51 protein-coding genes (2 of these 51 running past the window's edge) are annotated in these 57,671 nt (G+C 67.5%); 14 read left to right on the forward strand and 37 right to left on the reverse strand.

What is annotated here, in order from left to right; genetic code table 11:
• A protein-coding gene (locus tag AC1M2K_RS01935; protein WP_480239623.1) for a glycosyltransferase crosses the window boundary here: on the forward strand, positions 1-1,098 show its 3' portion. Its footprint begins 816 nt before the window's first position; the window shows 1,098 of its 1,914 coding nt (coding positions 817-1,914); the start codon falls outside the window, past its left edge; the stop codon is at positions 1,096-1,098.
• 63 nt (positions 1,099-1,161) lie between these two features.
• Here the strand turns inward: AC1M2K_RS01935 and glf are convergent, their stop codons facing one another.
• The 6 genes from glf to AC1M2K_RS01965 form a co-directional block, all read right to left on the reverse strand.
• A complete protein-coding gene (gene glf, locus AC1M2K_RS01940) occupies positions 1,162-2,319 on the reverse strand; it encodes a UDP-galactopyranose mutase (protein ID WP_480239624.1) in 1,158 nt (385 codons plus the stop codon).
• Between the two features lie 105 nt (positions 2,320-2,424).
• Entirely contained in the window at positions 2,425-2,856 is a 432-nt protein-coding gene (locus tag AC1M2K_RS01945) for a hypothetical protein (RefSeq protein ID WP_480237732.1), read from the reverse strand.
• Positions 2,857-2,874: 18 nt separating this feature from the next.
• Positions 2,875-4,176 carry a nucleotide sugar dehydrogenase gene (locus tag AC1M2K_RS01950; protein ID WP_480239625.1) on the reverse strand — a complete coding sequence of 434 codons (1,302 nt, stop codon included), beginning with the start codon at positions 4,174-4,176 and terminating at the stop codon, positions 2,875-2,877.
• Positions 4,177-4,202: 26 nt separating this feature from the next.
• Positions 4,203-6,224: a serine hydrolase gene (locus AC1M2K_RS01955; protein WP_480239626.1), complete on the reverse strand. Its 2,022-nt coding sequence runs from the start codon at positions 6,222-6,224 to the stop codon at positions 4,203-4,205.
• 78 nt (positions 6,225-6,302) lie between these two features.
• A complete protein-coding gene (locus tag AC1M2K_RS01960) occupies positions 6,303-7,385 on the reverse strand; it encodes a glycosyltransferase family 2 protein (RefSeq protein ID WP_480239627.1) in 1,083 nt (360 codons plus the stop codon).
• Positions 7,382-8,647: a glycosyltransferase gene (locus tag AC1M2K_RS01965; RefSeq protein ID WP_480239628.1), complete on the reverse strand. Its 1,266-nt coding sequence runs from the start codon at positions 8,645-8,647 to the stop codon at positions 7,382-7,384. The genes AC1M2K_RS01960 and AC1M2K_RS01965 overlap by 4 nt, the downstream gene beginning before the upstream one ends.
• Positions 8,648-8,739: 92 nt before the next feature.
• Here AC1M2K_RS01965 and AC1M2K_RS01970 point away from each other — a divergent pair, with 92 nt between their 5' ends.
• Entirely contained in the window at positions 8,740-9,963 is a 1,224-nt protein-coding gene (locus AC1M2K_RS01970) for an acyltransferase family protein (RefSeq protein ID WP_480239629.1), read from the forward strand.
• Here the strand turns inward: AC1M2K_RS01970 and AC1M2K_RS01975 are convergent.
• From AC1M2K_RS01975 to AC1M2K_RS01990, 4 genes are read right to left on the reverse strand one after another with little or no spacing between them, the layout of a single operon-like run.
• Complete coding sequence (locus AC1M2K_RS01975; RefSeq protein WP_480239630.1) at positions 9,960-11,105, reverse strand: glycosyltransferase; 1,146 nt, start codon at positions 11,103-11,105, stop codon at positions 9,960-9,962. The two genes, AC1M2K_RS01970 and AC1M2K_RS01975, sit on opposite strands and share 4 nt — an antisense overlap.
• A gap of 37 nt (positions 11,106-11,142) precedes the next feature.
• Positions 11,143-12,324, reverse strand: a complete 1,182-nt coding sequence (locus tag AC1M2K_RS01980; RefSeq protein WP_480239631.1) for a hypothetical protein — start codon at positions 12,322-12,324, stop codon at positions 11,143-11,145.
• Positions 12,325-12,361: 37 nt separating this feature from the next.
• Complete coding sequence (locus AC1M2K_RS01985; RefSeq protein WP_480239632.1) at positions 12,362-13,462, reverse strand: glycosyltransferase family A protein; 1,101 nt, start codon at positions 13,460-13,462, stop codon at positions 12,362-12,364.
• Positions 13,463-13,466: 4 nt separating this feature from the next.
• Positions 13,467-15,248, reverse strand: coding sequence for an ABC transporter ATP-binding protein (locus AC1M2K_RS01990; protein WP_480237741.1), 1,782 nt, complete (start codon positions 15,246-15,248; stop codon positions 13,467-13,469).
• A gap of 105 nt (positions 15,249-15,353) precedes the next feature.
• Between AC1M2K_RS01990 and wecB the strand changes: the two genes are divergently transcribed.
• Positions 15,354-16,415, forward strand: a complete 1,062-nt coding sequence (gene wecB / locus AC1M2K_RS01995; RefSeq protein WP_480239633.1) for a non-hydrolyzing UDP-N-acetylglucosamine 2-epimerase — start codon at positions 15,354-15,356, stop codon at positions 16,413-16,415.
• Between the two features lie 31 nt (positions 16,416-16,446).
• On the opposite strand, the gene AC1M2K_RS02000 is transcribed toward wecB, so the two are convergent.
• From AC1M2K_RS02000 to AC1M2K_RS02025, 6 genes are all read right to left on the reverse strand, one after another.
• Positions 16,447-17,577 carry a glycosyltransferase family protein gene (locus AC1M2K_RS02000; RefSeq protein WP_480239634.1) on the reverse strand — a complete coding sequence of 377 codons (1,131 nt, stop codon included), beginning with the start codon at positions 17,575-17,577 and terminating at the stop codon, positions 16,447-16,449.
• A 96-nt stretch (positions 17,578-17,673) separates the two neighbouring features.
• On the reverse strand, positions 17,674-19,092 hold the full coding sequence (locus AC1M2K_RS02005; RefSeq protein ID WP_480239635.1) for a glycosyltransferase: 1,419 nt from the start codon (positions 19,090-19,092) through the stop codon (positions 17,674-17,676).
• A 2-nt stretch (positions 19,093-19,094) separates the two neighbouring features.
• Positions 19,095-20,249, reverse strand: coding sequence for a glycosyltransferase family 4 protein (locus AC1M2K_RS02010; RefSeq protein ID WP_480239636.1), 1,155 nt, complete (start codon positions 20,247-20,249; stop codon positions 19,095-19,097).
• Positions 20,250-20,253: 4 nt separating this feature from the next.
• On the reverse strand, positions 20,254-21,240 hold the full coding sequence (locus tag AC1M2K_RS02015; protein WP_480237746.1) for a Gfo/Idh/MocA family oxidoreductase: 987 nt from the start codon (positions 21,238-21,240) through the stop codon (positions 20,254-20,256).
• Positions 21,240-22,340, reverse strand: a complete 1,101-nt coding sequence (locus AC1M2K_RS02020) for a DegT/DnrJ/EryC1/StrS family aminotransferase (RefSeq protein WP_480239637.1) — start codon at positions 22,338-22,340, stop codon at positions 21,240-21,242. The genes AC1M2K_RS02015 and AC1M2K_RS02020 overlap by 1 nt, the downstream gene beginning before the upstream one ends.
• Positions 22,333-22,944, reverse strand: coding sequence for an acyltransferase (locus AC1M2K_RS02025; RefSeq protein WP_480237748.1), 612 nt, complete (start codon positions 22,942-22,944; stop codon positions 22,333-22,335). The genes AC1M2K_RS02020 and AC1M2K_RS02025 overlap by 8 nt, the downstream gene beginning before the upstream one ends.
• Before the next feature lie 72 nt (positions 22,945-23,016).
• Between AC1M2K_RS02025 and AC1M2K_RS02030 the strand changes: the two genes are divergently transcribed.
• Complete coding sequence (locus AC1M2K_RS02030) at positions 23,017-23,727, forward strand: glycosyltransferase family 2 protein (RefSeq protein ID WP_480239638.1); 711 nt, start codon at positions 23,017-23,019, stop codon at positions 23,725-23,727.
• Positions 23,728-23,737: 10 nt separating this feature from the next.
• Positions 23,738-24,097 (forward strand): DUF2304 family protein, encoded by a 360-nt coding sequence (locus AC1M2K_RS02035; RefSeq protein WP_480237750.1) that lies wholly within the window; start codon positions 23,738-23,740, stop codon positions 24,095-24,097.
• Between the two features lie 54 nt (positions 24,098-24,151).
• On the opposite strand, the gene AC1M2K_RS02040 is transcribed toward AC1M2K_RS02035, so the two are convergent.
• The 5 genes from AC1M2K_RS02040 to AC1M2K_RS02060 all read right to left on the reverse strand — a co-directional run bounded on the left by AC1M2K_RS02040 (position 24,152) and on the right by AC1M2K_RS02060 (position 31,165).
• The gene (locus AC1M2K_RS02040; RefSeq protein WP_480239639.1) at positions 24,152-26,113 is read right to left on the reverse strand and encodes a DUF6541 family protein; all 1,962 of its coding nucleotides are present in this window, start codon (positions 26,111-26,113) and stop codon (positions 24,152-24,154) included.
• Between the two features lie 37 nt (positions 26,114-26,150).
• Positions 26,151-27,134, reverse strand: coding sequence for a UDP-glucose 4-epimerase GalE (gene galE / locus AC1M2K_RS02045; RefSeq protein ID WP_480239640.1), 984 nt, complete (start codon positions 27,132-27,134; stop codon positions 26,151-26,153).
• A 44-nt stretch (positions 27,135-27,178) separates the two neighbouring features.
• The gene (locus AC1M2K_RS02050; protein ID WP_480239641.1) at positions 27,179-28,042 is read right to left on the reverse strand and encodes a glycosyltransferase; all 864 of its coding nucleotides are present in this window, start codon (positions 28,040-28,042) and stop codon (positions 27,179-27,181) included.
• Positions 28,039-28,992 carry a glycosyltransferase gene (locus tag AC1M2K_RS02055; RefSeq protein WP_480239642.1) on the reverse strand — a complete coding sequence of 318 codons (954 nt, stop codon included), beginning with the start codon at positions 28,990-28,992 and terminating at the stop codon, positions 28,039-28,041. Before AC1M2K_RS02055 ends, AC1M2K_RS02050 begins: the two co-directional genes overlap by 4 nt.
• An 82-nt stretch (positions 28,993-29,074) precedes the next feature.
• On the reverse strand, positions 29,075-31,165 hold the full coding sequence (locus tag AC1M2K_RS02060; RefSeq protein WP_480237755.1) for an LGFP repeat-containing protein: 2,091 nt from the start codon (positions 31,163-31,165) through the stop codon (positions 29,075-29,077).
• A 111-nt stretch (positions 31,166-31,276) separates the two neighbouring features.
• On the opposite strand from AC1M2K_RS02060, the gene AC1M2K_RS02065 reads away from it, so the two are divergent.
• Entirely contained in the window at positions 31,277-32,413 is a 1,137-nt protein-coding gene (locus AC1M2K_RS02065) for a glycosyltransferase family 4 protein (protein WP_480239643.1), read from the forward strand.
• Here AC1M2K_RS02065 and AC1M2K_RS02070 read toward each other — a convergent pair.
• Genes AC1M2K_RS02070 through AC1M2K_RS02085 form a run of 4 tightly spaced genes read right to left on the reverse strand, consistent with a single transcriptional unit; the run spans position 32,410 to position 37,531 of the window.
• Positions 32,410-34,464: an acyltransferase family protein gene (locus AC1M2K_RS02070; protein ID WP_480239644.1), complete on the reverse strand. Its 2,055-nt coding sequence runs from the start codon at positions 34,462-34,464 to the stop codon at positions 32,410-32,412. The genes AC1M2K_RS02065 and AC1M2K_RS02070 overlap by 4 nt on opposite strands.
• Positions 34,465-34,506: 42 nt before the next feature.
• Positions 34,507-35,874: an LCP family protein gene (locus AC1M2K_RS02075; protein WP_480237758.1), complete on the reverse strand. Its 1,368-nt coding sequence runs from the start codon at positions 35,872-35,874 to the stop codon at positions 34,507-34,509.
• The gene (gene purE / locus AC1M2K_RS02080; RefSeq protein WP_480237759.1) at positions 35,871-36,380 is read right to left on the reverse strand and encodes a 5-(carboxyamino)imidazole ribonucleotide mutase; all 510 of its coding nucleotides are present in this window, start codon (positions 36,378-36,380) and stop codon (positions 35,871-35,873) included. Before purE ends, AC1M2K_RS02075 begins: the two co-directional genes overlap by 4 nt.
• A 17-nt stretch (positions 36,381-36,397) precedes the next feature.
• A complete protein-coding gene (locus AC1M2K_RS02085) occupies positions 36,398-37,531 on the reverse strand; it encodes a 5-(carboxyamino)imidazole ribonucleotide synthase (RefSeq protein ID WP_480239645.1) in 1,134 nt (377 codons plus the stop codon).
• Between the two features lie 152 nt (positions 37,532-37,683).
• On the opposite strand from AC1M2K_RS02085, the gene AC1M2K_RS02090 reads away from it, so the two are divergent.
• Complete coding sequence (locus tag AC1M2K_RS02090; protein WP_480237761.1) at positions 37,684-38,208, forward strand: GtrA family protein; 525 nt, start codon at positions 37,684-37,686, stop codon at positions 38,206-38,208.
• On the opposite strand, the gene AC1M2K_RS02095 is transcribed toward AC1M2K_RS02090, so the two are convergent.
• Together AC1M2K_RS02095 and AC1M2K_RS02100 are read right to left on the reverse strand one after the other, a co-directional pair.
• A complete protein-coding gene (locus AC1M2K_RS02095; protein ID WP_480239646.1) occupies positions 38,169-38,726 on the reverse strand; it encodes a PH domain-containing protein in 558 nt (185 codons plus the stop codon). The two genes, AC1M2K_RS02090 and AC1M2K_RS02095, sit on opposite strands and share 40 nt — an antisense overlap.
• A gap of 88 nt (positions 38,727-38,814) precedes the next feature.
• Positions 38,815-39,612, reverse strand: coding sequence for a biotin--[acetyl-CoA-carboxylase] ligase (locus tag AC1M2K_RS02100; protein WP_480239647.1), 798 nt, complete (start codon positions 39,610-39,612; stop codon positions 38,815-38,817).
• Positions 39,613-39,711: 99 nt separating this feature from the next.
• Between AC1M2K_RS02100 and AC1M2K_RS02105 the strand changes: the two genes are divergently transcribed.
• Both AC1M2K_RS02105 and AC1M2K_RS02110 read left to right on the forward strand, forming a co-directional pair.
• Positions 39,712-41,319 carry an acyl-CoA carboxylase subunit beta gene (locus tag AC1M2K_RS02105; RefSeq protein ID WP_480237764.1) on the forward strand — a complete coding sequence of 536 codons (1,608 nt, stop codon included), beginning with the start codon at positions 39,712-39,714 and terminating at the stop codon, positions 41,317-41,319.
• Positions 41,316-41,618, forward strand: coding sequence for an acyl-CoA carboxylase subunit epsilon (locus tag AC1M2K_RS02110; protein ID WP_480237765.1), 303 nt, complete (start codon positions 41,316-41,318; stop codon positions 41,616-41,618). Before AC1M2K_RS02105 ends, AC1M2K_RS02110 begins: the two co-directional genes overlap by 4 nt.
• Before the next feature lie 269 nt (positions 41,619-41,887).
• On the opposite strand, the gene AC1M2K_RS02115 is transcribed toward AC1M2K_RS02110, so the two are convergent.
• Genes AC1M2K_RS02115 through AC1M2K_RS02130 form a run of 4 tightly spaced genes read right to left on the reverse strand, consistent with a single transcriptional unit; the run spans position 41,888 to position 46,190 of the window.
• Positions 41,888-42,907, reverse strand: coding sequence for a hypothetical protein (locus AC1M2K_RS02115; RefSeq protein ID WP_480239648.1), 1,020 nt, complete (start codon positions 42,905-42,907; stop codon positions 41,888-41,890).
• A complete protein-coding gene (locus AC1M2K_RS02120) occupies positions 42,904-44,226 on the reverse strand; it encodes a sensor histidine kinase (RefSeq protein WP_480239649.1) in 1,323 nt (440 codons plus the stop codon). Before AC1M2K_RS02120 ends, AC1M2K_RS02115 begins: the two co-directional genes overlap by 4 nt.
• On the reverse strand, positions 44,219-44,872 hold the full coding sequence (locus AC1M2K_RS02125) for a response regulator (protein WP_480237768.1): 654 nt from the start codon (positions 44,870-44,872) through the stop codon (positions 44,219-44,221). Before AC1M2K_RS02125 ends, AC1M2K_RS02120 begins: the two co-directional genes overlap by 8 nt.
• A gap of 49 nt (positions 44,873-44,921) precedes the next feature.
• On the reverse strand, positions 44,922-46,190 hold the full coding sequence (locus AC1M2K_RS02130) for a class I SAM-dependent RNA methyltransferase (RefSeq protein WP_480239650.1): 1,269 nt from the start codon (positions 46,188-46,190) through the stop codon (positions 44,922-44,924).
• Between the two features lie 75 nt (positions 46,191-46,265).
• On the opposite strand from AC1M2K_RS02130, the gene AC1M2K_RS02135 reads away from it, so the two are divergent.
• Positions 46,266-46,913, forward strand: a complete 648-nt coding sequence (locus tag AC1M2K_RS02135) for a Maf family protein (RefSeq protein WP_480239651.1) — start codon at positions 46,266-46,268, stop codon at positions 46,911-46,913.
• 79 nt (positions 46,914-46,992) lie between these two features.
• Complete coding sequence (locus AC1M2K_RS02140) at positions 46,993-48,762, forward strand: acetyl/propionyl/methylcrotonyl-CoA carboxylase subunit alpha (RefSeq protein WP_480239652.1); 1,770 nt, start codon at positions 46,993-46,995, stop codon at positions 48,760-48,762.
• A gap of 247 nt (positions 48,763-49,009) precedes the next feature.
• Here AC1M2K_RS02140 and AC1M2K_RS02145 read toward each other — a convergent pair whose 3' ends face one another.
• Positions 49,010-50,446, reverse strand: a complete 1,437-nt coding sequence (locus tag AC1M2K_RS02145; RefSeq protein ID WP_480237772.1) for an NAD(P)H-quinone dehydrogenase — start codon at positions 50,444-50,446, stop codon at positions 49,010-49,012.
• Between the two features lie 170 nt (positions 50,447-50,616).
• On the opposite strand from AC1M2K_RS02145, the gene AC1M2K_RS02150 reads away from it, so the two are divergent.
• Both AC1M2K_RS02150 and AC1M2K_RS02155 read left to right on the forward strand, forming a co-directional pair.
• Complete coding sequence (locus AC1M2K_RS02150; protein ID WP_480237773.1) at positions 50,617-51,450, forward strand: purine-nucleoside phosphorylase; 834 nt, start codon at positions 50,617-50,619, stop codon at positions 51,448-51,450.
• The gene (locus tag AC1M2K_RS02155; RefSeq protein WP_480239653.1) at positions 51,450-53,141 is read left to right on the forward strand and encodes a phospho-sugar mutase; all 1,692 of its coding nucleotides are present in this window, start codon (positions 51,450-51,452) and stop codon (positions 53,139-53,141) included. Before AC1M2K_RS02150 ends, AC1M2K_RS02155 begins: the two co-directional genes overlap by 1 nt.
• Before the next feature lie 19 nt (positions 53,142-53,160).
• Here the strand turns inward: AC1M2K_RS02155 and AC1M2K_RS02160 are convergent, their stop codons facing one another.
• The 3 genes from AC1M2K_RS02160 to AC1M2K_RS02170 all read right to left on the reverse strand — a co-directional run bounded on the left by AC1M2K_RS02160 (position 53,161) and on the right by AC1M2K_RS02170 (position 55,115).
• Positions 53,161-53,433 carry a PTS sugar transporter subunit IIB gene (locus tag AC1M2K_RS02160; RefSeq protein WP_480239654.1) on the reverse strand — a complete coding sequence of 91 codons (273 nt, stop codon included), beginning with the start codon at positions 53,431-53,433 and terminating at the stop codon, positions 53,161-53,163.
• Positions 53,434-53,456: 23 nt separating this feature from the next.
• Positions 53,457-53,903 (reverse strand): PTS sugar transporter subunit IIA, encoded by a 447-nt coding sequence (locus AC1M2K_RS02165; protein WP_480240794.1) that lies wholly within the window; start codon positions 53,901-53,903, stop codon positions 53,457-53,459.
• A gap of 81 nt (positions 53,904-53,984) precedes the next feature.
• Complete coding sequence (locus AC1M2K_RS02170; RefSeq protein ID WP_480239655.1) at positions 53,985-55,115, reverse strand: adenosine deaminase; 1,131 nt, start codon at positions 55,113-55,115, stop codon at positions 53,985-53,987.
• 80 nt (positions 55,116-55,195) lie between these two features.
• Here AC1M2K_RS02170 and uriH point away from each other — a divergent pair, with 80 nt between their 5' ends.
• Positions 55,196-56,140, forward strand: a complete 945-nt coding sequence (gene uriH / locus AC1M2K_RS02175) for a uridine-preferring nucleoside hydrolase UriH (RefSeq protein WP_480239656.1) — start codon at positions 55,196-55,198, stop codon at positions 56,138-56,140.
• A gap of 111 nt (positions 56,141-56,251) precedes the next feature.
• Here the strand turns inward: uriH and AC1M2K_RS02180 are convergent, their stop codons facing one another.
• Complete coding sequence (locus AC1M2K_RS02180) at positions 56,252-57,559, reverse strand: thymidine phosphorylase (protein WP_480239657.1); 1,308 nt, start codon at positions 57,557-57,559, stop codon at positions 56,252-56,254.
• Positions 57,546-57,671, reverse strand: the 3' portion of a protein-coding gene (locus AC1M2K_RS02185) for a cytidine deaminase (RefSeq protein WP_480237779.1). It continues 300 nt past the right edge of the window; 126 of the gene's 426 nt are visible here — the last part of the coding sequence; its start codon lies off the right edge, out of view; the stop codon is at positions 57,546-57,548. Before AC1M2K_RS02185 ends, AC1M2K_RS02180 begins: the two co-directional genes overlap by 14 nt.

Raw genomic sequence — 57,671 nt, forward strand, 5'->3', positions numbered from 1 at the left:
CTGCGCGCGCTGCGGTTCGCCAGGCACAGCCGCCGTCCGACGATCGTCGGCGGGCACATGTTCGACCTGCTCGACCGACCGGTGATGCACGCGTTCGCCGAAGTCATCGACCCGGTCCCCTTCGTCTGGCAGACCCAGTTCAAGGACAACTTCCCGCACGACTTCCGCGTGTCGAACCTCAGGCAGACCCGGATGCTCCACGCCCGGATGGACTCGGACTACAACGGCTGGTGGTTCTGCCTCATCCCGACCGCCGTGATCCGCAAGGTCGGCCTCTCGTTGCCGGCCTTCATCAAGTGGGACGACGCCGAGTACAGCCTCCGCGCCCGTGAGCACGGCTTCCCGACCGTGAGCTTCCCCGGTGCCGCACTCTGGCACGTCTCGTGGATCGACAAGGACGACGCCATTGACTGGCAGGCCTACTTCCACGCCCGCAACCGCTTCGTGGCCGCCCTGCTCCACTCGCGCCACAAGCGCGGCGGCAAGCTCCTCAAGGACAGCAGGCGGTGGGATCTCAAACACCTCCTGTCGATGCAGTACTACGCCGTCAACCTGCGGCACCAGGCCCTCGTCGACATCCTCTCCGGGCCCGACCACCTCCACGCCACGATGCCGACCCAGCTCGCCGTCCTGCGCAAGGAGGCCGGGTCATTCCGGGAGAAGCAGGTGCTCCGCACCGACGACGAGACGCCGATCACGAACCAGGGCAAACAGGTCTACGAGGCTCCGTCAGGCACCCAGCAGGCCAAGGGACCCCGTGGTGTCCCCCTTGTCGCGTTCACGGCCAGGATGGTCGCCAGGCACTGGCTCACCGACCCGAGCGAACGTGACAGGGACCGGCCCCAGGTGGAACTGTCGAAACGCGATGCGACCTGGTTCCGCTCACCCGCCTTCGACAGCGCCCTCGTCTCGACCGCTGACGGGTCAGGCAAGGTCTGGTACACCCGTGACCGCCGTGCCTTCCGCCGGATGCTGCGCGAGAGCATCCGCCTGCACAAGGAGATCGGCGACAAATGGGACGAGCTGTCGCGCCAGTACAAGAACGCCCTGCCGACGATCACGTCCGTCGACGAGTGGCGGAAGACCTTCGAGAAGTAGGACCTAGTCGGAACACACGCGAAACCGCGCCGGGCGAAACTCAGCCCGGCGCGGTTTCCTGCGTTACGCGCCGCCGAGGGCTGCTGAGAGCTTGTTGTTCCACATCGACAGCGCCGAACCGATGGCCATGTGCATGTCGAGGTACTGGTATGTGCCGAGGCGTCCGCCGAACCAGACGTCCTTCTCCCCCGCCTGCAGCTCACGATAGGCGAGAAGGCCGGCGCGGTCGTCCGCGGTGTTCACCGGGTAGTACGGCTCGTCGTCCCTCGTGGCGAAGCGGGAGAACTCCCGCATGATGATCGTCTTGTCGGTCGGGTAGTTGTCCCGCTCGGGGTGGAAGTGCCTGAACTCGTGGATGCGTGTGTACGGCACGTCGGCGTCGGCGTAGTTCATCACGGGGGTGCCCTGATAGTCCCCGATCGGCAGCACCTCCTGCTCGAAGTCGAGGGTGCGCCAGGACAGCTCCCCTGCCGAGTAGTCGAAGTACCTGTCGACAGGTCCGGTGTAGACGACAGGGACCTGCCCGACGACGGCGGCCTTGTTGATCGGCTGGGACTCGTCGAAGAAGTCGGTGTCGAGCCTGACCTCGATGTTCTTGTGGTCTGCCATCCGCTCGATCCACGCCGTGTAGCCGTCGACCGGGAGGCCTTCCCAGGTGTCGCTGAAGTACCGGTTGTCGTAGTTGTACCGCACGGGCAGCCGCGAGATGACCTCGGCGGGGAGGTCGGTCGGGTCTGTCTGCCACTGCTTGGCCGTGTAGTCGCGGATGAACGCCTCGTAGAGCGGGCGCCCGATCAGGGAGATGCCCTTCTCCTCGAGGTTGGCCGCGGTCTTCGAATCGAATTCGGATGCCTGCTCGGCGATCAGGGCGCGTGCCTCGCCCGGCGAGTACGCGGCCGAGAAGAACTGGTTGATGGTGCCGAGGTTCACCGGCAGCGGGTACACGACGCCCTTGTGGTTGGTGTAGACCTTGTGCTCGTAGTTCGTGAACTCCGTGAACCTGTTGACGTACTCCCACACCACCGGGTTCGACGTGTGGAAGAGGTGGGCGCCGTACTGGTGCACCTCGATCCCTGTCTCCGGGTCCGCGGCGCTGTAGGCGTTACCGCCGATGTGGTTCCTGCGGTCGATGACCACGACCCGGCGTCCGAGCTCCGCTGCGCGCTCCGCGATGGTGAGGCCGAAGAACCCCGATCCGACGATGACGAGGTCTGCATTCACGTGGGGGGCTCCTCAGCGGATCAGTGCGCGGGCGCGCGGTCAAAGCCCCAGCCTAACAATCGGACAGCCGGGAGCCGAACGCGGGCGGCTCAGGGACCGGTTCTGCTACTCGTTGGGTGACTCTTCGATCACGGGCGCGTCCGGCGTACCTGAGATGGCGCAGGAGAACTCGGCCGGTACCGCGTCTGAGCCCGTCGGGGTGAACGTGCCGGCGAGGAAGACGTACCAGAGGCCGCCGTTCAGCTGCGTTGTGCCTGGCGAGTCCCAGTCGAAGTCGGCCGGCTCGTAACCGTTCTCCTCGGCCCAGGTCGCCTGGAAGTCGACGCACACCTCGGTGAGCGCGACAGGCGTCCACTCCGCGGGCGTCGAGGTCGCCGGAGGGGTTGTCGCCGTGCTTGTCGGTGTCGGCGTCGTCGTCGATCCCCGCGGGATCGTGGAGGTCCTGGTGGGCTCAGGCGCCGGGCTCGAGCATGCCGTGACCGCCAGTGCGGCGATCAGCAGGAGCCCTGCGATCGAGAATGTCCTGACGTTCCTCACGGCGTGACCCCGTTTCCCCTATTGTGCTCCGCCGCCGCCGATGACGAGCCGGGGAGTCCCGACCCATGCCTCGGGGCTGGTGGAGTTACGACCGTCGACGAGAAGGCGGATGCCGGGAAGGTCGGCGGCCGTGAGTGCCTTGTATTCAGCGTGGTCGGCCTGGACGATGGCCAGGTCGACCGGCTCGCCGACCGCGTACGGCGTGAACCCGAACCGGGCGAGCTCTTCGTCGGTGTACAGCGGGTCATGCACGAGCACGGTCGCGCCGCGGGACGCCAGCGCCTCGACGGTCGGGAACACACCGGAGAACGCGGTCTCCTTGACTCCGCCGCGGTAGGCGGCACCGAGGACGACGGCACGCAGGCCCGTCAGGTCGCCGAGGACGTTCGCTGCCTGGCCGACGACGCGTTCAGGCATCGACGCGTTCAGCGTCCTGGCCGTGCGGACGATCTCGGCGTTCTCGTCCGTGGAGAGGTAGAGGCGCGGGTACACGGGGATGCAGTGTCCCCCGACGGCGATGCCCGGGCGGTGGATGTGGCTGTATGGCTGCGAGTTGCACGCGTCGATGACCGAGTAGACGTCGATGCCGACCTGGTCGGCGAAGATCGCGAACTGGTTGGCGAGTCCGATGTTGACATCGCGGTACGTGGTCTCGGCGAGCTTGGCCATCTCAGCGGCCTCAGCAGAACCGAGGTCCCAGACGCCGTTCGGCCGCGGAAGGTCGGCTCGCTCGTCGAAGGTGAGGACCGCGTTGTAGAACTCGGTGGCGCGGGCAGCGCCTTCGGGGCTGAGGCCACCGACGAGCTTCGGGTATTTCTTCAGGTCGGCGAAGACGCGGCCGGTGAGGACACGCTCCGGCGAGAAGACGAGGTGGAAGTCGGTCCCCTCGACGAGGCCAGACCCTTCCTCGAGCATGGGCTTCCACCTGGTCCTCGTCGTGCCGACCGGAAGCGTGGTCTCGTAGGAGACGAGGGTTCCGGGGGTGAGGTGTTCGGCGAGTGAGCGTGTCGCGGCATCCATCCACGCGAAATCGGGGGCCCAGGTCTCGTCGTTGACGAACAGGGGCACGACGAGCACGACGGCATCCGCCCCGGGGATGGCTTCGGCGTAGTTCGTCGTGGCGCGGAGTCGGCCGGCTGGGACCAGCTCGGAGAGCTTCTCCTGCAGGTGGTCTTCCCCTGGGAACGGCTCGATCCCCTGGTTGACGAGGTCGACGGCCGACGGGTTGACGTCGACTCCGATGACCTCGTGCCCCGCGTCCGCGAACTGGACCGCGAGGGGAAGGCCGATTTTTCCGAGGGCAACTACCGCAATACGCATGGACTCAATCCTATGTGCCTTCGCGGTCAGTACCGGTTCCCGAGGTCGAGGCTCGAGACGTAGCCGGTCCGTCCGTTCGAAGTGACGCGGTACCAGAGCCTGACGCTGTCGAGCGCTTCGACGTTGGACCCTGCCGCAATCGTAAAGGCGGCTCGCCCGCCTGCCGTCGCCCTGGCCACGGTGGTCTTCGTCACGCGCATGTTTTCGACGGGGAACGTCGCCACACGCGAGATCTTGCCGTTGAAGTGTTCGTAGACGATCCGGGAGAGTGCGGCGACTCCTGCTTTCGTCGCTCCTTTGTAGCCGATGATGACGACCGAGTATGTGCCGCCGGGCGCGTACACGAGACCGGCGTCGATCTGGGTCATCCCCGACGACACCCACAGCTCGCCGGGTTTGGTCGCGATTCCGACACCGGGCGGAACGCTCGACCCGATGCGTGAGCGCCAGATCTGTTCTTTCATCAGCTTGAGCATGTACGCCGAGCTCGCTGCGCTGAGCAGCGTGCCCGAGTTGAGGCGGAGGAGCAGCGTCGTGAGATCGTTCGTTGTGCTGGTCTTGTACGAGTAGTACTTGCCCTTCCAGTTCCCCGCGTAGTGCGTTCCCGAGTAGCCCTCTGCGGCGAACATCGCGTTCATCGTGTTGGCCCCGATCAGCCCGATGATGTCACTGTGGCAGTAGTTGTCCGAGATGTGGATCATTGCGCGCAGGCACTGGGCGAGGGTGTACCCGGACGCCAGCTTCGTCGAATAGTACAGACGGCCCTGGTCGATCCTCTTCATGGCCGCGTATGCAGCGAACAGCTTGATGCTGCTCGCCGGTTCGGCGGTGTTGCCGCCGCGGACGCTGACGGCCCGCTTGAGCCCTCCCGCTTCGAATGCCGAGACGTTGTACCCACCGGGCAGGCCGGGCATGGCCGCGTTCAGCTTGTTCACCAGCGCCTTTTCGGACGCGGCCTTGGTCTGGGAGTTCGCCGTGGAGCAGGCGACGAGTCCGGCGACGCCTGCGCCCAGGGTTCCGGTGCCTCCGACAAGGGTCACGGCCTGGGCCGCCGACCTGCCGGTGATGTCGGCCTTGACGGCGTCGGGGACGCATCCGGCCTGGGATGGGTAGACCGGGCCGGGCTGGGCGGCCACCAGGGAGGCGACGCCGAGGGCATCCGCGTAGTTCGCGCCGCTGGCGAGATAGGCACGGGCCGCTGTCGGGTAGAGCAGGGTGTTCAGGCTGATCGCGGCCGAGTACTGGTCGGCGCCGTCAGCCCTGTTCACGGTCGGGATGAAACCGCGGAGCGCTGTCTCGATGCCCGCAGAGATGGTTGAGGTGCCCCCGACGAGGATCACACGCGTCACTCCGAGCGCGACGAGCTGGTTCCTGGTCGCCTGGTCGAGAGCCGCACTGCTGCCATCGACCGGAATGAGGGGCTGCTTCAGCTGCCCTGCCGCGCCCATGGCCGGGAGGACGCCGAGCCAGGTCCGTCCGGAGACCAGAATTGCGGTCTGTGCCGTCTTGAAACCGCTCGCCACGATGGCCCTCGCCGATGCGTATGCCTCTGCAGAACCGATGCGTGTCACGTCAGGGGCAACGTTCGCCCGCAGCGCCTGCACGACGGCGTCGCTGATCTTCGATGTGTCACCGACGACGACGATCTTCGTGGCTTTGAGCCGGCGGATCTCCGTGACGGTGGGCGTCGAGATGGATGTCTGAGTCGACAGGAGCAACGGCGCCCCGGCAGCGGCTGCGACCGGCCCTGCGACGAAGTTGTCGGCGAAGGTGACGGACGAACCGAGGTACACCACAGGGGCTCCGGTCGCATAGGTCGCCTTCGAGACGGCGATCGCACTCGCCGTGCGATCGGCACCGCCGACCCGTGAAACGGTCGGAGTCGTCGCCGCAGCGACTCGGGGCGAGGCTGGCGCAGCACTCGCGGTCTGGGCGGTTGCGAGCAGACCGAGAACGATCACCGACGCCAGGACCGAGCTGATCAGACCCCGTGGTCGCCGTGCTGCTTCCGTCTGTGGATTTGCCGTGTCTTCGCTTACCGCTGCCATTCGTGGCTCCCTCGTCACCTCAGCGGAGACTAGCATGCACCCCCCGTTTGGGGGAATTGAGCGCCGGGAGGAACCGGATCAGCGCAGCCCGCGGACCAGTGCAGACGCTGTGATCATCCGCAACGGCGCCTCCCTGGAGAAAAAGTGACGCAGGTCGCCCGGGAGGAGTGACCCGGGGCGGGCGAAGTGCCGACGCGCTTGGCCCAGGTCGATGAGTCGCTGCGTCGATGCCGTCGGGTCCTGGATGGCATCGAGAAGTCTCCCGTCGGCCCGGGACAGGATGCCCGCCGCCGCCGGGGCGACCGCCAGGAGCGTCCGGGTCATCTCGGCGAGGTCGAGCCGATCGGACTGCGTCCACCCGGCCGCACTCGGTCGATTGGTGACGATTCCGAAGATGTGAATCCTGAGCAGCTTGATCACCAGGGCGAGTCTCTGCCCTGCCGAGAGGTTCGCGAACCGCGAATCCTCGACGAGGAGCCGCATGAACGCCACGTCGGCACTGACCGGCTTGACCCCCATCGTCACCCTGTCGCCCGCGTCGCTGTGGATCAGGTACGCGGGTCCGTGTCGGTCGAAGCTGATCGGGAGTCCGCCGAACCAGACGGCGGTGACGTAGGCGACGTCTTCACCTGAGCCGAGTCCAGCAACGAAACGCTCGGCCCCGAACTCCTGCGTCGACACGAGCCCGAGCGGCGCGCTCCGATACGACAGCCTGTCCTTCACCCCGTCGAGATTCCTTCTCCGGCCAGGACGCACCGGTGGCGTCGGGACGTCTCTTCCACCCGCATGACGAAGCCTGGGGACTACGACGGCGGCGTGATCCCGGTCGGCGAGCGCCAGCCAGGAGTCGATGGCACCAGGCTCGAGTTCGTCGTCCGATCCCATCACCGAGGTGAACCGCGCCGTCGCCGAATCCAGCCCGAGATTGAACGGACCGGTCGGGCTGTGGATCCCGTCGTGCAGTTCGAGCAGGCGCAGCCGCGGGTCGTCGGCATGCCCGGCGAGCCCGGCACGGATGCCCGCTGCCGGAGTGTTGTGGCAGACGACGGTGAGCCGGAACGCCGCCCGGTTGTGGTCGAGGATCGAGCCCACGGCCCTGGAGATCGGTCGTCGCGGGTCGTGGACGGGGATCACCACGTCGACATCGGGATTCGAGCTCACCCGTCGACGGTATCAGCCCACGGTTCGCCGCCTTCGGCCTCCGGGCGCAGGAATCGCCGGAGTTCCCGTGCCGATGCCCGACCGTCGTGGACCCGGCGGACGAATTCGACGCCGTCCCTGGCGATCGAGCGATAGTGCGCGCGCCGCTCGAGCACGTCGAGGATCACGTCCCTGATGGTCGCCGGCGTGGCTTCGACGACCGGGAGGCGGAAGCCGGTGGTGCGGAGGACGTGTTCCCGTGAGAACTCGTCCACATGCCCGAGGACGATTCGTCCTGCTGCGAGGGCTTCGCAGGCGGCGACCCCGTAGAGTCCGAGCCGGAACTGGTCCAGGACGACGTCTGCGCGTTTGTACAGGTCAGGCATGAGGTGGGCCTGCACTCCCTCCATCCGGAGATATTCGATGATTCCGGCATCATGCAGGTCGCGGAGGATCGGGTCGATCAGGGCGGAACCCTTCATCGTCGGGCTGCTGGGGACATGGGCGACGACGGGTCGCTCGCGAACCAGGACGCCGTCCGCCGCTGCCCACACCGCCGGGTCGATCACGACAGGCAGCCATCTGCCGGCAGGGAAATCGCGCAGAAGGTCGGGCGTGGACACGTAGACGGGCGCCCCGATCTCGGCGAGGAGCGCCCGGTTGCTCAGCGCCTGCTCCTCGAGCGCCGGGACGAGGTCCCACTCGCTGTCGCGGAACGGCGACCACTCGTCACGTTCGGCGTGCCGACTCGGCAGTCGCAGGTCACTGCCGTGCGACACCATCGCCACGGCGATGCCCCTTTCCCTGAGGTCGGCGATCTCCCGGGCGGGCGACGTGTCGAAGAGGGAGCCGAAGATGCTCCGCTCGGCTTCGATGAGGACGTGGGTGAACCCCCTGGTCACGGCCTCATGCTGTGCCGCCTGCCACCGGCCCGACCTGGTGAAGACTTCGACGGGCACAGGGTTGTCGATCGGGAATCCGTAGTTCCGCTCCGACCGGTACTGCATGCTCACGGCGCCCACCCCTGGGAGGAGTTCGGCGGATCGTGCCCAGGCGTAGCCCTGTCCTGCGAAGTTCACCGGAGCGACATAGAGCCGGATGTCAGCCGAAGGCTGGTCGGGCGGCGAGGGGATGTCCTCCTCGCGAAAGCCGAACTTCGCGGGGTTCAGGCGCATCTCGTAGCGTTCAGGAGCGAGGGCGAGCAGCGCCCCGGCGATTCGCCGCAGCGGTCGCGACCAGGCCGCTCGCGCGGATGTGAACTGCGAAATCACCGTGGAGATCATCCACTCCATTATCGGCGGACGCGGGCACCCTTCGGTAGCCGCACCGTGGACACGGACGGAAGCCGCAGGTTCAGCGTTTACAATGGCTTCCTGTGACGGGTGACCAGAAGACAGGACGGATGCCGTCGGTCGCGCCCGCGCCTGTGCCCGGCGCGATCGTCCGCCCGCCCCGCCTGGATTCCCTCACCGGCCTGAGGTGGTTCGCCGCCTTCGCGGTGTTCGCGCACCACATGACGAACATCGCGCCGCTCCCCGGCGCATACGCGCTGAGTTTCGGCTCATACGGCGTCACGTTCTTCTTCGTCCTCTCCGGCTTCGTCCTGACCTGGTCGGCCCGCCCGGGAACGGCGACGTCGACGTTCTACTGGCGTCGCTTCGCCAGGATCTACCCGTCGCATTTCATCGCGCTGCTGCTCGCCATCCCGGTCTTCTACAGCTTCTCCCCCGCCGCGGACGAGTGGTGGGTCAAGCCGGTGAACGTCGGCATCCTCGCGCTGTCCTTCGTCCTGCTGCAGGGCTGGTCACGCGACCCTGTCATCCTCTTCTCCGGCAACCCGGCCGCGTGGACGCTCACCTGCGAGGCGTTCTTCTACGCCCTCCACCCGGCGATCAACCGCGTCTTCGGCCGCCTTCAGGTCAAGGGCTCGCTTCTTCTCGTCGGCGGCGTCGTCGCCGTTGCCTTCCTCTACCGCTTCGGCGTGATGGCTTTCCCCTCTTCCTGGCTGGCCCAGGCTCCGCTGCCGGTTGTTCGCCTGAGCGAGTTCGTGATCGGGATGGGCATCGCCAGGGCAATGCTCGCGGGGTGGCGGGTCCGCCTCTCACCGGTGTGGTGCTACCTCGGCGCCGGCGCGCTGATCGCCTTCTTCGCACTCTCGATCCGCTGGTCGGGAAACTCCGTTGTCGACTTCTTCCGCGCGACTGCGAACGAGTGGATCATCCTGACCTGCGCCGTCACGATCGCCGCCGTCGCGTGGAGCGACATCACCGGGAAGCGTTCGATCATGCGGTGGCGTCCGTTCGTCCTGCTCGGTGAGTGGTCGTACGCCTTCTACCTCGTGCACGCGACCGTCATCTACGCGCTTCTGGCCGTCGTCGGACAGCAGCCGAAGGGCTGGGGAAACCTCCTCTGGTACGCGGCCCTACTCGTCGTCACCGTCGCCGCTGCCGCCGCCCTGCACTACCTGGTCGAGCGTCCGTGCGAACGCTTCCTGCGGTCGTGGTGGGACCGCAGGCTCGAGCGTCGCGCCCTGAAGGCGATCGACGAGCCCGCCGAGGCGACTCCGGCGGGAAGCACGCCGTCCGGCCCGAACGCCTAGCCGTTCGTTCTCTCACGTCGGCCGATGAGGTCGGCGATCGCCGTGTCCCAGATGGCGACCTGGCTGTCTGCGTTGAGGACGGCGGCCGTCCTGGTCGACGCCGCCTTGAACCCTGAGACCGACTCGACGGTGAGCGCGTCGAGCGCATCGGCGAGCGCCTGCGCCGTGAAATCCGTCGCGACGATGCCGAGTCCGTTCTCTCGCACGATGGACTCCATCTCCGGAGACGGCCCGACCACGATCGCCAGGCGCGCCTGGATGAAGTCGAAGATCTTGTTGGGCAGTGCCCACCGGTAGCTGAAGTTCACAGGAGGAAGGACGAACACCCCGACATCGAATCGGTTGAGTGTCGGGATCAGCTCGTCGTACGGCACGGGTTCGTTCACCCGGATCCCTCCGATGGCCACGCCACGCGTCCGCAGTTCCTCGATGTATGCCGGGTCGTTCGCGGTCAGGTACAGGTCAAGCGTGGGTTTGGTCTGAGTGAGCGCGACGGCCTCGAGCATGATCTCGAGTTTGCGGTTGCGCAGGCCCGCCCCGCTGTGGACGAGACGCAACGGTGTCGTGGCTTCCGATGCCGGAAGTTCCCAGTACGGCGCTGCGTTCGTCACCACTCCGGGCAGGAAGCCGAAGTCGGCCTGGTACTGGCCGGCAAGCCCCTGGCCCACCGTGGTCCACGAACTCGCCTTCGACACGTAACGCCTGCACAACCAGCGGTAGTACGGGGCCAGCCAGCGCATCCAGCGCGCGTTCTCGGTCCGGAGCTTCGGCGTGTATTCGTGGAGGTCGGCGTGGACGCCGTGCCTGGCTTCCAGCGTCAGGGCGAGAGGTACCGTCTCAACGTCATTCGCGAGAACGACATCCCACTCCCCTGCCGGGAGGTTCTTCGTGCACCACGCGACCGCGCTTGTGCGCCAGTACGTCGCGTTGAAGAGTCTCAGTGCCAGTGTCGGGGGGAAGAAATCATTCTGCGGCTGGTCGTCAGGGATCCGGATGTGCCTGGTCACGCCATCGGGCGCGTCCCCGTATCCGCACGTGGTGACGTCGTAGCTGCCGACGAAGTGGCGGACCTGCTTGAGGACCCTGGCGTCGCCGTCGATCGGCGAGAACGACAGGATCAGGAGCTTGGGTGCTGAACTCATCTCACGATTCTTTCGGAGTCGGTGGCGATCGTCACGATCAGTTCTGGAGGAAGGTGCTGAGGACGTCGGCGGAGAACCGGCCGTCGTGGACGGTGTCCACGTAGGTCCTGCCCTGTTCCCCGATCGGACGGTACCGGGCGGGATCCGCACAGATGTCGCGGATCACGGCCTCGATCGAGTCGGCGGTCGCCTCGACGATGGGAAGCTCCAACCCGGTCTGTGCCTGCACGTACGCCCGTGACTGGTCGGTGACATGGCCGACCACGATCCGCCCGGCCGCCATGGCCTCACACGCGGCGACTCCGAAAGAGCCGATCCGGAACTGGTCGAGGACGATGTCAGCACCGCGGTAGATACCGGGCATCTCGGCCGCAGGGACGCCCTGGACGCGGTGGTACTCGATCAGTCCTTCGTCCGCGAGCCCCCCGAGCACCGGATCGATGAGATCCGACCCCTTGAGAACACCCTTGCTGGGCGCGTGGACGACCCTCGGCCGCTCGGACTCGAGCAGCCCTGCGTCGTTGTGCCATGCGGCCGTGTCGACCACGACAGGAAGCCATTGCCCCTCAGGGACGTCCATGAGAAGGTCCGGCGTCGACACGAACACCGGTGCGTCGACCGCGTCGAGCACGGCACGGTTCGCCTGCGCCTGCTTCTCGAGGACGGCCGTGTCCGGATACCGGGAGTCGGCGAACGGGGACCACGGGTTCGCTGCGGCGTGTCTGCTGGGGAGCCGGATGTCGCTCCCATGGCAGAGCATGGCCAGCTTCAGCCCTGAGCGCTGGATGTCCCGTGCCTGTTCGGCGACGCTCTGGTCGTAGACGCGCCCGAAGAGGTGTCGCTCCGCCTCGATGATGACGTGGGTGAACGACGCGAGGACGGAGCGTTTCTGCTCGCGTTGCCATCGGCCGGAGAGCACGAACGCGCCGACGGGGACCGAGACGTCCACCGGGAAACCGAAGTCGGTGTCGAGTCGGTACGCCATGCTCACGGCCCCGACCCCCGGCAGACGCTCTGCGGCGCGGGCCCATTGCCAGCCCTGTCCTGCCCAGTTGACCGGGGCGATGTACAGGCGGATCGTCGTGTCAGGGCCGACGGTCGGAACGGGTACCTTCGACACGTCGAACCGGTACCGCCCGGGCAGGACGGCGACGAGCACGCGATCAGGGACGCGTCGCGTCAGGAAGCTGAGGACCCGGAGGACCACTGGCGGCAGCACTATCGGCCCTCCCTCTCTCCTGTGGTTGCATTCTGCCTCATCGGTCGAGCCGGTAAAGCAGGAAACGCGTCAGGTTGGACTCGCGGGCGAGCATCCTGAACGGGTTTCGGGTGAGGATGTGGTCCAGGCGCGACGCCGTCCGATGCCGCTCGGTCGCCGACACCAGCGACTCGACGGTCGACCGGGAATCGAGGACCGCATCGAGCAGGGCACGGTCGGCGCGGGACAGCGGGGCGACCGCCGACGGGGAGTGACCGGCAACAGCGCTGGCACTCGACCGGAGGTCTGCGACGTCGTCAGGACCCCATGCCCCGGCGCTGGACCGGGTGATGGCCGCCCCGAGAACGTGGATGCGCAGGAGCTTCGTCACGAGGGAGCGTCGTACCTGTGGCGAGGACGCCGCCACCCAGTCACGGCCGACGAGGTCGAGGACGGCAGCCATCGCCTCGCGGATCGGGCGGGCCTGTGTCGTCACCCGGGATTCCGCGTCGGCTCCGATCACGTAAGCGGGAGCCGTCCTGAGGTAGTCGATGCGGGCGCCTGCCGTCCACATGCGGGCGCTGAATGCCATGTCCTTGCCCACCGGCATCCCTGCCGTGAACTCGAGCCCCAGCCTGCGCACGACGTCGAGGCGCAGCAGGCCGAGCGGGGCCGTGCGGTAGAACAGCCGGTCCTTGACCGGGTCGAGATGGGTCGAGCGGCGCCAACGGGTCAGCGGATTCCTCAGGAGCTCGCCGTGCTGGTGACGGAGCGGGACGAGCGCCGCATCCGGGTTGCTCCCGGCCACGTGCGCGATCCAGGCGGCCATGGCACCCGGCTCGAGGAAGTCGTCTGATCCCATGATCGACACGTGCGGTGCGGTCGCGACCGTGAGTCCGTGGTTGAACGGTCCAGCAGGGCTCCTGATGCCGTCGACGAAGTGGATGAGTTCGACATCACCGGACTCGAGCATTCCGGTCAACTGGGCTTCGATTCCCGCTGTCGGGATGTTGTGGCAGATGACGAGGACACGGACCTGCCCTGCCGGTGTCCCGTCCAGGATGGACTCCACCGTTCGCCTGATCGGGCGGGTGACGTCGTGGACGGGAACGATGACGTCGACGAGCACGGAAGCGGCCGGCGCCTGGGCGTCGTTCACCGCGCTAGTCGACAAGGCCGGCGAGCCGCGCCTGCACCGAGAAGTCCTCGACATCACGGACTACCTCGGCGAACGTGCCGTTGGTGACGATCCGCCCGTCACGCATGAAGACGACCTGGTCGTTGTCGCGGATGGTGGAGAGCCGGTGAGCCACGGAGATGATCGTCACCTGTCCTCTCAGCTCCCTGATCGCGATCGACACGTCTGACTCCGTCTTGGTGTCGAGAGCGCTCGTCGCCTCGTCGAGGACGAGGATGAGTGGGTCGCTGTACAGGGCACGGGCGATTCCGAGCCGCTGCCGCTGCCCGCCGGACAGAGACATTCCGCGTTCACCGACCCTGGCGTCGATCCCGCCGGCCCGAGAGGAGACCACTTCCCAGAGCTGTGCTCGTTCCAGGGCCTCACGCACGCGCGTCCTGTCGTAGTCGCCTGTCCAGGACAGTGCGACGTTCTCGGCCACGGTGCCGTCGAAGAGGGCGACGTCCTGGGGGACGTAGCCGACGCGGGACCGCCAGTCGGCGAGCACACCCTCGAGCGGCACACCGTCGATGAGGATGTCGCCTTCTGAAGGGACGAGCAGGCCGAGGAGGATGTCGACGAGGGTGGATTTCCCGGCCCCGGACGATCCGACGAGACCGACTGTGCTTCCCATCGGGATCGTCAGGTCGATCCCGTTGACGGCGGGCCGGTCCCCTCCTGGGTAGGTGAAGGCCACATCCCGGAGCTCGAGCAGTCGCGGTTCGCCCTGGAGAGGATCGTGGCCGATGCGCTCACCTCGCTCGAGGTAGCCCTCAGCCTTATGGATGTCGCCCATCACTGCCTTGACCTGGGGGATGTTCGAGTGGGTCTGGGTGATCACGGACTGGAACCCGGTGAGCGAAGGGACCAACCGGAACCCGGCGACGGCGAACAGTGCCACCGCCGCGAACGCGCCGGCCATCCCGCCGGAGAAGTAGGCGACGCCGCCGACGAGGATGAACCCGCCGACGAGTGCTGACTCCAGCACGAACTTCGGCACCGCACCGAGGAAGCTGAGATTCGCCCGCGCGCGCGTGGTGTGCAGCCGGTTCGAGTGGATCACGCCGGCGACCTCTCCGGCCTTGTTGCGCAGCGTGATCTCCTTGAGCGCTGACACCATGTCGGTCATCAGGCTCGCCACCTTGAACGAGTAGTCACGGTTCACCCGGCCGGCCTCCACCGATTTCCTGGACACCCAGAAGTAGAGCAGGAACGCGATGAGGCCCAGGTAGACGACGGTGACAAGGGCCGTGACCGGCTGGGCGATCACGATGACGACGAGGACCGAGATCGACGTCGTGAAGAGTGTGGGGAGGCTGAGGACGGGCAGGAGGAATCCGGCGACCACTGCGGCGATCCCGACGTCCGCCATCCTGACCAGCTGGGAGGTGTTCCTCTGCAGCCGCTCCGTCCACGGGGCCTGGATGTACGCCCCGAAGAGGCGGTCGCCGATCTCGAGCTCGTACTTGGCGAAGCGTCTGGTGGCGCGCCACTGGAGCAGCACGCTCAGGCCCGACTTGAGGATGATCAGGCCGGACACGGCCACGAGGATCCACACGTACCCAGACTGGTCGATCGTGCCGACGACCGGCAGTGTCACAGGATCCGACTGCACCATCGCCGCCATCGAGAGGGCGAGCAGGCCGATCGCAGCGACGTCGAGCAGCGCAAGGGCCGACGAGAGGATGACGTATATCGACAGGAAGCGGCGGGCTCGGGGTGGCAGCAGCGGCAAGAGTTGTTTCAGGGTCTGCCAGAGGAGTTTCACGGATCGTCTACCTTCGGGGGATCGAAATCCCATGATCCCACAGTTCCCTGATCGCCCGGTCAGGCCAGACACCCGCCGGGTGGCGACGAACTAAGATGGCTCCTCGTGAAGATAATCAGTGTCGTCGGGGCCCGCCCGCAGTTCGTGAAGCTCGCTCCCATCGCCAAGGCGGCCGCACTGGCAGGCGTCGACCACGTGATCGTCCACACCGGCCAGCACTACGACCCGATGCTGTCCGACGTCTTCTTCCAGGACCTCGGGATCCCCGCGCCTGACGTCCACCTCGGGATCGGTTCCGGGTCCCACGGTGTCCAGACGGGTGCGATGCTCGCAGCCCTCGACGCCGTCTTCGAGGAGGAGCAGCCGGACTGGGTACTCGTGTACGGCGACACGAACTCGACGGTGGCCGCCGCGCTCAGCGCCGTCAAGCTGCACTTCAAGCTGGCTCACCTCGAGGCCGGGTTGCGGTCGTTCAACCGGCAGATGCCCGAGGAGCACAACCGCGTCCTCACCGACCACGCCGCAGACGTGCTCTTCGCTCCGACCACGGTCGCGGCCGAGCACCTGGCGAACGAGGGCCTGCGCGATCGCACCGTCGTCGTCGGCGACGTCATGACCGATGTCCTTCTGCTCATCCGGGACGAGATCGCCGGGAAGCCGTCTGAACTCGTCGCCGAGCTCGGGCTCACACCCGGCGAGTTCCACGTCGCGACGATCCACCGTGCGGAGAACACCGACGACCCCGCGCGCCTCAGGCAGATCGTCGACGGGCTGGCAGCGCTCGAGCACCGCGTGGTGCTGCTCGCTCACCCGCGTGTCGTGGCGAAGGCGGCCGAACACGGCATCGACCTCACGGCCGGTTCACTCCTCGCCCACGCCCCGCTCGCCTACCCGGACCTCATCGCGGCTGTTGCATCGAGCCGCGGAGTGATCACCGATTCCGGTGGGCTCCAGAAAGAGGCATTCCTTCTCCGGGTCCCGTGCACGACCGTGAGGACCGAGACCGAATGGGTCGAAACGGTCGAACTCGGCTGGAACGTCCTCGCGAACACGAAGGACGAGATCGCCGCGGCAGCGACACGCCCCCGCCCTGCCGAGACCGATGCGACCCCGTACGGCGACGGCGATGCGGCCACGAGGACGATCGACTACCTGATCGCGAACTGACCGCAGGAACCCGGGCGGTTCCGGCGGGCGGTCAGGCCCGGCCGGCGAGCCTGGCGATGCAGCCGTCCCACACATCCACCTGCGGTCCTGCGGACAGCTCACGGGCGGCCGCGTCTGCATTCGCCTTGTAGGCCGAAACGGAGTCGACGGTCAGTCCGGCGATCGCCGCTCGCAGTGCGTCGATCGAGAAGTCAGTTGCGACGGCGCCGAGCTCGAAGCGGTCGACGTACTTCGCCATCTCGGCCGAGGGCCCGACCACGATTCCCAGGCGGGCCTGGACGTAGTCGAACATCTTGTTGGGGAGCGCCCACTCGTTGTTGAAGTTCACCGGCGGCAGGAAATGCACTCCGACGTCGAACGCGTTCAGAGTTCTCACCAGGTCCGAATAGGGCACTGGGTCGTGCAGCGTGATCCGGTCGGACTCGTCTGCGCCCTGCCGCAGTTCGGCGAGGTACGCGGGATCGTTCGCGGTGAGGTACAGGTCGAGGGTCACGTCCGCCGGCGACCCGCTGACCGCTGCGATGAGGGTGTGGATGTTCCGTTTCCGCAGCGCCGCCCCGCTGTGCACGAGGCGAATCGGCTCCCCGACCGGCTGCGGGGCGACGTCGGCGAACGGAGCGGCGTTCGTCACCAGCAGCGGCCGGAAGCCGAAGTTCCGCTCGTACTCCTTCGCCAGCCCCTCGCCGACCGTCGTCCAGGACTGGGCCTTGCTGACGTACCGTTTGCAGAGCCATTCGTAATACGGGGCGATCCGGCGGAGCCAGCCCTCGAATTCGGCATGGAGGCGGGGGCTGTACTCGTGCAGGTCTGCGTGGACACCACGCGCGGGGGCGAGATGCAGCGCCAGGGGCACGGTTTCGACGTCGTTCGCCAGGATCACGTCGAACGGATGGCCGGCCAGCGCCTTCCTGGCCCATGTGACGGCGCCGAGGCTCCAGTAGGCGCGGGAGTAGAGGTGAAGGGTGATCAGCCGGCCGTTCAGATCGTTGGCCGGCACCTCATCGGGGATCTGGATGTGCTCGTCGACGCCGTCCGGCCTCGGCCCGTAGCCGCACGTCGTCACCGAGTAGGTCGAGGCGAACCGTTCGACCTGTTTGAGGACGCGGGCGTCGGTCGCGATCGGAGAGAACGACAGGATGAGGAGCTTGGTTGCTGAAGGCACGACCCAAGTTTCGCATTTCTTTCCGGCCGTCGCGTGCACCGGCGCTCGTCACACCCGGCGGCGCGGCAGCGTCAGGGTCGCTCGCCCCGGCCGGGTTCAGCGATCGCGCCGACGCTCGATCAGCGAACCGTACAACCGCAGCAGGCGTTCCGATTCACCCTGCCAGGTGAGCTCGGGCGCAGCCAGGCGGATCGCGGTGCGCCGTTCGCTCGTGGATGACAGGGCGGATGTGATCGCGGCGGCCAGTTCGCTGGCGGGCATCTCGGTCGCGACGGCCTCACCGACGTCGTAGTGGCGCACGAGACGTGCCGCATCGACGATGTCTGTCGCCACGATGGGGATGCCGGCCTGGATGGACTCGAAGAGTTTGTTCGGCAGTGAGTACTCGTAGCTCAGGCACGCCGGTCGGGTCAGGACGAGCGAGACATCGGCGTCGGCGAGGGCGGCTGAGACCTCGTTCGACGGCACAGCGCCAACGAAGTGGACCCGGCCGGCGAGTCCGAGCTCGGCGACCCTCGCGTCGAGACCGGCCCGGTAGATCTCCGATCCGAACCCGAGCAGGACGAAGTGCACGTCATCTGGCAGGAGCGGCAGGGCTTCGATCGTCTCTTCGATCCCACGGTTCGTCGTGATTCCGCCGCAGTAGGCCAGGACTCGGTCCCCGGATCCGAGGCCGGCCAGTTCCCGCAGGCGACCGTCCTGAGGCTCGGGGACGCTCCCGGTGAAGACCGGGATGTTCCGCACGAGCACCGGCTGGTCGCGCAGGCGGAAGCGGGACTTCAGCCAGTCGGCGATGCTGGGAGAGACCGTGACGACGGCGGCGGCTCGTTTCGCGCCGACACGTTCGTAGAGCCGCTCGAACCGTTTGGCGACGGGGCGGTCCGCGCTGATGTTGCGCTCGGTCCACAGTTCATGTGAGTCGTACACATAGGGCACCGACAGGCGGCGTCCGACGGCCAGCGCGGCGATGAGGGTGTTGGCGTCGTGGGCGTGGATGACGTCAGGACGCCAGCTGGTCATGTGGGAACTCGCCCGCATCCAGAACGAGCCCTGCTTGATCGTGGCGTCGGCGCGGCGCCACAGGTCGATGGCCAGCCCTTTTGCCCGCTTGCCTGCTGCAGGCCGCGGCGCCGGCGTCGGCGTGGGCGTGGGGGTCGGCGCGGCCGGGGTGACCGTGGCGGTGGTCTCCTGCTCCGGATGCGCCCCCGTCGGCGTGTATGTGGGGACCGGTCGCCCGAGGAGGCGGCGCGCAGACAGACCCCATCGCGTCAGGAGGTGGGCGATTTCACGGAGCGGGACCCGGTCGATCTCGACGGGCCCTGTCTCCAGGCCGGGGCCGAAGTGGCCCGTTCTGGAGGAGAAAGCGAAGATCCGCACATCCGCCCCCGCCTCGGCAGCCGTCGCAGCGATCTTCAGCACGCGGGTGTCCGCGTAGGTGTCGTTGTAGACGACGAACGCGATCCGCGGACGCCTGCCGTCGATCGTCGGAAGTGATTCGTTGCTGTATGTTCCCATGGTCAGTTCCCGACCCTTCGTGTGCGCGCAGCGGACACGGCTTGCGCCGCGCGAGTCCCTGCGGTCTCCAGCGAGGCGTTCTCCCTGGACCAGCTCGCAAGGCGATCGGGGTCCCAGGTCCTGGTGCCGCCGAGCATGGTGGTGAGGGCATCGGCGACGGCGACGACCTCGTAGTCGACGGCGAGGCCCAGATCGGCGGAGCCGATGATCCCGCCTGCCGGGCCCGGCCCGCAGAACAGTACAGGGGTCCCGCACGCGACGGCCGCGAAGATCTTGGTGGGGATGGCGAAATCGTAGCCCTGCCCCGGTTTCAGGCTGACGGCGGCGACCCTGGCCGACCGGAGGTGCTCGGCCGCGCGTTCGGGGGCGACGACGTCCCTGAATTCGACGAGCCCGGGGGCGACGTCGGCGGCGAGCTCCTGCAGGGCGTCCCACGCACTCCCCTGGCCCAGGAAGATCAGGGTCGCGTCGGGGACACGGCGTCGAACCTCCGGCATCGCGCGGACGAAGATGTCTGCGCCTTGCCATTCGGATGTCGTCCCCGCGTAGATGACGACAGGCGCGGGGCGGGAATCGGCACCGGCCGGCGCGAAGATGGCGGTGTCGATCCCGTTCGGGACGACGACCGTGCGGTTGTGTCCCGAGAGTTCTTCCACCCGGCCGGCGACACCGGTGCTCACGGCGATCACCCGGCTCGCGTGACGCAGGACGTGCGACTCGACGACGCGCAGCAGCCGGACGACCGCGCGCGGAGCGCCGGTCGACTCAGCGGCATCCGACCAGACATCGGCGGCGTAGTACACATATGGCGCCCGCCTGAGCGCTGCCACGACACGGACCACGATCCCCGTCGTCGGGGGCGGTTCGCTCACGTACACATCCGCGCGTCTGCCGAACAACAGCCGGAACGCGAGCGGGACGTCGAAGCTCAGGTACTGGAGGTAGCCCCTGACGTACCCGTCACGATCGCGGAGCACGGGGAAGCGCCTGACCCGTACGCCCGGACGGGTCGACGACGCCTCCGCCGACCTGGTAGACGTGGTCGTGACCGTGACCTCGTGCCCTGAGGCGTCGAGAGCGTCAGCGAGGGCTGCCAACCGGAATGACGCGGCGGCCGGCTCCGGTGAGAATATCCGACTCGCGATCGTGACGCGCATCGCCCTAGAACTCGACAGACTTCCCCGTCTGGGCAGACTCGATGACGCCCTCGACGACGGCGAGCGTGCGGAGGCCCTCCTCCATGGTGACGACGTCAGTGCGCAAGCCGAGCACGGCGTCACGGAATGCCTCGTGCTCCACCCGCAACGGCTCCCTCTTGTTGAGCGCGAATCGGGTGACGTCTCCTTCTGAGACGCCCCTGAACGCGGAGACGTATTCCCATTCGGTCGGGAAGGTGCCGTTGGCGTAGAAGGTCAGATCGCCGCTGTTCGTGTCAGCCACGTAGGCGCCGCGCTCACCGGTGACGATGGTGACGCGTTCTTTCATCGGGCTGAGCCAGTTGACGACGTGGTTCACGATGATGCCGTTCTCGAGCCGACCGGTGGCGAGGATCATGTCCTCGTACGCCCTGCCGCTCTTGTGCATCGTCTGCGCGAAGATCGTCTTGTGCGGCGACTGGGCCACCCAGGCCGTGAGGTCGACGTCGTGGGAGCCGAGGTCCTTGGCGACGCCGACGTCGGCGATGCGCGACGGGAACGGCCCCTGACGACGGGTGGCGATCTGGTAGACCTCACCGACGTCCCCTGCGGCGATACGGCGGCGGAGTTCCTGCAGCGCAGGGTTGAAACGCTCGATGTGCCCGACGGCGCCGACGAGGCCCTTGGCCTTGAACGCGTCGACCATCCGCCGTCCGGCCTCGACGGAGTGCGCGATCGGCTTCTCGACGAGGGTGTGCACGCCGGCCTCGGCGAGGGTCAGCGCCGCGGCCTCGTGGAACGCGGTCGGAACGGCGACGACGGCCATGTCGATGCCCGTCGCGATGAGCGCGTCGATGTCGGGAAGGACGTCGAGCGATCCGGCGACACCGTGCGGGTCCCCGCCCGGGTCGGCGATGGCGACGAGGTCGACACCGGGAAGCTCACGGAGAACCCTGGCATGGTGGCGGCCCATCTGGCCGACTCCGAGGAGCCCGACCCGCAACTCGGCCACTATGCGCCTGCCTTCGCGACGGCGTTGACGGCTTCGACGATGCGAGCCAGGTCGTCCTGGGACAGTGAGGGGTGAACGGGCAGCGACACGACCTCTGCAGCGGCCTTCTCGGTCTCGGGGAGATCGAGACCTGGGGCGAAGTGGGTGAGCGAAGGGAGGCGGTGGTTCGGCACCGGGTAGTAGACACCGCTTCCGACCGCGTATTCCTCTTTGAGCGCCGTGACGAAGCCGTCGCGGTCCTCGGGGACCCGGACCGTGTACTGGTGGTACACGTGCACGGCGCCCGCGGCGACAGGGGGCACGATGACACCCTCGAGGTTGGCGTCGAGGAACGCGGCGTTCTGCTGCCTCGTCGTCGTCCACGCGCCGACCTTGGTCAGCTGGACGCGGCCGATGGCGGCGTGGATGTCTGTCATCCGGTTGTTGAGCCCGACGACCTCGTTCTGGTACTGGGTCTCCATGCCCTGGTTCCTGAACAGCTTCACCCGGCGGACGAACTCCTCGCTGTCGCAGGTGACCATGCCGCCTTCGCCACTGGTCATGTTCTTCGTCGGGTACAGGCTGAACATCCCGAACCGACCGAAGGTTCCGACGCGCCTGCCGTCCAGCTCTGCGCCGTGGGCCTGCGCCGCGTCCTCGTAGAGGTCGAGTTCGTACTTCTCGGCGAGAGCGGAGAGCTCGGCGAGGTGGGCGGGGTGGCCGTAGAGGTGCACAGGCATGATCGCCTTGGTGCGGCTCGTGATGGCTGCTTCGACCGCGACCGGGTCCAGCGTGAACTGCGCGGGCTCGATGTCGACGAAGACCGGGGTCGCACCGGTGAGTGCGACGGAGTTCGCCGTTGCGGCGAAGGTGAACGACGGCACGATGACCTCGTCACCGGCGCCGACGCCTGCGGCCAGGAGGCCGAGGTGGAGGCCGGAGGTGCCGGAGTTGACGGCGACGCTCGCCCTGCCCTGCACCATGACGTCGGCGAATTCGCTCTCGAACCTGGCGACCTCAGGGCCCTGGGCGACCATGCCCGAGCGGAGGACGCGGTCGACGGCCTCGCGTTCCTCGTCTCCGATGATCGGCTTTGCCGGGGGGATAAAGGGCTTAGTCATGTGCGACTACCTCTCTGAGTGTGCCGTCGATTTCTTCGTACAGTGCCGAGGTCTCCGGGCACTGCCAGCCGGCATCCGTTTCGGTCAGGCGGAGGCCGGCTTTGCCGACCCAGCCGATGCGTTTGGCGGGAACTCCTGCCATGAGCGCGAAGTCGGGGACGTCACGGGTGACGACGGCGCCTGCGGCGATGGTGGACCAGGCGCCGATGGTGACGGGGGCGACGCAGACGGCGCGTGCGCCGATCGCTGCACCCTCGCGGATGGTGACACCGACAGGCTCCCAGTCGTGCGCGCTCTTCTGTGAGCCGTCCGGGTTGATGGCGCGGGGGTATGTGTCGTTTGTCAGCACGACGGCGGGTCCGATGAACACGCCGTTGCCGAGCTTCGCGGGCTCGTAGACGAGCGCGTAGTTCTGGACCTTGCAGTTGTCGCCCAGCTCGACGCCCGTCCCGATGTACGCCCCACGGCCGATGATGCAGTTGCGGCCGAGTTTCGCGTCCTCACGAACCTGCGCCAGGTGCCAGACGGAACTCCCTTCGCCGATGTCCGCCTGCTCGGAGACGTCTGCCGACGGCACGATTCGGGCGTTGGGGTGAATACTCAAGTGGGCTCCTCGCACACATTCTGTCGACGGCTGGTGCGCACCAAGACTATAACGTTCTGTCACAATGGGCGTATGACCCCCGACGCTTCGAACGAGCCTGACGTTGCCGTCGAACGGGACTTCGGGGCGTGGATCATCATCCCGCTCTACAACGAGGCCACCGTCATCGGTCGCGTCGTCACCGAACTGCTCGAACGCTTCGTGCATGTCGTGTGCATCGACGACGGCAGCACGGACGGCTCAGCGGCGGTCGCCGCTGCGGCCGGGGCACGGGTACTGAGACACCCGGTCAACCTCGGCCAGGGCGCAGCGCTGCAGACCGGCCTCTCCTATGTGGCGCAGAAACCCGAAGCGCGGTACATCGTCACCTTCGACGCCGACGGCCAGCACCGGATCGAGGACGCCGAGGGGATGCTCCGAGCGGCTCGCGAGCACGACGCTGCCATCATCTTCGGTTCCCGTTTCCTCGACGACCGCACACAGCCGGGCTGGCTGAAGAAGGTCATCCTGAAGACCGCGGTCTGGGTGACGAACCGCACCACGGGACTCCGCCTCACCGACGCACACAACGGCCTGCGCGTCATCCGGACGGATGCCGCGAGGCTCGTCGACCTGCAGCAGGACAGGATGGCCCACGCCACGGAGATCGTGTTCCAGCTGGGCAGGACGAAGCTGCCGTGGGAGGAGTACCCGGTCGAACTCCTCTACACCGACTATTCGAAGGGGAAGGGCCAGTCAGTGCTGAACTCGGTCAACATCCTCGTCGACCTTCTCGTGCGTTAGGACGAAGACCATGTGGATCCAGATCATTCTCGTCGTCGGCGTCGTCGTCGTCGGCCTCTTCCTCACCCGTCCGTCCGGACGCGACAGCCACCTGGCGCTGCGCCGTCTGTTCCTCGCGGCTTTCGTCGTCGTCGCGATCGGGTCCATCATCTTCCCGCAGTGGCTCACCTGGGTGGCCAACCTCGTCGGAGTCGGCAGAGGCACGGACCTCCTGCTCTACGGTTTCGTGCTCGCGTTCCTGATCTACGTGTCGACGACGTACCGTCGCAATGTGCAGCTGGACCGCAAACTGACCAGGCTCGCCCGTGAGATCGCCCTCGCTGAGGCGCGGATGGAAGACGCAGCAGCAGGTCAGGACGACCGACGCTGAGACCGGCCGCATCCGTCGTCCCCAGGAGTCCGTGCCGGAGGAACGACGCGGTCCCTAGTCGCAGGCCGTGATCCGGTAGAGGACCTTGTCGCCCTCGCGGTCGATCTCCTCCACGACCCCTGAGTCAGCGAGATCGAGGAGGCCCCGGTAGTTGGTCGTGCTGTCGAAGGAGAGCACTCCGCCGGCGTCCCTCGTGTACACGCCGAAATCGAGGACGTATCCGACGCCGAGTTCCCTGACGGCCTCGCAGACGGCTGGGTCGGTTGCCGCTTCGTTGAGGTGCATGTTGATGAGAACGTGTGACGGCTCCGCTGACACGTTGAAGTGGGGGTTGAGGACGTGCCGGTCGCCGACGACGTAAGCCAATGACGCACCGGTCCAGGGGTTCCCGGCGACGACGGCATCCTCAGGGACGTTCTCGTGGAGTCGTTCGAGGAGGGTGCGTTCATCGATCGACAGGATCGGCGACCACTCCGTCATGGCGTACTTCGGCTGTGCCTCGGCCACTGCGGCCTGCATTCCGGCCTGGGTGGTGGCCAAGAGCAGCGCGCCGGCGATCACAGGGGCGATCACGGACGCCTTGCCTGCGCGGAGCCTGGCGTTGAGCTCAGGCGAGAGCCGTTTCACGGCGAAGTTCCAGGCCGCGACCACTCCGAGCACAGCGATCGGGGCCGAAATCGTGGCGAGGAGGGCTGTCAGCCGCGGCGGGTCCTTGTAGAAGAGGCCGATGGCGACGTTGCGCAGGTCACCGTACGGCAGGGAAGCGGAGACGACGAAGAGGATGGCCGCGACGGCCCACATCCCCGCGATCCACCATCGTCCGCCTCGCACGACAGACACGAGGCCGATGAGGGTGAGGACGCTGACAACCACTGCAGGCGCCGCTCCCTCCCGTGAGTTGCTGAACAGCTCGACCAGGGCGTAGAACGGGGTCGCGTATGCATCCCACGGAGCCGTGTTCCCGAGCCGGCCGATGACATACCAGGCCACTGCGAGGACGCCGACGGCGAGTGCACCGGCAAGAACCGCCGTCCATCGGATCCGCGGCGACGGATGGCTCCGCCAGAGACGGATCACCACCGCGACGAGCACGGGGACCAGCATCGCCGCCCACGCGAACACCGCCGCGGATTGTGCAAGTCCCATGGCCGCGACCGTTGCCGCAAGCGCCAGGGCGCGGAGCAGAGCCGGCTCCTCGGACGGGAACGAGGCCAGCCGGGTGAACGACAGCGCGAGGGCGAGGGCCAGGGGGATGAAGGCGAGGGCGAGGAAGTACGGGTACAGCACGCCGTAGTCGAGCGGAAGCAGTGGGAATCCGGGGAGGGCGGCGCTGACGATGCCTGCGGCGGCGATGGCGACGCGGCTTCCCGGCGCGACGACGCGGGTCAACGCCATGACTCCGGCCGGCCACGCACCGGCGGCGACGACGATGTTCACCATGTTGGCGGCCACGAGGACGCTCCCGCCCGACGATGCAGACACGAGCGACACCACGCCGTGCCACGCGGCCGGGTAGAAGCTCGATGTGCCCTCCGGCAGGATCAGTCCGCTGAGATGGAACGACGACGCGTTCGCCGTGTCGAGGATGAACTTGGTGCCGTTGAGGTGGAACGCGGCGTCGAAGGTCTGCGACATGTTTCCCGGTTCGCCGAAGACCACGATCAGCTGGACGGTGATCACGAGGGCGGCGACAACGAGTGCCGCCACCGTCCAGCCGGTGGTGACGGCGTTGCGCTGGACGCGCGGGCGTGTCCATGTGCCGGCGAGGAGGCGGCGGGCAATGGCGACGACGACCCCGAGCACGGCGATGGCCAGAAGCACAGCCGGGACGGACCAGGCCAGGTTCACGAAGGGGAACGCGATGCCGAGGACGGCGATCACCGCGACGGACACGGCGGGGGCAGCCACGTACAGCAGGAACCCGCGCGCGCCGGCCGCGAACAGCAGCGCAAGGCCGGGCAGGTAGAGAACTCCGACGGCGACGACGAGCACCGGGAGGGCGAGAAGCCAGCTCACCTCGTCATCTCGGCTGTCACACGCAATGGCCTGGCGATCATGACTGTTGACCCTGCCGGGTGAATACCGAGGCATCCCACGCGGATGTCACCATGTCCGCCAGGCTCAGCCGGGCGCGCCAGCCGAGCTCGACGCTCATCCGTGACACGTCGGCGACGACGGCAGCAGGGTCACCCGGCCTGCGGTCCATCAGAAGCGGGGTGAACACACTGCCCGATGCCGTGGAGAGCTGGGTGAGGACGTCGAGCACGCTCGCCCCTTCGCCCGTTCCGACGTTCAGCACCGTTGATCGCTCGGGAGCTGCCGCCAGGTGATCGAGTGCGGCGATGTGGGCGTCGGCCAGGTCGAGCACATGCACGTAGTCCCTGACGCCTGTTCCGTCCGGTGTGTCGTAGTCGTGCCCGAAGACGCGGGGCTGCTCGCCGCGGTGAACGGCGTCGATGGCGAGTGTGAGGAGGTTCATCGGCATGGTGTCACCGAGGTCGCGCCACCCCGCTCCTGCGACGTTGAAGTAGCGCAGGCTGGCCGTGTTGATGCCCAGAGCGTGTCCGGCGGCCGCCACGAGCCATTCTCCGGCGAGTTTGGTCTCCCCGTATGGGTTGATGGGCCGGGGCGGCGTGTCCTCGGAAACGGGCGACGTGTCTGGGTTGCCGTACACCGCTGCGGAGGACGAGAAGACGACCCTGTCGACGGCCGTGCCCTCGAGGGCGGAGAGGACGTTCGCCAGGCCGCCGACGTTCTCCCGGTAGTACCGGGCCGGCTGTTCGACGGACTGCCCGGCCTGCTTCAGTGCCGCGAGGTGGACGAGCGCGGTGACCTCGTTCTCGTCGATGAACGCGCGGAGAGCACGAGGGGCGTCGTCTCCGGCCAGATCGATCACCCCGAGCGGGACGTTGCCGATCCGTGTGGGGTCACCGTTGGCGAGGCTGTCGACGACGACAACGTCTTCGTTCCTCTCCAGGAGGAGCCGGACGACGTGACTACCGATGTATCCGGCGCCGCCGGTAACGAGAACTGACACCCGTCAATAGTAGTAGTCGGCTTCTGGGAGAGTCCGAAGGACCCTCAGGCGCCGTCGGCGCTGAAACCGCGGGCGATCAGGCGGCGGTACAGGACGGTCCGAATGCGCACAGGAACGAAGCGATAGAGGCCACGGACGGCGAGGTTGCGGCAGAACTGTGCCCTGGTCGTGAAACGGATGGTGCGGAGGGCGCGCTGGAGGTTCAACTCGGCTTCGAACTGCTTGCGCCCGCCTCGCCTCGAGTACGCGCCTGCGCCGACCCTGTACATCAGCAGAGCGTCAGGAAGGTTGTCGACGCGCGCACCGGAGTGGATCATTCGGGCGAACAGCCAGTAGTCCTCCATCAGGCCGATGTCCTCGTACCCGCCCGCCCGCTCGACGGCGGCGCGGCGGTACATCACGGTGGGATGGTTGAACGGGTCGTGGAACCGCGCATACTTCGCGATGGCGTCTGCGCCGGTCGGAGGGGTTCTGCGACCGATGACAGCACTCGTGTCATCGGCAAATTCGAGCATGCCGGTTCCGACGAGGTCGAAGCCTTCGTGCACCTTCGCCAGCTGCCGTTCGAACCGGCTCGACAGGGAGACGTCGTCCGCGTCCATGCGCGCCACGATGTCGAACGAACACGCGGCGAGGCCGGCGGTGAGCGCGTTCGCGAGGCCGCCGCGTTCAGGGATCCGGAGGTGGACGACCGGGACGTTCGTCGAGGCAATGGCATCCGCCACCGCCGCCTCGAGGGCCTCAGGCACCGCCCCGTCCTGGACGAGGACGACCTCGTCCGGTGGGAGGGTCTGCGCGGTGACCGAGCTCGAGAATGCCCTGGCGAAATGCTCAGGTTCGTCCTTCTCGTAGACGGGCAGGAGAAGAGAGAACGGGGCGGGGCGCTGCGGGGTGTCCGTGCCGGTCATGCGTGCCGACGCCCGAGAACGGCGAGAATGTCATCCGGCACGCCTGCGCCGGCGAGGACCTCGGTGTTCGGGCGCGGTTTCCGGCCGAAACCTTCCTTCAACCCTGAGGAGAGCCCTGCCCGGAGTGTCCGCCTGTCCTGTGACAGCCGGAACGTCCTGGCCCAGCGCAACGCTGAAGCACCGATGTAGAGGATCTTCTCCCCCACGCTGAGCGCGGGGGATTTCCGGAACAGCCACACCTTGTTGCGGACTTCGAGCCGGAATCGCGGGCCGGGGTCGACATCGGTCGACGCGAGCGCCTTCGTCTTGTGGACGACGCGACTCGCAGGAACGCTCAACCCCACCCCGTGGCGAAGCAGCCTGGCGCTGAACTCGAAGTCGTCGTTCCAGAGGAAGTAGTCGACGACGGGGAAACCGCGTCGGAGGATGGCGTCTGCACGGTACATCGACGAGACGAACGACAGCGAGCGCACGGCGACCGCGTCGATACGCGACGCCAGGTCCTTTTCCCTGCGCCCGGCGAAGGGGTTGCGGCGCGGCGTGTTCATCGGGTGCTCAACACCGTTGGTCCACACCACCCGCGACCCGACGGCGCACAGGTCGTCGCTGTCGTAGCGTTCGACGGCGTCGAGCAGGGAACCGAGTGCGTCCGGCTCCGGGATGGTGTCGTCGTCCATCACCCAGACCCAGTCGGGGTCGTGACGCGCGATCGCCGCGGCCATCCCGACCGCGAAACCGCCTGCGCCCCCGGTGTTGGTGGAGAGTTCGATGAGCGTCGCCGTCGGTGCCACCTCACGGACGACGGCCGCAGAGTCGTCGCTGGATGCATTGTCGACGACGACGATGGCATCCGGGACACGCGACTGGGAGTGCAACCCGGCCAGGACCTCGATGAGGAGGTCGCGACGGTTGTAGGCGACGACAACCGCAACTACCTGACGACTGCGCACCCTGTGTTCCTCCCCGGGCCGCCGTCGCGGCCACACGCCAGTTTACCCGCCCCTCCCGGAGCGGGTGACCTGTGGGTCAGCCTCAGCCTCGCCAGACGCCGCGGGCAGCCGACCAGTACAGCGTGCCGTTCTGGAACTTCTGCGAGCGTGTGCCGTCGGCGTTGGCGAGGTAATCGCCCGTCGGGTATCCCAGCGAACCGGTCGGGCCGCCGAGCGCCGTGTATGCAGCGCCGATCTTCCCTGTGGTCAGCCTGAGGCCCGCCGAGCTCGTCCAGTAGGCGACGCCGGCCTGGAGCTTCTGCGAGAACCCCCCAGGGTGAACGACGGTCGACTGCGTCGGATATCCGTACGTTCCACCTGTGCCAGTGAGCTTTGCGTAGCCGGTGGCGATATCGGTGAGCATGTACTGCGACCCTGTCGCGGACGACCAGTAGATGATGCCCTTCTGGAACTGCTGCGATCGGCCGCCGTCCTTGCGGTAGGTGTAGTCGCCTGTCGGGTAGCCCAGCAGACCGCTCGGACCGCCGAGGGCGGTGTATGCCGCACCGATCTTCCCTGTTGTCAGCCGCGCTCCGGTTGCCGGCGACCAGTAGACGCTTCCCGCCTCGAGGTTCTGGCCGAAGCCCCCTCCTGCGTAGGACTTCGCAGCGCTTGTCGGGTACCCGTACGGTCCGGTGACACCGCCCTGGCTCTCATAGCCCTCGTTGAACTCGCTGAGCATGAAGTGGGCGCCGTTCCCGGTGGACCAGTAGTAGGTCCCCTTCTCGAACACCTGGCTTCGTCCGTCGTCCGGCGCGACGCCGTAGTCTCCTGCGGGGAATCCGAGCGCGCCTGACGGACCGCCGAGCGCTTCGTAGTTCCTGCCGATCACGCCGGTGGTCACACGCGCCCCGGTCGTCGGCGACCAGTACATGGTGCCGTTCTCGAACGTCTGGGTCCGCCCGATGGTCGCGACAGTTCCGTATGCGCCTGTGGGGAGGCCGAGTGAGCCGTCTGCCCCTCCGAGCGCGTCGTGCGCGGCGCGGATGAGTCCTGTGGTGAAGATGGCGCCGGTCGCCTCGGTCCAGTAATAGGTGCCGTTCTCGAACGTCTGGCTCCTGGCGCCGCTGGAGTAGTACGTGTACTCGCCGGTCGGGTACCCGAGAGGCCCGGCGCCTCCGCCTGCGTCCGCGTGGTCACGTCCGATCCGGCCTGTCGTCTTGGTGATGACGCCAGACGGAGTCCGGTACACCCAGTAGTTGGTGAATCGCTGGCCCATGCCGCCGTCGCCATAGGTCTTGGCGGGTTCGACCGGCTGGCCGAGCACTGTCGCGTTCTTGTCGTAGTACGCGGCGAGGCTCGCGTGCACCCCTGTGCCGCGCGTGGATCCGAACCACGACGTGAAGTAGTTGAAGAAGTTCCTGTTGCCGTACGCGGAGCACTTGTCCCCGGTGCCGGAACCGGCGCGGATGGCAGCGGCGTTCGGCTGGTACGGCGTGTAGTAATAGAGGCTCGCCGTCGCCTTGTTGGCGACGTAGACGTTGCCTGAGCCACAGGATGCGTTGGGGTGCCACTGGATCGGAACGGTCTTGCCCGGCCCGAACCAGGTGAAGTACTTCGATGTCCCCGGCGGGTTGGTGTAACGGATCAGCTGTGACCCCGCCTTGTAGACCTGGTTGAAGAATCCGTAGTACTGGGTGTCGCACGGGGCGGTGTCCGGGCAACCGTAGCCCATGGCGATCCGGTACTTGCCCGTGGTCGGGTTGGTGGTCGTGACCAGCCCCTGTTCCTTCTCCAGCATCACCATGAAGACCTGTGGGTTGATCCCGCAGGCTTTGGCGACCTTGTAGATGATCCTGGCGGCGGTCTCAGACGTAGCGCCCGAATATGCCGAGCACATGGCGTCGGCTGGGCGGTCGTAGCTCGCTGCCTTGTAGCTCTTCAGGCAGAGTGCCCCGACCTTGCAGGAGGCACCCTTCGTGGTGAGGAAGGACTGGATGCCTGCCTCGGTCATGGCCGCATCGTTGTAGAAGACCGCATCGTCGATGATGTTGCCCGCGCTGAATCCGGCGGCTGAAGCTGAGGGAGTCTGGGACTGAGGGTGTGGAGCCGCCACGAAGATCGCGGCCACGAGCAGGCCGACGATGAATAACGCGGTCGCGCGCGCGCGAGAGATCCCTCTTACCCCAGACATGGTCCCTATCGTATGTGCATGTATGCATCCGCGCGCTCCCCGGAAAGGGTGGTACGTCGTGTCGCATAGATTGGTACAGGCGAACAACACGAAGAAAGAGGCGGTTCTGCAATGGCAACGACGCTGCGGATGGTGGTCGATCAGATGATCACGCCGGTCCCGAACGGAATCTCGCGGTACGCCGAAGAACTGGCCCGTGCCCTCGTCCAGACGGCCCCACGTGGCTGCACGGTGGAAGGGATCGTGTCCGCGCTTCCAACAGAGAAGATCTCGCTCATCGAGGAGGCTCTTCCCGGGCTGACCCAGTTGCACCGGACGACTCTCCCCCGCCGCGAGCTGGCGGCGGCCTGGCAACTCGGCATCGTCCCGACGCTCGGCACGGGCATGATCCACTCCCCCAGCCTCCTAGCCCCGCTGCGCAAGCACGAGCGGGAGTTCGACCAGACCCAGATCGTCGTCACCATCCACGACACCCTCGCCTGGACCCACCCGAAGTCGCTGACTCCGACGAGCGTGGCCTGGCACAAGGCGATGGCGAAGCGGGCACGGAAGCACGCTGATGCGATCGTCGTTCCCACGCACGCCGTCGCCGAGCAGCTCGCCGACATCATCGATTTCGGCGACCGGATCCGGGTGATCTCGGGCGCAGTGGCATCCGATCTGACACTGCCTGCGGATGCCGACGAACGGGCGGCAAGTCTCGATTTGCCCGCGGAGTACGTCCTCTCCGTCGGAACCCTCGATCCCCGCAGGGGGCTGACACCGCTGATCACCGGACTCGGGCAGCCGGGAGCACCGGACATCCCCCTCCTGGTCCTCGGTCCTGACTCGTGGGGTGAGCTGTCCCTCGCGGCCGTCGCCGACGAGGCGGGGCTCCCCGAGGGACGCGTGAGGGCACTGGGGTACCTGTCGGACGCGGACCTCGCCGTCGTCCTCGACCGGGCGAGCGTCTTCGTCTATCCGAGCCTCCATGAGGGCTTCGGACTGCCCCTGATCGAGGCGTTCACGTTCGGGACTCCCGTTGTGCACTCGGACGATCCTGCGCTCGTCGAGGTCGCCGGCGGTGCAGGTGTCGCTGTCGAGCGGGGCGGGAAGGGCTATCCGGAACGCCTCACCGCAGCGATCGCGTCGATCCTCGATGACGGCTCGAGCGCGTCGCGGTTGCGGATCGCGGGACAGGACCGCGCCCGCGCGTTCAGCTGGCGGGATTCAGCCGAACGGGTCTGGGCGCTCCACGCCGACCTCTAGCGAACGGACTCCTGCAGATAGGGGAGGATCTCCGTCCCGAGCGCCGTCGAGAACGCCGCGCTCAGGTGGTGACTGTCGCGGTAGACGAGGACATCCCCCAGGATGACCGGGCACGCGGACTCGTCACAGAGATACCCGTTGAGGTCGAGATACACCCCGCCTCCGTCCTGAGCCGCGTCCCGTTCCGCCTGGCCGACCGTCGGCCACAACGAGGTCTCCTGGCTTCCGGCGCACGCGAGCGCATCCCCGGTATGCCCTGAAAGACACGTCGACGGGGCGATGTCGAAGTGGGGGGTGTCCCCGATGACGATGACTCGTGACGTCGGCGACAGGGCCGCGATCGTGGCGCGCATGGAGTCGCGCCACATCGGGGCGAACGAGTCCTCATCAGGGTCACCGACACTCACGGCGAAGTTAGACAGGACGACGATGTCTGGCGGATCGGCCACCAGAGCGTCGATCACGCCGTCGCGCCACTGTCCACACTCCGGGTACGGCAGTTCGGGGACCCCGGTCGGCGTGATCGCGGACGGGCAGGAACTCTTCGTGTGGCTGGTGAGCAGGATGTCGCCGCGCTCGGCGAGGTCGGCGAAGGCCGGATACCACTGCGCCGCGTGCGAGTCCCCGAAGAGAGCGACGCTGAGAGGCGCCGCCTCGGTCCCGACCGTGCAGCCGGTGACGTCTGTCTCCGTTTCGGAGAGGTGGCATCCGCTGGCGTAGATCTCGGGGTTGTCTGAGCTTGCCTCCCGCAGACTCGGACGGAGGTTGTCCGGGACGAATGTCGTGGCATCGAGCCCGCCGGAGACGTCGAGGGTGGGCGCACTCCGGCCGGCCTGCAGCGGCAGGGCGTCGACGGCCCGCGCGGCTCCCACCAACAGGACGACGACGACGAGAGTGGTCGCAAGCGCAGCGAACAGGGTGGCGCGAGGGGGCCTGGAAGTGAGCGGCTTCCAGGTGCGCGCCGGATTCTCGACGAAGCGGTAGAGAAGCCAGGCCAGCGGAAGGCTCGCAAGCCCGAGCAGAAGGGTCAACGCCAGTGGCAGTTCCTCCTGGTCGCTCAGGGCGATCTGCGGGATCATGAGCAGCGGCCAGTGGACGAGGTACATGGAATAGGACAGGGCCCCGATGAACACCATGGGCCTGACGCTGAGCGCCGAGCTTGCCGTCCAGCGGCCGGTCGGCGCCGAGCCGGCGAGGATGACCATCCCCGTTGCCACCACAGGGAGGATCACCGCTGTGCCTGGGAAGACGGTGGTGTCGTCGTAGAGCACGCCGCATGCCACGACACCGGCGAGTCCCAGCCAGCCCAGAATCCCGCTCGCGCGCGCGGGCATCCTGATCCTGGTGGAGGTCACGGCGTACGCGATCAGCCCGCCGAGTGCGAACTCCCACGCACGAGTGGGCATCATGAAGAACGCCCACGGCTGGGCGCGCGCCGTCAGCCACACGCACAGGATGAGCGACAGGACGAAGGTCGAAGCGAGTGCGATCAGGATGCCCCTGTTCGACTTCCGCATGAGCAGGAAAGCGACGACGAGGACGGCGGGCCAGAGCAGGTAGAACTGTTCCTCGACTCCGAGGGACCAGTAGTGCTGGAAGATCGACGGGTTCGGGTCCGACAGGTAGTCGACGCTGCGGGTGGCGAACTGGAAGTTGGGCACGTACAGCGCGGTCGCGAGAGCGTCCTTGAGAACCGGCGTCAGGATCAGCGGTGGGATGAAGACCAGGGCTGCCACCGTCGACAGCACGAGCACCGCGAATGATGCGGGGAGGATCCGCCGGATCCTCCGTGCATAGAAGTCAGCGAAATCCACGCGCCCGCGCCCGGCGATCGAACCGAGCAGGTGCGCTGTGATCAGGAACCCGGAGATCACGAAGAAGACGTCGACACCGATGTACCCGCCGGACAGACCTGGGAGGTGCGCGTGGTACAGGACGACCAGCAGGACGGCCACTGCCCTGAGGCCCTGGATGTCCGGGCGGAATCTCACCGGGCGGAATCCGGGGACGCTCTCGCTGTGGCGGGGCTCCACGGTTTCTTTCAGTGACACGACAAGAAGTTTAGACGGGGCAGCTGTGCGCCCCTGTCCGCACTATTTCGGGGTCGGCGTCGATGTCGGCGGGTAGAGGTCTGCCCGGATGAGGGCGCGGATCGCGTCGAAGTCGTCGAAGTCGCGTTCGTCGGGGATGATGCCGTTCGCCGGGGTGAGCTCGACCGAACTCGTCGGCTGTTCCTTCGACTTCATCGCGAGGTTGCCGAAATAGCCGAGCATGTCCTGCGGGATGTCTGTGCGCATCACCTGGGTTCCGGCCTGCGCGATGGCCTGGAACTTCGAGAGCACGTTCGCCGGGGTGAACTGGTCGAGGATCGCGGCCTGCAGTTCACGCTGCCGCGCCATCCGGTCGTAGTCGCTCGTGTTGTGCCTCGACCGGGCGTACCACTGTGCGTAATACCCGTTGAGGGTTCTCGTCCCGGGTTCGATCCACTCGTCGACCCCCTGGAGGTTCTCGTCCCCGCCGATCGGCAGTCGCTTCTTCACGGTGATCTCCACTCCGCCGAGCGCATCGATCAGGGCGCTGAAGCCCTGCATGTCGATGAGCGCGTAGTACTGGATCTCGAGCCCGGTGATGCCCTCAGCTGCTTCCTTCGTCGCTTCGACACCCGCGCTCGACGTCTTCGACGCGGCGTCGGGGTACAGATCCTTGTGGCGGAGATCCGCCTCGGTGTAGATGGAGTTGAGCTTGCACGCGCTCACGTCGCACTCCCGGTAGCCGTTCGGGTAGAGCTCTGCCATCGGGGAGTCCTCCGAGAACGGCACGTTCCGCATGTCGCGGGGCAGGCCGATCATCGTCATCCGGCCGGTCTCAGCGTCAAGAGACACCACGGAGATGCTGTCAGGGCGGAGTCCCTCACGGTCCGGTCCGGCGTCTGCGCCGAGAAGGAGGATGTTGTATCGGCCGTCGACGGGGGGAACGGATGCCCCGTTCCCGAAGATGGACTGCAGGGTACCGCGGGTGATTCCCGCGTAGTAGGCCCCTGCCGTCGCCGTGCCGACGGAGACGACGAGGAGCAGGACGGTGCACGCCGCGATCCAGAATCGTGCGCCAGGCGCCGCGCGGACGATCCGGACCAGCCTGAGCGTGTCGATGGTGAGCACGAGCCAGAGCACCGCGTACGCCGCCAGGAGCAGCTGGACGCCGGTGAGCACCCACGAGTTGGTCACGATGGTGAGCGCGGCCGTCCGCCAGAGGAACCAGGCCAGAACGGCGAGGATGCCGAGAAGCCACATGAACAGGGTGGCGGCGAGTCCGAGCCGGCCGAGGCGGCGGTTGCCTGCGAGCACCTGGACCGAGCCGGGGATGAGGAAGTTGAGGGTGACGAGCCACCAGGCACGCCTGGTCATCAGTGCGGTGGCCTTGAGGTCCGGGTGGCGGATCGGACTGGCCGCGTAGACGCTCATAGGGTGGACTTGAGGGCGCGATTCTTCTCGTCGACCTGCGCGGCGAGCGCGGACGAGAAGTCCGCCAGCCTGACCGTGAGCTCACGGTCTGCGGTTGCGAGGATCTTCACGGCGAGCAGGCCGGCGTTCCTGGCCCCGCCGATCGACACCGTGGCGACAGGCACGCCCGCCGGCATCTGCACGATGGAGAGCAGGGAGTCGAGGCCGTCGAGCTTCGCCAGCGGCACAGGCACGCCGACGACGGGAAGAGTGGTGACGGATGCCAGCATCCCTGGCAGGTGGGCGGCACCGCCTGCTCCGGCGATGATCACCTTCAGTCCGCGCGACTCGGCATCCCGACCGTACGCGATCATCTTCTCCGGCGTACGGTGCGCACTCACGACCTCGACCTCGTGGCCGACCCCGAATTCGGAGAGGACCTCGCTGGCGGCAGCCATCACCGACCAGTCGGAGTCGCTGCCCATGACGACGCCGACAAGAGGGCGCGGAGAATCGTGAAATGGCATGAAGCCCATGCTAAATGTCAGTCCTGAAAAAACGCCGCTGCGGCGCGCGCTTCATAGGCGACCACGTCGAGGTCGCGGCCGCTCGCGTTGACGTGGCCGACCTTGCGCCCCGGCCGGGGATCCTTGCCGTAGTTGTGGATCTTCGCCGTCGGGTGGAACTCCATCGCGCTCGCGTACCGCTCGGTGAGCGCGCCCTCGACCGGCCCTCCGAGAATGTTGACCATCACGGTGTGGGGTTCGCAGCATCCGGTCGCACCGAGCGGGAGGTCGAGCACGGCCCGCAGGTGCTGCTCGAACTGGCTCGTGGTCGACCCGTCCTGGGTCCAGTGCCCCGAGTTGTGCGGCCGCATGGCGAGTTCGTTGACGAGGAGCCTGTCGTCGGTCGTCTCGAACAGTTCGACCGCGAAGACCCCGGTGACGCCGAGCCCCCCTGCGACATCTGTGGCGATCTGGGCAGCCACCTCGACGATACGCCCCGCGGAGCCGGGCGCTGGGGCGATGACCTCGGCGCAGACACCGTCGCGCTGGACAGACTCGACGACCGGCCAGAGCACGAGCTCGCCCGACGGCCGGCGTGCGGCCAGCTGGGCCAGTTCACGGCGGAAGTCGACGAGTTCCTCGACGAGCAGGGCGTCACCCGCTCCGTTCTCGGCGAGGACCGTGAACCAGTCGTCCGCGTCGCGGGCGGATGAGACGACCCTGACGCCCTTGCCGTCGTATCCGCCCCGTGGGGTCTTCACCACGGCACGTCCGCCGTTGTCGTCGAGGAACGCCTGCAGCTCGTCCGGCGTCTCGACACGGGCCCAGACGGGGACGGGCAGGCCGAGGTCGCTGAGCTTCTGGCGCATGAGCAGTTTGTCCTGCGCGTAGAGCAGTGCGTCAGGTCCGGGGTGGACGGCGACGCCGGCGTCGACGAGACGGCGGAGGACATCCTGTGGAACATGCTCGTGGTCGAAGGTGATGACGTCGACGTCCTCGGCGAACCGGAGCACGGTATCGGCGTCGTGATAGTCGCCGACGCCTGTCGCTGCGAGCTGGGCGGCCATGCCGTCCGCCTCGGCGAGCACACGGAGTTCGATGCCGAGGTTCACCGCTGCCGGGATCATCATCCGGGCGAGCTGTCCGCCGCCAATCACTCCAACACGGACCACGGCCGTCGCCTCCCAGCGGTAGATGTCACTTCTGCAGCGCAGGGAACTCCCAGCGGGAACCACCGGAGAGTCGCATAAACTGCGTACGCCAGCCTATCCTCGCGCACGGCGCACCGGCATCCACTCGAGCCCCTTCCGAACCGGAGCAGGACATGACCCGAACCGCGCCGCCCGGCCGCGCGCGACGCCTCATGACCCAGGCGATCCAGTTCGGTATCGTCGGCGCCGCCGGGCTGCTCGTCGACCTGATGGTCTTCAACGCCCTCCGGCTGACCCTGCTCTCGCCCGAAAACGTGCATACGGGCCCACTCATCGCGAAGATCATCTCCACGCTGCTCGCGATCGTCACCAACTGGCTGGGGAACCGCTACTGGACCTTCTCCGGCGAGCGCCAGTCGAACACCGCCAGGGAGGGTGTCGAGTTCTTCGCGGTGTCGCTGGCCGGGATGGGGATCGGCCTGGGCTGCCTGTGGTTGTCGCACTACGGGCTCGGTTTCACGTCCGTTCTCGCAGACAACATCTCGGCGAACGTCATCGGGCTCGGCCTCGGCGCCGTCTTCCGGTTCACGCTCTACCGCTACTGGGTGTTCGCACCGGGCAGGCAACTGTCGCCAGACACGGGAGGCGTTCGGGCGGGTCAGAACGCGGTGGTCACCGTTCCGAGCGAACCGGCCTGATTCCCGAGGACCACCTGGTTCTTCTCGATCAGATCCTGCAGCGTGTCGAGCACCTGGTCCGCTCCGGGGAGGTCGCGGAGGACGAGCGGCTTCTCCACCCCCGAACTGATCACGATGTCGCCCGAGCGGAACGCGCTCTGCAGCCACGTGCGCTTGAGCGTGACGTGGTAGCCGCGGCTGTGGAAGATCTCCCTGCGCTCCCGGACGAAGAACCCGCGACGCGCGATCACCCGCCTGGTCGTGATGGTGCAGCGGTGGTTGAGCCAGAAGATGTATGGGAAGAGCACGAGCAGGACGAAGAGCGCAGCGGCCCCCGCGACGATCGCGATGTGCTGCCAGGTCTCGGAGAACAGGCTGATGGCGTAGACGGCGACGCCGGGAAGCGCGATCAGCAGGAGAGCCGGCCAGAACAGGGCGCGGGCGTTGGGGCGCAGTCGAGCGACCACTCGTTCGGTGGGGACAACGGATCGCTGGCCGTCATGAGGCAGGCTCGACGGAGCGCTCGGGTACTCGACCATGCTTCATTCCTACCACCGGCCATGCCGGGCGACCGACCGCACCGCCGCCTCCCGGCGTTCTGATCGTGGCATCCGCGAGCCCAGACCGCTACCGCGAACGGAGGTGGGTGATGTCACCGGCCGAGATCGGCGTGAGATCCGGAGACCCGTCGGCCTGGACGACGATCCGTCCGGAGACGTCGATACCGCGGGCCATCCCCGCGAGCACGTTGCCGCCGGGGAGTTCGACGCTGACCCTCGCACCGATCGTGCCGCACGCCTCGGTGACGGCCGCCTGCAGTCCGCTGGCCTGAGCGTCCCCGCCCGCGGCGCGGAAGGCGTCGAGCAGGCCGCGGAACTCTCTGAGGTAGGTCTCGAGCACGAGGTCGGCGTCCGGATGCTCCGCCCCGGCAACGGCGAGCGAGGTCGCGGTCGGGACAGGCAGCTGATCCTCGGTCATGCTGAGGTTCACTCCGGCGCCCACGACGACGCTGGGCGTCTCTCCGACGACGAGCTCGCTGAGCACACCGCAGATCTTCCGTCCGTCGACGAGCACGTCGTTCGGCCACTTCAGCCAGACGCCGTCGCTCGCGGGGAGGGATTCCCGCACGGCGCGGGTCATCGCGAGCCCGGCGGCGAGCGGAAGCCAGCCGAGCGCGTCGATCCGAAGCGAGGCATCCGCCCGGACGAGGACGGAGACGGCGAGCGTCGTGCCTGGCGGGCTCACCCACGACCGACCGAGACGACCACGGCCGGCGGTCTGATTGTCGGTGACGACGACGGAGAAGTCCGGCCACGCATCCGGATCTGCGGCAGCTGCGACGAGCACGTCATTGGTGGACGGGGTCTCGGACAGCACGACGAGGCGGGAGGCGACGGCGGAAGAACGGGGGAACTCGACAGTCATGGCACCACGATACGCGCCGTAATTCCACAAGGTGCCGACGACCTCCTTGTAGGCATCCGCCAACGGTATGCCAGTATCCCTGCACAGTAGAGTGAATAAGTGACCGAAGACGCAGCTACGCCCGACGCCCCCGACCTGTACACGACCGCCGGGAAGCTGGCCGATCTGAAGCAGCGATACCACGAAGCCGTGACGGCCTCAGGGGACGCCGCCATCGCCAAGCAGCACGCCAAGGGCAAGATGACCGCGAGGGAGCGGATCGCCGAGCTCCTCGATCCGGGCAGCTTCGTCGAACTGGACGAGTTCGTCCGGCACCGCACGCACGCCTTCGGCATGGAGAAGTCCCGGCCGTACGGCGATGCCGTCGTCACGGGCACCGGCACCATCCACGGCCGCCAGGTCGCCGTCTACTCGCAGGACTTCACCATCTTCGGCGGATCGCTCGGCGAGGTCGCCGGCGAGAAGATCATCAAGATCATGGACCACGCCCTGAAGACCGGCGTCCCGATCATCGGCATGCTCGACTCTGGCGGCGCCCGGATCCAGGAGGGCGTCGTCGCCCTCGGCAAGTACGGCGAGATCTTCCGCCGCAACACCGCCGCATCGGGAGTCATCCCGCAGATCTCGATCATCATGGGCCCCGCAGCCGGTGGCGCCGTGTACTCCCCCGCCCTCACCGACTTCGTGATCATGGTCGACAAGACCAGCCAGATGTTCGTCACCGGCCCGGACGTGATCAAGACCGTCACCGGCGAAGACGTCGGCATGGAGGAGCTCGGAGGCGCGCTCACCCACAACACCCGGTCGGGAGTCGCGCACTACCTCGCCAGCGACGAGTCGGACGCCCTCGACTACGCACGTACGCTCATCGGCTTCCTTCCAGACAACAACCTCGCAGAGCTCCCGGTCTACGAGAGCGAGGTCGAGCTGGAGACGACGGATGCCGATCGCAAGCTGAACACGATCATCCCCGACTCGCCGAACCAGCCATACGACGTCACCACGGTGATCGAGCACGTCGTCGACCACGGCGACTTCCTCGAGGTCCAGCCGCTGTTCGCCCCGAACATCGTCATCGGCTTCGCCAGGGTCGAGGGCCGCACCGTCGGCATCATCGCCAACCAGCCGAACGCCATGGCCGGAACCCTCAACATCGAGGCCGGTGAGAAGGCGTCCCGCTTCGTGCGGTTCTGCGACGCATTCAGCATCCCGATCCTCACCCTCGTCGACGTCCCCGGTTACCTGCCAGGCACCGACCAGGAATGGACAGGCGTGATCCGCCGCGGCGCGAAGCTCCTCTACGCCTACGCCGAGGCCACAGTGCCGCTCGTCACCGTCATCCTGCGCAAGGCCTACGGTGGGGCATACATCGTCATGGGCTCCAAGCAGCTCGGCGCCGACATCAACCTGGCCTGGCCTACAGCGGAGATCGCGGTGATGGGCGGCCAGGGAGCGGTCAACATCCTGTACCGCGGCGAGATCAAGCGCGCTGAGGCCGCAGGCGAGGATGTCGCCGCCGTTCGAACCAAGCTGGCCAACGAGTACACCTACAACGTCGCCAGCCCGTTCCTCGCCGCAGAGCGCGGTGAGCTCGACGGCGTGATCGAGCCGGCAGCGACCCGCGTCGCCATCATCAAGGCACTGCGTTCACTCAAGGGCAAGCGCGCCAGCCTTCCGCCCAAGAAGCACGGGAACATCCCGCTGTGACCGGGCAGGAACCGCTCCCGCGACGCGCGAGGCGGCATGCGGCGGCGCCGGTCCGTACCGGGCTGTTCACTACGGACGAGACGGCAGAGCACGGCGTGAACGTCCGCATCCTCCGCGGCTCCCCGACCCCGGAGGAGATCGCGGCCGTGACCGCGGTGCTGACCGCAGCCGTCGTCGAGGAGGCGGGCCGTTCAGAGGCCGTTCCGTCCGACGGCCCTTCGGCCTGGCAGAGGAGCCAGCGCACGATGCGCTCACCGCTCACCGCAGGCGCAGGACGGTGGCGGAACTTCTCCGTCTGACCGGTCCCCCAAAGAGACGACTAGCGGCCGGGGTGCAATGCCTCCAGAATAAAACCGCAAGGTGTCTCTCTTTGAGGGTTACACCACCAAACGATTCGCTCGATTAGGGTAGCAGCGGCGTTTGGGGGCGGGTCAGGGCATTATTCGGGTTACTGCTCTGACCCGGGGCTTCACAGGGCCGGTTCGACAAGAACCGGCCCTTTCCCTTTGTCTTTTCCTGTATCAGGGCGAGAGCTCGGTGCCGTCGACGGCGGATAGCGACGTGGGTGTCAGCGACGGATGGCGGCGTCGCGGGTCTCCCGCGGGATCTCCAGCCACAACCGGACCGCGTCGCCAGGCTCATCCGGGTCGGTCGACGCGCTCAGCGCCACCAGGGTGACCGCAACGTCGGAGTCGGCCGGGGCGGTCCTGACGATCATCCGGTCCGCCTCTGTGCGGTCCACTGCATCGGCAACCTTGCCGAGGACGACATCGAGCTCGTCCTCGGACATGTGGTCGAGGGTACCTTCATCGAGCATGCTCACCGCGGTGCCGCGGCGTCTTGCTGCGAGGACGCTGTTCCTGACCCGGTCGTTCAGCAGCCGCCTGCCCCTGATCTCGTCCCGGAGCCCTGCTTCAAGCACACGGCATTCGATCCGCTGTGTCTCGCTGAGCTCGCCGCCGGCGAGGATGATGTCGCGGAGGATGGGAAGTGCGCGCTTGCCGGTCTGCTCGAGACGTGTGCGCCTCTCTTGCTCGTGCGCATCCTGGGCCGCCTGCCACTTCGCGGCCTCCTGCTCGGCCACGGTAAGCGTCTGGGCGTCGTGCCCGACCTTCGCGAGGGACCGAGTGAGGACGCCGGCCACGAAGACCCACATGAGGCTCCCGGTGACGCCGATCTCCATCGACGTGCCGAGCCCGCACCAGACGACCGACTGAACGGTGAGGAAGATGACGCCGATCCAGCCGACGAGTTCCTGCCTGCGCACCACGGTGATGGTCATCAGGGTGCCGATGGCGGAGACGTGCCAGGTCGCGTATCCGTTGTTGACGGATGGGTCGAGCTGGCTGGTGACGAGCAGGGGCACTGACACCGCTGTCGCCAGGCAGAAGGCGGCGAGCCATGGAGGCATCGCCGTCGGGCTGGACGGCCAGAGGGCGATCACTGTCGCGGCCAGGTACAGCACCATGGCCGCGAGGCTCGGCCATGGTGACTCCGCCTGCGGCAGCGTGAGCAAGCCACGGACGACGTGGTAGAACGAGAACGCCGCAGCGAGGGCGATCATGGTGTACCTGTTGAGGGAGATCACGGTGCCGTCACCCCTCCCGTCGTCTCGAGGACGTCCTGCCCGGAGGCCGGGTCGTCGGCCCAGCGGATGCTGATCGTCGTCCCTGCTCCCGGCGAGGAACGGAGGTCGACCGAACCGCCGACGGCGAGCACGCGCTCGATGATCGAGACGCGGAGACCGAGCCGGTCGGCGTCGACGGCCCCGCGGTCGAAGCCGATGCCGTCGTCGCTCACACACACGTGCACGACCCGGTCGCCGCCGACCTCGACGGTCACGCTGCGGGAGTCCGGTTCGCCTGCGTGCTGCACGCTGTTGGTCATGGCCTGGGCAGCGGCCAGGTAGAGACTCTCGGCGACGCGGAACGGCACGTCGCGATCGATCGGCCCGGTCACGGTGACGTCGAACGGTGCTTCGAGGTGCTCGGCGTGCTGCCGGAGGAGGTCGACGACCCAGCCGACGGTGATCGCCGGCGCCGGTCCTGCCGGCGGGGAGTCGAGCGCGGCGAGGCGGCTGATGGCGTCGCTGGCCATCGCGACGGCCGCACGGGCCTGCTCAGGTGTGGAGGCGCGGTCCGCCGCCTGAAGCGAGGCGAGGACGGTGTCGTGGACGAGCGCGTCCACCTCGATCCGCTCTGCTTCGAGCGCGTGCTGCCTGACCGCCTCGTCATAGCGGGCGAACGCCGCTGAGCGTGCCTCGTCGACAGTTCGCGCCGCGCGGCGGAACATGGTGATGAGCACCATGATGACGAGCCCGATCATCGTGCCGTAGAGCGCATCCTGCACGGCGATGTCGAGGTGGGTGATGTTCCCTTCGCCGTCGATCACCCGGGCCACGCCGTAGACCGCAGGCGTGATCACGATGTACGTGGCCGCCAGCCAGGGCCGGACGGCCTGCGAGATGCAGCCGCAGGCGATCGCACAGAGGTACCAGGTCCACGGTTCGGCCTTGGAATCCGCGCCGGCCCCCGCCGTGACGACGGGCCACAGCGCGACGGCGACGAGGTAGGTGACGGCGAAGACGATGTTGGCCACGCGCTGCACGCGGGCATCCACTATGCCGGTGAGGATGACGATGACGAGAAGCCCGAGCAGGGTGAGCAGGTAGACCGTACCGAGCGGTTCTGGCACGACGACGCCGCTCCCGAGTGCGATGCTCAGCGTCTGTGCACCGAAAACCAAGGCCATCAGGCTGATCGACCTGGCGATCAGCCGTTCGATCCTGGCGACGCTGAACCTGGGCTGCGTGTGCGCGGCATCGCGCGCGACGCGGTCGAGGTTGTCGAGGACAGGACCACGCGGGATCGGCGAGAAGATCGCGCCGGACCGCGGCTGGTTAGTCATCGCCCGTGCCGGGGTTGAGCTCGGGAAGGATGCCGTCTTCGACGGCGCGGCGCAGCAGGTCGACCTTGGTCGGTGCTGGGCGTCCGATCTCGACGTACTTCCCGCGGATCCGGTCGAGGTATTCCTTCACCGTCGATGGCGCGATGCCGAGTTGGACGGCGACGTCCTTCATCGGGAGACCTGACGCGTACAGGTGCAGGACGTCGCGTTCGCGACGGCCGAGCTGGGCCCGACTGAAGTCGCCGTCCGCGTCGATCGCACTCGCCCATTCCAGATTGTTCAGCGCTTCACCGCTGGCGACGGTCTCGATGGCGGCCACGACGGCATCCGTCGGCGCGCTCTTCGGGATGACACCTGCTGCACCTGCGGCGAGCGCCTCACGGACCGAGGCGACCCTGTCGGCGATGCTGTGGATGAGGACGGCAGACCCTGAGCCGTGGACGGCCCGCACGTTGTCGGTGATGTTGCTTCCGTCGCCGAGGTTGAGGTCGAGCACGACGACGTCACACGGAACGCCGCCCGCTTCGGTGACGAACTCCTGCACAGTCGAGACGCTGTGCGCCACGGTGTGCCCCGCAGACTCGCAGACGGCCGTCAGGCCCATCCGGACGGACTCATGATCATCGATAACCGCTATGCGCACCACAGTGCCCATCGTAGGCGCTGCACGGACGGTTTCGGTCGTCGCGACGCGATCATCGGGTCAACAACGCGATCGACTCGATGTGGTGCGTGTGCGGGAACAGGTCGAACGCACGGATGCTCCTGAGCTGGTAGCCCTCAGCGGCGAGGAGCCCGATGTCACGAGACAGGGCGACGGGGTCGCAGGCGACGTAGACCAGTTGGGCCGGGCCGAGCTCTGCCAGGCTGGCCACGACCTCCTTGCCTGCGCCTGAGCGCGGCGGGTCGAGGACGACGGTCCCAGCAGCGAGTCTCGAGCGCTCAGCGGCGCTGGACTGCGCCACGAGGCCCCTCAGGTAGGAGTCGACCCGGGCGGTGATGCTCTGTGCCCCGACCCAGTCGGAGAGGTTCTCGGCGGCGTGGTCGGTCGCGCGGGCCGACGACTCGACGCTCGTGATCCTCGTCGTGCTGCCGAACTTGTCGCCGATGGCCGCCGCGAGGAGGCCGACGCCGCCGTACAGGTCGAGGTTGGCTGCCCGGGGGTCGAAGAGTGCTTCGTCGACGGTGGACTGCACGAGCGAGGTCAAGAGCTCGGCTGCAGAGCGGTGGACCTGCCAGAACCCGCCCTCGTCGAGGAAGAAGTCGCGGTCGCCGACCCGCTCGATGATGGTCTGCTCACGCCTGTTCGCCGGGCTCACGCCCTTCTTCACCGGCTCACGGACGACGATCCTGGCGCTGTTCGTGCTGCTCGGCGAGATGATGTCCACGGATTCGGCACCGCGGAAGCGCTGGTCGAGCGGGGCGGCCGATGCCACCTCGTCTGTGGCGAGCGGAAGGTCGCCGACCTTGATCACCTTGTGGCTGCGGGCGGCGTACGGGCCGACGTTGCCGTCCTCGTCGACGTGCAGGCTGACCCGGGTCCGCCAGGCCAGGCCGTCGCGGTCGTCGTCACCTGGCGCGGCCTCGACCACGACGCCGCTCTCGACTCCGGCGAACCGCTGCAGCGAGTCGGCGAGCACCTGACGCTTGAGTTCACGCTGGTGCGACAGCTCGATGTGCCCGAACTCGGCGCCCCCTGCCCGGTCGGCGGGGGCGACGTCGATGGACGACGACGCCCAGACATGGGACTGTCGGTGCGGCGAGGCGTCCAGGACTTCGATGGTCTCGGCACGCCAGAAACTCTTCTTCGAACTCTCGGTGATCCTCGCCCTGACGCGCTCCCCCGGCAAGGTGTCCGCCACGAAGACCACGCGGCCGTCGAGCCGCGAAACGAAGACACCGCCGTGGGCTACGTTGGTTATCTCGAGCTCGACATCTGCTGGGGTGTTGGATTGCGCATTCACCCTTGAATCGTCCCACGGATGTGCGCCGCTCGCTCGCGCCTGTCGTGCCGGCCGGCACCGCCGAAGGGACCGAAGATGCAGCTCTACCTCGCCTCCACCTCTCCCGCCCGCCTCATGCTGCTGCGCCAGAGCGGGATCGAACCGGTGATCGTGCCGTCGCACGTGGATGAGGACGCCGCCGTTGCGGCGGCGGAATCTGCTGCCGGTTCCGCGCTCAGCCCTGAGGACACTGTCGCCCTGCTGGCCCAGGCGAAGGCGGAGTCGGTGTGGCGAGACCTCGACGGCGCGGACGGCCTGATCCTCGGCGGCGACTCCGTGTTCGTGGTCGACGGAGTGATCTACGGCAAGCCGCATACCGCTGAGGCCGCGCGCGACCGCTGGCAGACGCAACGCGGGAGGACGGGGCGCCTCTACTCGGGGCACTGGCTGATCGAACACCGCGCGGACGGCAGCGCAGGGGGTGCCGTCGGCGCTGTCGCATGGGCGGATGTCACGTTCGCCGGCGACATCACCGATGCCGAGCTCGACGCGTACATCGCCACGGGCGAACCGCTCCAGGTGGCAGGGGCGTTCACCATCGACAGCCTCGGCGCCCCGTTCATCGAGCGCATCTCCGGCGACCCATCGACGGTGGTCGGGCTGTCGCTCCCCACCCTCCGGACGCTCGTCAGGCAACTCGGATTCGAGTGGACCGCACTGTGGAACCGCGGCGGCGCGTTGTAGGCATCCGCAGTGCTTCTCCGGGCATTTCTGTGGGCACCGACCAAAAACCTCGCGGCTGTGGGCAATAGGCTAGGGAACTGTGTCGCGTATATCCAAGGTCCTCATTGCCAATCGGGGCGAAATAGCCGTCCGAGTGATCCGCGCAGCGCGCGACAGCGGGATCGGCTCGGTCGCCGTCTACGCCGACCAGGACCGTGACGCCATGCACGCGAAGCTGGCCGACGAAGCGTACGCGCTCGACGGCTCGACGAGCGCTGAAACCTACCTCGTCATCGACAAGATCCTGTCGATCGCCCGCCGGTCAGGCGCAGACGCCATCCACCCGGGGTACGGCTTCCTCGCCGAGAACGCCGACTTCGCCCGTGCCGTGATCGCGTCGGGGCTGATCTGGATCGGACCGTCGCCCGAAGCGATCGAGAAGCTCGGCGACAAGGTCTCAGCACGTCACGTGGCCCAGAAGGTCGGAGCCCCGCTCGCCCCTGGCACGCTCAACCCCGTCTCAGGAGCCGAAGAAGTGCTCGCGTTCGTCGATGAGCACGGCCTTCCCGTCGCCATCAAGGCGGCATTCGGTGGCGGTGGCCGTGGCCTCAAGATCGCCCGCGAACGTGACGAGGTCGCCGAGGCGTTCGACTCGGCCACCAGGGAGGCGATCGCCGCCTTCGGCCGCGGTGAGTGCTTCGTTGAGAAGTACCTCGACCAGCCACGCCACGTCGAGACGCAGTGCCTGGCAGACGTCGACGGGAATGTCGTCGTGGTCTCCACGCGCGACTGCTCCCTGCAGCGCAGACACCAGAAGCTCGTCGAGGAGGCGCCTGCGCCGTTCCTGACCGACGAGCAGAACGATCTGCTGTACAGCGCCTCGAAGGCGATCCTCAAAGAGGTCGGCTACGTCGGCGCAGGGACCTGCGAGTTCCTCATCGGCAAGGACGGCACCGTCTCCTTCCTCGAGGTCAACACCCGGCTGCAGGTCGAACACCCGGTCTCAGAGGAGATCACCGGGATCGACCTCGTGCGCGAACAGTTCAGGCTCGCCGAGGGCGGCATCCTCGACTACGAAGACCCCATCCCGCAGGGCCACTCGATCGAGTTCCGCATCAACGGTGAAGACCCGGGTCGCGGTTTCCTCCCCCAGCCCGGACCGATCCACGTGTTCAAGACCTTCGGCGGTCCAGGCATCCGCCTCGACTCCGGCGTCACCGCCGGCGACGAGATCTCTGGTGCGTTCGATTCGCTGCTCGGCAAGATCATCGTCACCGGCGCGGACCGCGAGCAGGCGCTCGAGCGTTCCCGCCGTGCCCTCGACGAGTTCGAGGTCTCCGGCCTTCCCACCGTGATCCCGTTCCACCGCAAGATCGTGCGCGACCCGGCCTTCACCGCCGAGAACGGCGTGTTCGGCATCTACACGCGCTGGATCGAGACCGAGTTCGACAACGACATCGAGCCCTGGGACGGCGAGTTCGACGGCCCGAAGGCATCGACCACACGGCACAGCGTCGTCGTCGAGGTCGAAGGCAAGCGCATCGAAGTGAGCCTCCCCACGAGTCTCATCCCCGGCGCCGGCGGTACGGGACGCGCGCTCGCCCCCGCTCCGAAACGGCACGGCGGATCGGGAACGGTCAGCTCGGCGACGGGCGACGCTGTCGCATCGCCGATGCAGGCCACGATCGTGAAGCTCGCTGTCATCGACGGCCAGGAAGTCGTCAAGGGCGACCTCGTGGTCGTGCTCGAGGCGATGAAGATGGAACAGCCCATCACCGCCCACAAGGACGGCACCATCGGCAACGTGAACGCCGATGTCGGCGCGACCGTGTCGAGCGGGCACCAGCTGCTGACGATCACCTCGGCGTAGCAGGCGCCCCATCACGTCCGGTCGGCGGATGCCGGCGGTCGCGCTCATCTGTCACCAACGGCGGTTACGCGACCCGTTCGGCGCACTTCGTGACACATGAAACCGACACCGGCGTTCATACGAACAGCGCTGTGGGCGGTCATCCGTCGCATATGCCGGTTCCTGGACCCACGTGTCGACATTTGCGACGGAGTGAACCCCAATGAGACGTACCAGCGACATACGGCCGCCACCGGCAGACGCGACGTCAGTTGACGATGTGCATCGCCTTCGCGGCATCCGTGATGCTGCCGGTCAGCGACGGGTACACGGCGAACGCTCGCGCGATCTCGTCGACGTTGAGCCGGTGCTCGACGGCAATCGCGAGGGGGAAGATGAGCTCGCTGGCCTTCGGCGCCACGATGACGCCTCCGATGACCGTGCCGGAGCCGGTGCGGGCGAAGAGCTTGACGAAGCCATCCTTGATGCCGAGCATCTTGGCCCGCGGGTTCGACTTGAGCGGCAGTTTGTAGATCACGCCCTGGGCGATGCCGTCCTCGATCTGCTTCTGGGTCCAGCCGACCGTGGCGATCTCCGGCTGGGTGAAGATGTTCGCCGCGACGTTGCGCAGCTCGGTGGGGTTCACGGCGTCGCCCATGGCGTGGAAGATGGCTGAGCGTCCCTGCATCGACGCGACGGATGCCAGCGGCATGAACGTCGTGCAGTCGCCGGCGGCGTAGATATTGGGGATCGACGTGCGGGCGACACGGTTGACCCGGATGTGACCGGACTCGGTCATCTGGACGCCGGCCTCTTCCAGCCCGATGCCTGCCGTGTTCGGAATGGCGCCGACGGCCATGAGGCAGTGGCTTCCTTCGACGGTCCTGCCGTCGGAGAGCGTGGCGACGACGCCGTTCTCGGTGCGCACGACGCTCGACGCCCGCGACTTCGAGAGCACGGTCATGCCCTGCCGTTTGAAGACCTTCTCGATCACCGCTGCGGCGTCGGCGTCCTCCCCAGGCAGGACCTGGTCGCGGCTGGAGATGAGGGTGACTTCAGAGCCGAGCGCCCGGTAGGCGGAGGCGAACTCGGCGCCGGTGACGCCGGAACCGACGACGATGAGGTGCTCGGGGCAGGCCTTGAGGTTGTAGAGCTGGGTCCAGCTGAGGATGCGTTCGCCGTCTGGCATGGCCGACGGGAGCTGGCGGGGGCTGCCGCCGACGGAGACGACGATGGTGTCTGCCTCGACGCGGTCGAAGTCCGTTCCGCGGCCACCTGCTTCGGTCGACACGATGACGGCGTCGCGGCCGTCGAGTCGGCCGTCGCCGTTGACGATCCTCACACCGGCCTGCTCGAGGTTGGAGCGCATGTCCTCGGACTGCTGGCGGGCAAGGCCGAGCAGCCGCTTGTTGACGGCGGCGAGGTTGACGGTGACCTCAGGCTTGACCGGCTTGCCGTCTGCACTGCGGGCGAAGAACTGAACGCCGAGCTCGCTGGCGCCGCGGACGGCGTTGGTGGCTTCGGCGGTGGCGATGAGGGTCTTCGACGGCACGACGTCGGTGATGACGGCTGCTCCACCGACACCGGTGCGCTCGATGAGCGTGACGTCCGCGCCGAGCTGTGCGCCCGCGAGGGCGGCCTCATAGCCGCCGGGGCCACCTCCGAGTACAGCGATCCGTTGTTTGCGCTCGAACTCGTAGGTCATTGCTCCATTGTCGCAGCCCGGAACACCGTCACCAAAACGCGGACGGTCGGCAGATCCGCATGAGCGCGCGGATCCGGGACAACAGCGTCGCGTCGTGCTCAGATGTTGCCCGCCGCAGGCATCCGTTCGAATTCCCGTCCCCACAGCTGCGCGGCAAATATGATGGGGGAATGTCAGACGCTCCAGGAAACCCGCTCGACGATCGTTCCGCCGATCCCTTCGCCATCGCGCAGCGCGCTGCCGCCCAGATCGCTGAGAAGACCGGCGTCGAACGGCACGAGATCGCCCTCACCCTCGGCTCAGGCTGGGGTAAGGCCGCCGAGCTGATCGGTGAGACGACGGCAACGATCCCCGCACACGAGATCGAGGGATTCTCCCGCCCTGCCCTCGAGGGCCACGTCGGCACGCTCCGGTCCGTGCTCCTGCCGAGCGGTAAGCGCGCCCTCGTCATCGGCGCACGCACCCACTACTACGAAGGCCACGGCGTGCGCAGGGTCGTGCACAGCGTGCGGACCGCTGCGGCTGCTGGCGCCACGACGATGATCCTCACCAACGGTGCTGGCGGCATCAAGGAGACCTGGGCTCCTGGCACCCCTGTCCTGATCAGCGACCACATCAACCTCACCGCCGATTCACCGCTCGAGGGCGCGACCTTCATCGACCTCACCGACCTGTACTCGTCCCGTCTGCGGGCGCTGGCCCACAGCATCGACGCCACCCTGGATGAGGGTGTGTACTGCCAGTTCCGCGGGCCGCACTACGAGACCCCGGCCGAGGTGCAGATGGCGAAGACGATCGGAGGCCACATCGTCGGCATGTCGACCGCGCTCGAGGCGATCGCCGCGCGGCAGGCGGGCATGGAGGTCCTCGGCCTCTCCCTCATCACCAACCTCGCAGCGGGCATCCAGTCGACGCCGCTGAGCCACCAGGAGGTCCTCGAGGCCGGCCGCGACGCCGAACCCGTCATCAGCGCGCTCCTGGCCCGGATCGTGGCAGCACTGTGATGAACGACGCCGGAGCCGGCCACATCCTCACCGTGGCCCAGGCCTGGCTGAACCAGGACCCGGACCCGGAGACCAGGGACGAACTCGGAACACTCATCCGGGATGCCCAGGGCGGCAGTGAGCCGGCCCTCGACGAATTGCACAGCCGGTTCGACACCCGCCTCGAGTTCGGGACCGCAGGGCTCCGCGGCCGTATCGAGGCGGGATCCGCCCGGATGAACCGCGTGCTCGTCTCGCAGGCCGCCGCCGGTCTCGCCGCGTTCCTGCTCGAGCGCGAACCTGGGGCGACGCCCAGTGTCGTCATCGGCTACGACGGCCGGAGGAACTCGCGGGTCTTCGCGACGGACACCGCCGAGATCATGGCGGGGGCCGGCATCCGCGCGATCCTGCTCCCCCGCCTGCTTCCGACACCTGTGCTCGCCTTCGCGGTCCGCCACCTCGACGCCTCCGCCGGCGTGATGGTCACCGCCAGTCACAACCCGCCCGCAGACAACGGATACAAGGTGTACCTCGGCGGCGCCGACCAGGGTTCCCAGATCGTGTCCCCCGCCGACGCGGAGATCGAGGCCCACATCTCGCGCGTGGCCACCTCGGGCAACGTCCTCGAACTGGCCAGGAGCACCGAATACGCCACGGCGGGCGACGACGTCGTCGACGCATACGTCGACGCGACGGTGGCGAGCATCCCGGTTGAACCGGTCGAGCTCAAGGTGGTCTACACGGCCATGCACGGTGTCGGCTGGGAGACGTTCTCCCGCGTCGCCACGAAGGCCGGTCTCACCCTCCCGCACTCGGTGCGCGAGCAGCAGGAACCAGACCCGGACTTCCCGACCGTGGCGTTCCCCAACCCGGAGGAGCCAGGCGCGCTCGACCTCTCATACGCTCTCGCGCGTGAAACCGGCGCCGAGCTCATCGTCGCCAACGACCCCGACGCCGACCGGCTCTCGATCGCGGTCCCTGACGCGTCCCATCCGGAGGGCTACCGGCAGCTCTCCGGCAACGAGGTCGGTGCCATCCTCGGCTGGCGCGCAGCCGTCCTCAACGCCGAACAGCCGACGCCCGGCGGCGTTCTCGCCTGCTCGATCGTGTCTTCCCCGGCCCTCGCCGCTGTCGCCAGAGAGTACGAGCTGGACTTCGTCGAGACGCTCACCGGCTTCAAGTGGGTCTCCCGTGTGCCGAACCTGATCTTCGGCTACGAGGAGGCACTCGGCTACCTCGTCAATCCGGGGACTGTCCGCGACAAGGACGGCATCTCTGCAGCCATCGACTTCCTCGCCATGACCTGCTTCTTCAAGGCGCAGAACATCACCATCGAGCGCGTGCTCGAGGCGTTCGCAGAGAAGTTCGGCTACTTCGCCAGCGACCAGCTCTCGCTGCGGGTCACCGACCTGTCCGACATCGCGGCGATCATGGCCCACCTGAGGGCGGAGCCGCTCGAGAGCCTCGGCGGGATCGCCGTCTCCGGCATCGACGACCTGCGCGACGGGTCCGGTGACCTTCCTCCGACGGATGCTCTCCGGTTCCGGCTCGAGGACGGCTCACGCGTGATGGCGCGGCCGAGCGGCACCGAACCGAAGATCAAGTTCTATCTGGACGTGCACCGCCCGATCGAGCAGCGGGGCGAGGCCTCGGATGTCCTCGCTGCCGTCAAGGCCGAGTTGCAGGAGATCGCTGCGACGGCGACCGCCTGACACCCGGCGACGTGAGGCGTCAACCCAGGGCGCGCTCGAGCTTTTCGGTGATCTCTTCGAGGTCGAAGTAGTTGTTGATGACGACGACGTCGGCGAAGGTCTTGCCGATCTTGTCGACCAGCTCGGGCGACGTCAGGATGACCTGCGCGTCAGCAGCGGCGGCGGCGAGGCCCGCGACGTCGGACGCCGTCACATCCGCTTCGATCTCGAGTCGTTGGAGCACACGTTCGGCGTTGACCTTGAGGATGCCGGATGTTCCGACACCGGCACCGCAGATGGCGACGATTTTCATGGGGTCTCCTGGCTCGTTGCTGACTACTCAGTCGCGTTGAGCACGCGGCGGACGTCGTCAGGGGTTGCGGCTGATGCGACGGCCGGGATCGCCTCCCGGTCGTTGAAGACGTTGGCGAGGTCCGCCACGGAGGTCACGTGCGACTCCGGGGTGGTGACGGCGAGTCCGAGGACGACGCTCACCGGGTCGTTGTGCGGGTGCCCGAAGGCCACGGGTTCAGCGAGTGTGACCACGGAGAGCCCCTCACGCGTCACGTCTGCGCCCGGCCGCGCGTGTGCGAGCGCCAGGCCCGGTGCGATCACGATGTACGCGCCGAACTCGTCGATGACCTGGATCATCCGCTCGGTGTACGCGTCCTGGGTCGCCCCGCTTCGCACGAGTGCGGCGCCGGCGAGCCGGACCGCTTCACGCCAGTCCGACGCGGTCGCGCCGAGCTCGATGGCGGAATTCGGAAGAGGGGGCAGGGACATCGTGGTCTCACTTCGAAGGGTGGGGGTGGTCAACCGGCTTCAGCGTATCGGCTCCATGTTCTCCCCCGATCGCCGCGCAGGTCAGGGGCGGTAACTCTCGGCATCCTCGAAGCCTGCCGAAATGATCTCGGCGAGTTCCTCCCGGTCCTCCAGAGGCAGGAACGCGGCACTCGCCGCATTCTGCTGGAACACCTCGAGGTCGTCGATGTCATAGGCGAAGGCATCCGCGAGCAGGCTGAGTTCGCGGGTCAGCGACGTGCCGCTCATCGTGCGGTTGTCGACGTTGACCGTGGTCTTGAATCCGAGCTGGTAGAGCAGGTCGAACGGGTGGTCGACGAGGTCGGTTCCCCACGCCGCGATCGCCCCGGTCTGCAGGTTCGACGACGGGCTCAGCTCGAGGGCGATCTCGCGGTCCTTCACCCACTGGGCCACAGGACCGAGGGAGACGTATGTGCCCTCGTCGTCGCTGCGTTCGACGGTGATGTCCTCGGCGATGCGCACGCCGTGTCCGAGGCGCAGGGCCCGGCCGTCGAAGAGCGCGCTCTTGATCGAGTCGACGCCGTCGGCCTCGCCGGCGTGGACGGTGACCGGGAAGTATTCCTGGGCGAGGAAGTCGAAGGCGACGCGGTGGCGGCTGGCCGGGAAGCCGGCTTCGGCGCCGGCGATGTCGAAGCCGACGACGCCGTTCCCGCGGTGGCGGACGGCCAGCTCGGCGATCTCGAGCCCACGGTCGGCGTGCCTCATCGCGGTGACCAGCTGCCCGACCTGGATGCCGCGGCCGGCGCGTTCGGCGTCTTCCATTCCCTGGTCGATGCCTTCCTGCACGGCTTCGACGACCTGGTCGAGGCTGAGGCCACGGGCCAGGTGCTGCTCGGGCGCCCAGCGGACTTCACCGTAGATGACGCCGTCGGCCGCGAGGTCCTGCACGAACTCGCGGGCGACGCGGGCGAGTCCTTCCTCCGTCTGCATGACGGCCGTGGTGAGGTCGAACGTCTTGAGATAGTCGACCAGGTTTCCGGCATCGCACTGGGCGAGGAACCAGGCGGCGAGCCGTCCGGCATCCGCCTCTGGGACGTCGACGCCGACGGCATCCGCGAGTTCGATGATGGTCTGTGGGCGCACGCCTCCGTCGAGGTGATCGTGCAGCGAGATCTTCGGCAGAGCGGCGATGTCGACGCCGTTGGGAAGCTGGTACTGGTTCTCAGAAGTCACCCGCCAAGACTACCGCTCAGCCCCGTGCCGCGCACTGGTCGGGGCATCCGTTCGCGCCCGTCGCGATCTAGGCTTGGGCAATGCCGACTCCCATCCTGCTCGACTGCGATCCCGGCCACGACGACGCGATCGCCCTGCTGCTCGCCCACGGAAATCCTGACATCGAGCTTCTCGGCGTCACCACGGTGATGGGCAACCAGACGCTCGAGAAGGTGACCAGGAACGCGCTCTCGGTCGCCCGTGTCGGCGGGATCACCGGCATCCCGTTCGCTGCCGGATGCGCCCGCCCGCTGGTTCGCGAGCTGAGGACGGCCCCGTCGATCCACGGTGAGTCGGGGCTCGACGGGCCGGCGCTGCCCGAACCGGTGCTCGAGCTCGATCAGCGTCACGCCGTCGACCTCATCATCGACACGATCATGGAACACCCTGCAGGCACTGTCACGCTGGTGCCGACGGGCGCGCTGACGAACATCGCCCTTGCCGCCAGGAAGGAGCCGCGGATCGTCAGCCGGGTGAAGGAGGTCGTCCTGATGGGCGGCGGGTACAGCACCGGGAACTGGTCGGCCGTGGCGGAGTTCAACATCGTCATCGACCCCGAAGCTGCGCACATCGTCTTCAACGAGAGCTGGCCGCTGACCATGGTCGGACTCGACGTCACCCATCAGGCGCTGGCAACCCAGGACGTCGTCGAGCGCATCGCTGCGATCGGCACCGCTCCGGCCCGCTTCGTCGGTGAACTGCTGGATTTCTTCGCCGAGACCTACCGCGAGGTGCAGGGCTTCGACGCTCCCCCTGTGCACGACGCGTGCGCTGTGGGCTACGTGATCGACCCGTCGGTGCTGCAGGTGCGCCGGGTGCCCCTCGATGTCGAACTCTCGGGATCGCTCACGCTCGGTATGACGGTGGCGGACTTCCGTGCTCCTGCGCCGGCTGACTGCACCACCCAGGTCGCGGTCGGGCTCGACGTGGAGCGGTTCTGGGATCTCGTGGTCGACGCGCTGGTGCGCGTGGGCGACCCGGCGTAGCTACTGATACTGCGGGCGGGCGTTCATCCGTCGCAAATGTCGAGAACACCGCCGCAAACCGCTTCATGGTGACGGATGAACGGGACGGATGCGAGCGCGGCGTACGCGTGCCTACTGGATGCGGGCGCGCACCAGCGGCTCGGGCGTGAACGCGGTACCGGGCGCCGCGATCTCGTACGCGCCCTCGATCGCCTCGAGCGCCCGCGGGAAACGACCCGCGTCGTCGGCCGAAAGGGTGAACAGCGGCTGACCAGCGCGCACGGTGTCGCCCGGCTTCGCGTGCAGGTCGACACCTGAGGCGTGAAGCACCGGGTCCTGCGCACGCGCACGGCCCGCGCCGAGGCGCCACGCGGCGATGCCGAACGGCAACGCCTCCTGTCGCACCAGCACGCCGTCGGCGTCTGCCGTAACCGTGTGGGTTTCGCGCGCGACCGGCAGTGCTGCATCCGGGTCGCCACCCTGCGCCTGGATCGACCGGCGCCAGGTGTCCATGGCCCGTCCGTCCGCGAGGGCTTCCTCGACGTCGGCGTCCGGCTGCCCGGCCAGCGTGAGCATCTCCCGCGCGAGCGCGACAGTGAGTTCCACGATGTCGGAGGGTCCGCCACCGGCGAGTACTTCGACCGACTCGCGCACCTCGTTGGCGTTGCCGATCGCGAGGCCGAGCGGCACGCTCATGTTCGTGAGCAGCGCTGAGGTCTTCACCCCGGCATCCTGACCGAGCGACACCATCGTGCGCGCGAGCTCCTCGGCCTTCGCGTAGTCCTTCATGAACGCGCCCGAGCCGAACTTCACGTCGAGCACCAGCGCACTCGTGCCCTCGGCGATCTTTTTCGACATGATCGATGAGGCGATGAGCGGGATGGCCTCGACCGTTCCGGTGATATCGCGCAGCGCGTACAGACGCTTGTCCGCCGGAGCCAGCCCTGCGCCCGCTGCGCAGATCACACCGCCGACGTCACGGAGGATGTCGAACATCTCCTCATTGGAGAGGTCGGCGCGCCAGCCGGGGATCGACTCGAGCTTGTCGAGGGTTCCACCGGTGTGCCCGAGACCGCGGCCGGAGAGCTGAGGGACGGCCACGCCGAAGGATGCCACGAGCGGCATGAGCGGGAGGGTGATCTTGTCGCCCACCCCACCCGTGGAGTGCTTGTCGACGGTGGTCTTGCCGAGGGTGGAGAAGTCCATGGTCTCGCCGGAGGCGATCATGGCAAGCGTCATGTCGCGGATCTCGCGACGGCTCATCCCGTTGAGCAGGATGGCCATGGCCATCGCCGCCATCTGCTCGTTCCCCACGTATTCGCGCGTGTACGCGTCGATCAGCCAGTTGACCTCGTCGGTCGCCAGCTCGCCCTTGTCGCGCTTGGTGCGGATGAGGTCGACGGCGTCGAACGGTTCGAGTGCGGCGTCAGATGCGGTCATCGCTGGGTACCCCTGCGTATTCGTTGAGCGTGCGGGGGCCGAAGGCGTCCGGGAGGACCTCGTCGATGGTGCGGATGCCTGACACGGTCTCGAGGAGCATCCCAGGCACCGC

The sequence above is a fragment of the Mycetocola sp. Y171 genome (genome assembly GCF_056713165.1).

Bases quoted from the DNA above. Each gene is read 5' to 3' on its own strand.
- AC1M2K_RS01950 (WP_480239625.1), bottom strand. From the start codon at position 4,176: ATGCGTATTGCGGTAGTTGCCCTCGGAAAAATCGGCCTTCCCCTCGCG.
- AC1M2K_RS01955 (WP_480239626.1), bottom strand. From the start codon at position 6,224: ATGGCAGCGGTAAGCGAAGACACGGCAAATCCACAGACGGAAGCAGCA.
- AC1M2K_RS01965 (WP_480239628.1), bottom strand. From the start codon at position 8,647: ATGATCTCCACGGTGATTTCGCAGTTCACATCCGCGCGAGCGGCCTGG.
- AC1M2K_RS01975 (WP_480239630.1), bottom strand. From the start codon at position 11,105: ATGAGTTCAGCACCCAAGCTCCTGATCCTGTCGTTCTCGCCGATCGAC.
- AC1M2K_RS02005 (WP_480239635.1), bottom strand. From the start codon at position 19,092: ATGGGAACATACAGCAACGAATCACTTCCGACGATCGACGGCAGGCGT.
- AC1M2K_RS02010 (WP_480239636.1), bottom strand. From the start codon at position 20,249: ATGCGCGTCACGATCGCGAGTCGGATATTCTCACCGGAGCCGGCCGCC.
- AC1M2K_RS02020 (WP_480239637.1), bottom strand. From the start codon at position 22,340: ATGACTAAGCCCTTTATCCCCCCGGCAAAGCCGATCATCGGAGACGAG.
- AC1M2K_RS02030 (WP_480239638.1), top strand. From the start codon at position 23,017: ATGACCCCCGACGCTTCGAACGAGCCTGACGTTGCCGTCGAACGGGAC.
- AC1M2K_RS02035 (WP_480237750.1), top strand. From the start codon at position 23,738: ATGTGGATCCAGATCATTCTCGTCGTCGGCGTCGTCGTCGTCGGCCTC.
- AC1M2K_RS02050 (WP_480239641.1), bottom strand. From the start codon at position 28,042: ATGACCGGCACGGACACCCCGCAGCGCCCCGCCCCGTTCTCTCTTCTC.
- AC1M2K_RS02060 (WP_480237755.1), bottom strand. From the start codon at position 31,165: ATGTCTGGGGTAAGAGGGATCTCTCGCGCGCGCGCGACCGCGTTATTC.
- AC1M2K_RS02065 (WP_480239643.1), top strand. From the start codon at position 31,277: ATGGCAACGACGCTGCGGATGGTGGTCGATCAGATGATCACGCCGGTC.
- AC1M2K_RS02075 (WP_480237758.1), bottom strand. From the start codon at position 35,874: ATGAGCGTCTACGCGGCCAGTCCGATCCGCCACCCGGACCTCAAGGCC.
- purE (WP_480237759.1), bottom strand. From the start codon at position 36,380: ATGCCATTTCACGATTCTCCGCGCCCTCTTGTCGGCGTCGTCATGGGC.
- AC1M2K_RS02090 (WP_480237761.1), top strand. From the start codon at position 37,684: ATGACCCGAACCGCGCCGCCCGGCCGCGCGCGACGCCTCATGACCCAG.
- AC1M2K_RS02095 (WP_480239646.1), bottom strand. From the start codon at position 38,726: ATGGTCGAGTACCCGAGCGCTCCGTCGAGCCTGCCTCATGACGGCCAG.
- AC1M2K_RS02100 (WP_480239647.1), bottom strand. From the start codon at position 39,612: ATGACTGTCGAGTTCCCCCGTTCTTCCGCCGTCGCCTCCCGCCTCGTC.
- AC1M2K_RS02120 (WP_480239649.1), bottom strand. From the start codon at position 44,226: ATGACTAACCAGCCGCGGTCCGGCGCGATCTTCTCGCCGATCCCGCGT.
- AC1M2K_RS02135 (WP_480239651.1), top strand. From the start codon at position 46,266: ATGCAGCTCTACCTCGCCTCCACCTCTCCCGCCCGCCTCATGCTGCTG.
- AC1M2K_RS02145 (WP_480237772.1), bottom strand. From the start codon at position 50,446: ATGACCTACGAGTTCGAGCGCAAACAACGGATCGCTGTACTCGGAGGT.
- AC1M2K_RS02150 (WP_480237773.1), top strand. From the start codon at position 50,617: ATGTCAGACGCTCCAGGAAACCCGCTCGACGATCGTTCCGCCGATCCC.
- AC1M2K_RS02155 (WP_480239653.1), top strand. From the start codon at position 51,450: ATGAACGACGCCGGAGCCGGCCACATCCTCACCGTGGCCCAGGCCTGG.
- AC1M2K_RS02160 (WP_480239654.1), bottom strand. From the start codon at position 53,433: ATGAAAATCGTCGCCATCTGCGGTGCCGGTGTCGGAACATCCGGCATC.
- AC1M2K_RS02165 (WP_480240794.1), bottom strand. From the start codon at position 53,903: ATGTCCCTGCCCCCTCTTCCGAATTCCGCCATCGAGCTCGGCGCGACC.
- uriH (WP_480239656.1), top strand. From the start codon at position 55,196: ATGCCGACTCCCATCCTGCTCGACTGCGATCCCGGCCACGACGACGCG.
- AC1M2K_RS02180 (WP_480239657.1), bottom strand. From the start codon at position 57,559: ATGACCGCATCTGACGCCGCACTCGAACCGTTCGACGCCGTCGACCTC.